Origin of the sequence: Micromonospora sp. H61, assembly GCF_018070325.1 — a bacterium.
GTDB classification, from domain to species: domain Bacteria; phylum Actinomycetota; class Actinomycetes; order Mycobacteriales; family Micromonosporaceae; genus Micromonospora; species Micromonospora salmantinae.
In genome coordinates, this window is record NZ_JAGPXY010000059.1 from 1 (window position 1) to 42,054 (window position 42,054).

At 71.5% G+C, this 42,054-nt stretch carries 32 protein-coding genes and 1 tRNA gene; 10 read left to right on the forward strand and 23 right to left on the reverse strand.

What is annotated here, in order from left to right:
- Positions 1 to 26: 26 nt before the first annotated feature.
- The 4 genes from KBX08_RS24510 to prmC all read right to left on the reverse strand — a co-directional run bounded on the left by KBX08_RS24510 (position 27) and on the right by prmC (position 4,451).
- Positions 27 to 2,138, reverse strand: a complete 2,112-nt coding sequence (locus KBX08_RS24510; protein WP_210785732.1) for a transglycosylase domain-containing protein — start codon at positions 2,136 to 2,138, stop codon at positions 27 to 29.
- Positions 2,139 to 2,244: 106 nt separating this feature from the next.
- A complete protein-coding gene (locus KBX08_RS24515; RefSeq protein ID WP_210785733.1) occupies positions 2,245 to 2,856 on the reverse strand; it encodes a phosphotyrosine protein phosphatase in 612 nt (203 codons plus the stop codon).
- The gene (locus KBX08_RS24520) at positions 2,857 to 3,504 is read right to left on the reverse strand and encodes an L-threonylcarbamoyladenylate synthase (RefSeq protein WP_091406475.1); all 648 of its coding nucleotides are present in this window, start codon (positions 3,502 to 3,504) and stop codon (positions 2,857 to 2,859) included.
- Positions 3,504 to 4,451, reverse strand: a complete 948-nt coding sequence (gene prmC, locus KBX08_RS24525; protein ID WP_210785734.1) for a peptide chain release factor N(5)-glutamine methyltransferase — start codon at positions 4,449 to 4,451, stop codon at positions 3,504 to 3,506. Before prmC ends, KBX08_RS24520 begins: the two co-directional genes overlap by 1 nt.
- 73 nt (positions 4,452 to 4,524) lie before the next feature.
- On the opposite strand from prmC, the gene KBX08_RS24530 reads away from it, so the two are divergent.
- The gene (locus KBX08_RS24530) at positions 4,525 to 6,069 is read left to right on the forward strand and encodes a diguanylate cyclase (RefSeq protein ID WP_210785735.1); all 1,545 of its coding nucleotides are present in this window, start codon (positions 4,525 to 4,527) and stop codon (positions 6,067 to 6,069) included.
- 37 nt (positions 6,070 to 6,106) lie between these two features.
- Here the strand turns inward: KBX08_RS24530 and prfA are convergent, their stop codons facing one another.
- Together prfA and rpmE are read right to left on the reverse strand one after the other, a co-directional pair.
- Positions 6,107 to 7,195, reverse strand: coding sequence for a peptide chain release factor 1 (gene prfA / locus KBX08_RS24535; RefSeq protein WP_210785736.1), 1,089 nt, complete (start codon positions 7,193 to 7,195; stop codon positions 6,107 to 6,109).
- A gap of 133 nt (positions 7,196 to 7,328) precedes the next feature.
- Positions 7,329 to 7,553, reverse strand: a complete 225-nt coding sequence (gene rpmE, locus KBX08_RS24540) for a 50S ribosomal protein L31 (protein ID WP_030333150.1) — start codon at positions 7,551 to 7,553, stop codon at positions 7,329 to 7,331.
- 273 nt (positions 7,554 to 7,826) lie between these two features.
- Between rpmE and KBX08_RS24545 the strand changes: the two genes are divergently transcribed.
- Positions 7,827 to 8,723, forward strand: coding sequence for an AAA family ATPase (locus KBX08_RS24545; RefSeq protein WP_210785737.1), 897 nt, complete (start codon positions 7,827 to 7,829; stop codon positions 8,721 to 8,723).
- Positions 8,724 to 8,767: 44 nt separating this feature from the next.
- Here KBX08_RS24545 and KBX08_RS24550 read toward each other — a convergent pair whose 3' ends face one another.
- The 10 genes from KBX08_RS24550 to argS all read right to left on the reverse strand — a co-directional run bounded on the left by KBX08_RS24550 (position 8,768) and on the right by argS (position 27,102).
- Positions 8,768 to 12,262: a phosphodiester glycosidase family protein gene (locus KBX08_RS24550; protein ID WP_210785738.1), complete on the reverse strand. Its 3,495-nt coding sequence runs from the start codon at positions 12,260 to 12,262 to the stop codon at positions 8,768 to 8,770.
- A gap of 194 nt (positions 12,263 to 12,456) precedes the next feature.
- Entirely contained in the window at positions 12,457 to 14,655 is a 2,199-nt protein-coding gene (rho, locus tag KBX08_RS24555) for a transcription termination factor Rho (protein WP_210785739.1), read from the reverse strand.
- A 297-nt stretch (positions 14,656 to 14,952) separates the two neighbouring features.
- On the reverse strand, positions 14,953 to 15,897 hold the full coding sequence (gene thrB, locus KBX08_RS24560) for a homoserine kinase (RefSeq protein ID WP_210785740.1): 945 nt from the start codon (positions 15,895 to 15,897) through the stop codon (positions 14,953 to 14,955).
- A gap of 64 nt (positions 15,898 to 15,961) precedes the next feature.
- Positions 15,962 to 17,206, reverse strand: a complete 1,245-nt coding sequence (locus tag KBX08_RS24565) for an MFS transporter (RefSeq protein ID WP_210785741.1) — start codon at positions 17,204 to 17,206, stop codon at positions 15,962 to 15,964.
- Between the two features lie 106 nt (positions 17,207 to 17,312).
- Positions 17,313 to 17,984, reverse strand: a complete 672-nt coding sequence (locus tag KBX08_RS24570) for a polysaccharide deacetylase family protein (protein ID WP_238688519.1) — start codon at positions 17,982 to 17,984, stop codon at positions 17,313 to 17,315.
- 135 nt (positions 17,985 to 18,119) lie between these two features.
- Positions 18,120 to 21,398, reverse strand: a complete 3,279-nt coding sequence (locus KBX08_RS24575; RefSeq protein WP_210785742.1) for an efflux RND transporter permease subunit — start codon at positions 21,396 to 21,398, stop codon at positions 18,120 to 18,122.
- A 141-nt stretch (positions 21,399 to 21,539) separates the two neighbouring features.
- Positions 21,540 to 22,589, reverse strand: a complete 1,050-nt coding sequence (gene thrC / locus KBX08_RS24580; protein WP_210785743.1) for a threonine synthase — start codon at positions 22,587 to 22,589, stop codon at positions 21,540 to 21,542.
- 139 nt (positions 22,590 to 22,728) lie between these two features.
- Positions 22,729 to 24,039: a homoserine dehydrogenase gene (locus KBX08_RS24585; RefSeq protein WP_208740978.1), complete on the reverse strand. Its 1,311-nt coding sequence runs from the start codon at positions 24,037 to 24,039 to the stop codon at positions 22,729 to 22,731.
- A gap of 8 nt (positions 24,040 to 24,047) precedes the next feature.
- On the reverse strand, positions 24,048 to 25,433 hold the full coding sequence (gene lysA, locus KBX08_RS24590) for a diaminopimelate decarboxylase (RefSeq protein WP_112583605.1): 1,386 nt from the start codon (positions 25,431 to 25,433) through the stop codon (positions 24,048 to 24,050).
- Between the two features lies 1 nt (position 25,434).
- Complete coding sequence (gene argS, locus KBX08_RS24595) at positions 25,435 to 27,102, reverse strand: arginine--tRNA ligase (protein ID WP_210785744.1); 1,668 nt, start codon at positions 27,100 to 27,102, stop codon at positions 25,435 to 25,437.
- Positions 27,103 to 27,199: 97 nt separating this feature from the next.
- Here argS and KBX08_RS24600 point away from each other — a divergent pair, with 97 nt between their 5' ends.
- The 4 genes from KBX08_RS24600 (at position 27,200) to KBX08_RS24615 (ending at position 29,774) form a co-directional block, all read left to right on the forward strand.
- Positions 27,200 to 27,997 carry a DUF3105 domain-containing protein gene (locus KBX08_RS24600; RefSeq protein WP_210785745.1) on the forward strand — a complete coding sequence of 266 codons (798 nt, stop codon included), beginning with the start codon at positions 27,200 to 27,202 and terminating at the stop codon, positions 27,995 to 27,997.
- Positions 27,998 to 28,005: 8 nt separating this feature from the next.
- The gene (locus KBX08_RS24605) at positions 28,006 to 28,674 is read left to right on the forward strand and encodes a DUF305 domain-containing protein (protein WP_210785746.1); all 669 of its coding nucleotides are present in this window, start codon (positions 28,006 to 28,008) and stop codon (positions 28,672 to 28,674) included.
- A 242-nt stretch (positions 28,675 to 28,916) separates the two neighbouring features.
- Positions 28,917 to 29,609 (forward strand): winged helix-turn-helix domain-containing protein, encoded by a 693-nt coding sequence (locus KBX08_RS24610; RefSeq protein WP_210785747.1) that lies wholly within the window; start codon positions 28,917 to 28,919, stop codon positions 29,607 to 29,609.
- A 90-nt stretch (positions 29,610 to 29,699) separates the two neighbouring features.
- Positions 29,700 to 29,774 (forward strand) — tRNA-Arg (locus KBX08_RS24615).
- Between the two features lie 89 nt (positions 29,775 to 29,863).
- Here the strand turns inward: KBX08_RS24615 and KBX08_RS24620 are convergent.
- The 6 genes from KBX08_RS24620 to KBX08_RS24645 all read right to left on the reverse strand — a co-directional run bounded on the left by KBX08_RS24620 (position 29,864) and on the right by KBX08_RS24645 (position 36,883).
- Entirely contained in the window at positions 29,864 to 30,778 is a 915-nt protein-coding gene (locus KBX08_RS24620) for a hypothetical protein (protein WP_210785748.1), read from the reverse strand.
- A gap of 283 nt (positions 30,779 to 31,061) precedes the next feature.
- Positions 31,062 to 33,443 (reverse strand): excinuclease ABC subunit UvrA, encoded by a 2,382-nt coding sequence (locus KBX08_RS24625; RefSeq protein WP_210785749.1) that lies wholly within the window; start codon positions 33,441 to 33,443, stop codon positions 31,062 to 31,064.
- A 29-nt stretch (positions 33,444 to 33,472) separates the two neighbouring features.
- Positions 33,473 to 33,883 (reverse strand): VOC family protein, encoded by a 411-nt coding sequence (locus KBX08_RS24630; RefSeq protein WP_210785750.1) that lies wholly within the window; start codon positions 33,881 to 33,883, stop codon positions 33,473 to 33,475.
- Between the two features lie 5 nt (positions 33,884 to 33,888).
- A complete protein-coding gene (locus tag KBX08_RS24635) occupies positions 33,889 to 34,338 on the reverse strand; it encodes a helix-turn-helix transcriptional regulator (RefSeq protein ID WP_210785751.1) in 450 nt (149 codons plus the stop codon).
- Between the two features lie 69 nt (positions 34,339 to 34,407).
- Positions 34,408 to 35,367, reverse strand: coding sequence for a DNA polymerase domain-containing protein (locus KBX08_RS24640; protein ID WP_210785752.1), 960 nt, complete (start codon positions 35,365 to 35,367; stop codon positions 34,408 to 34,410).
- 31 nt (positions 35,368 to 35,398) lie between these two features.
- Positions 35,399 to 36,883, reverse strand: coding sequence for an MFS transporter (locus tag KBX08_RS24645; protein WP_307850644.1), 1,485 nt, complete (start codon positions 36,881 to 36,883; stop codon positions 35,399 to 35,401).
- 75 nt (positions 36,884 to 36,958) lie between these two features.
- Between KBX08_RS24645 and KBX08_RS24650 the strand changes: the two genes are divergently transcribed.
- From KBX08_RS24650 to KBX08_RS24660, 3 genes are all read left to right on the forward strand, one after another.
- Positions 36,959 to 37,393 carry a helix-turn-helix domain-containing protein gene (locus tag KBX08_RS24650; protein WP_238688513.1) on the forward strand — a complete coding sequence of 145 codons (435 nt, stop codon included), beginning with the start codon at positions 36,959 to 36,961 and terminating at the stop codon, positions 37,391 to 37,393.
- A 102-nt stretch (positions 37,394 to 37,495) separates the two neighbouring features.
- Positions 37,496 to 38,083, forward strand: a complete 588-nt coding sequence (locus KBX08_RS24655) for a TetR/AcrR family transcriptional regulator (protein WP_210785754.1) — start codon at positions 37,496 to 37,498, stop codon at positions 38,081 to 38,083.
- Positions 38,083 to 40,323 carry an MMPL family transporter gene (locus KBX08_RS24660; protein ID WP_210785755.1) on the forward strand — a complete coding sequence of 747 codons (2,241 nt, stop codon included), beginning with the start codon at positions 38,083 to 38,085 and terminating at the stop codon, positions 40,321 to 40,323. Before KBX08_RS24655 ends, KBX08_RS24660 begins: the two co-directional genes overlap by 1 nt.
- Positions 40,324 to 40,426: 103 nt before the next feature.
- Here the strand turns inward: KBX08_RS24660 and KBX08_RS24665 are convergent, their stop codons facing one another.
- Positions 40,427 to 41,683: an erythromycin esterase family protein gene (locus tag KBX08_RS24665; protein WP_210785756.1), complete on the reverse strand. Its 1,257-nt coding sequence runs from the start codon at positions 41,681 to 41,683 to the stop codon at positions 40,427 to 40,429.
- A 128-nt stretch (positions 41,684 to 41,811) separates the two neighbouring features.
- Between KBX08_RS24665 and KBX08_RS24670 the strand changes: the two genes are divergently transcribed.
- Entirely contained in the window at positions 41,812 to 42,003 is a 192-nt protein-coding gene (locus KBX08_RS24670; protein ID WP_210785757.1) for a DUF2795 domain-containing protein, read from the forward strand.
- The last annotated feature ends 51 nt before the right edge of the window (positions 42,004 to 42,054 follow it).

The window sequence follows — 42,054 nt, forward strand, 5'->3', positions numbered from 1 at the left end:
GGGTGGGGTGGTGTAGGGGGTGGGGGTTAGTTGCCGGCTTGGGGTTGGGGTTGGAAGGCGGTTCGTTCGCTCGGCGGGACGAAGTCGCGGACCGGTTGGTCGCGCAGGGCGAAGGCGAGCACCTCACCGACCGCGTTCACCATCTGGGCCTGCACCGCCTGACCGACCGCGTCCCGGGGATCGTCCGGGTTCGCGGCCATCGACGCGACCGCGAGCTGCGGCGTGAACGCCACTACCGTCTCCGTCTCGTACCGCTCCGAACTGCCGGTCTTGCCCGCCACCGGACGGCCGAGCTTCGCCCGCAACCCGGGTGCGGTGGCGCCGTCGCAACGCCCGTACATCGACTGGTCGCCCACCGGGCAGCGGGCCGCGTCGATGGCCGCCCGCGCCACGTCGGCGTCGAGCACCTGTCGGCAGTCCGGCTTGGCGGCGTCGACCGGCCGGCCGCCCGAGTCGGTGATCGAGACCACCGGCAGCGGCGCACACCAGGTCCCCTCGGCCGCCACCGTGGCGTACGCGCTGGCCAGGTCCAACGGGGTGGTCGCGGCCACGCCCAGGGTGAACGGACCCCAGTCCTTCGCGCCGTAGCGGGCCAGCTTGGCGTCGGACTCGGCCCGCAGCACGATGCCGAGCCGCTCGGCCATCTCCACCACCCGATCGGCGCCGACCTTCTCGGTGAGCCAGGCGAAGTACGTGTTCACCGAGCGGCCGAACGCGCTCCACATGGTGCGGGGGCCGTCCATCGACGACGGGCTGGCGTTCGCCGGGCACCACCGTCCGTCGCAGCTCGCCTCCCCGGTCACCGGGAAGCGGGTGAGCAACTGGGTCGGCGCCACGAAGTCGGTCGACAGCGGCAGGCCGGACTCCAGCGCGGCCAGCAGGGTGAAGAGCTTGAACGTCGAGCCGCCCTGGTACCCCTCGATCGCGCCGCCGCCGGCGATCAGCTGGTTGACGGTGTTCGGGCGGTTCTTCTGCCCGACCGGGTTGTCCGCCACGCTGTAGGCGCGGTTCACCGACATCGCCAGCACCCGCCCGGTGCCCGGTTGCACCACCGCGGTGGGCACCGCCTCGGCCCTGGTCGTCGGATAGATCTTCAGCACCTGCTCGGTGGTGGCCCGCTGCACGCCCGGGTCCAGCGACGACACGATGGAGAAGCCGCCCCGGCGCAGCGCACGCTGCCGCTCGTCGGCGGTCGCCCCGAACGCGGACTGACTGCTCCACCAGCGGGTGAACCAGTCGCAGAAGAAGCCCCAGTCGTTGTGCCCGTCGGGCACGCCCGTGCAGTCGTTCGGGGTCTCGCTGGGCCGCAGTTGCAGCGGTTCGGCGCGCGCCGCCGCCGCCGCGTCCGCCGGTACCTGCCCGGACTCCACCAGCCGTTCCAACACGTACGACCGCCGGGCCACCGCGCTGTCGGCGTCGCCGTTGATCGGATCGTCGCTGTCCGGCGAACGCACCAGACCGGCGAGCAGTGCCGCCTGGGCCAGGGTCAGCTCGGCCGGGGAGCGGGAGAAGTACCGCTTGCTGGCCGCCGCGATGCCGTACGCCCCGGCACCGAAGTAGGCGATGTTGAGGTAGCGGGTCAGGATCTCGTCCTTGTCGAGTTCCCGCTCCAACGCGAGCGCGTACCGCATCTCCTGGAGCTTGCGGACGGTGGTGAGTTCGGTGGCGGCGTCCCGCTGCGCCTCGGTCAGCCGGGGGTCGTTGCTGAGTACGTTGCGGACGTACTGCATGGTCAGCGTGGAGGCGCCCTGCCGGGTCCGGCCGTCGCGCTTGTTGACCGTGAACGCGCGCACCACGCCCCGCAGGTCGACCCCGCTGTGCTGGTAGAACCGGACGTCCTCGGCGGCCACTATCGCCCGGCGCATCACCGGAGCCACCTCGTGCAGCGGCACGTCCACGCGATCCTCCTGGTAGAAGGAGGTGATCAGGGTGGTGCCGTCGTTGGCGTAGAGGTTGGAGCGCTGCGCGGTGGGCGGCGTCCGGAGCGTGTTCGGCAGCTCCGAGTACGGCGTCGACAGGGCGCTGAAGCCGATCCCGAGGACCAGGGCCGCGGGTAGGGCGGCGGCGGCCAGCACCAACCCGGCCAGCACTCCGGCGATCACCACGGTCAGCAGTTTGTCGAGTTGGGCCCGGATCATCAGCTCTCCCCGCAGGAGCCGGTCACGCTAGGACCCGTTCAGAATGACCCGGAACGCCCCTTTGGCCCTGGGTTTTCCCCAAACCCGGAGGAAACTCGCACCACGCTCAGGGCAGTAGCGCGCCGGCCAGCGGGTGGACCGTCTCCTCGATCTCGTCGGCGACCCGGCTGAAGCACTGGTCGCCACGACCCCACGGGTCGTCCAGATCATCGGTGGCCAGCGCCGAAGCGCCCAGCCGCGCGTCGTGCGCCGCCGCCACCAGGGCCATCCCCCGGGCGTACACGGCCTCCGGGGTGGCGTCGCCCGGCGGCAGCGCGGCGGCGTCCACAGCGGCCAGCAGCCGGCCGAACTCGCCCAGCACGAACGTCCGGGACGCCGCGTCCGGACGAAGCGCCACCACGTACTCCTGCTGGTCGGCGGTGGCGGTCAGGACCAGGTCGGCGGCGTCGATGTGGTCCGAGCGCAGCTTGCGCGCTGCGAACCCGGCCACGTCCCCACCACGGCCGGTGACCTGCCGTGCCGCCGGCGGGTTCATCTCCTCGCCCGCGTGCCAGCCACCCGTACCGGCGCTGTGGCTGTGCACCAGCTCCTCGGCCTGGGCCGGGTCCTGCGAACGCCGGGTCAGCCGCTCCCGCACCGCCAGGGCCAGCAGCCGCTCCGCCATCGGCGAGCGGCAGATGTTGCCCATGCAGACGTGCAGAACAGTGAACGGGGGCACTCAGACCGCCCGACCGTCGACGAGATCCGGAACCACGTCGCGCAGCTTCTCCAGCGGGATCGCCCCGGCCCGCAGCAGCTGCGGCACCTCACCGGTCAGATCCACGATCGTGCTGGGCACCGGATCCGGGCAGGGGCCGGCCTCCAGGTAGGCCCGCACCGAGTAGCTGAGCTGGTCACGCGCCTCGTCGGCGGTGACCGCGGCCGGCTGGCCGGTCTTGTTGGCCGACGAGACCGCCATCGGGCCGGTCTCGCGCAGCACCTCCAACGCCACCGGGTGCAGCGGCATCCGCACCGCCACAGTGCCGGTCTTGTCGCCCAGGTCCCACTGCAGGCTCGGCGAGTGCTCGACCACGATCGTCAGCGCACCCGGCCAGAACGCCTCCACGAGGTCCCGTGCGGCGGTGGGCAGCGAGAAGACCAACCCGTCAAGGGTGTGCCGCGAGCCGATCAGCACCGGCGGCGGCATCTGCCGACCCCGGCCCTTGGCATCGAGCAGCGCCTTCACCGCGTACGGGGTGAACGCGTCCGCGCCGATCCCATACACGGTGTCCGTCGGGAGAACGACCAGCTCGCCGTTCTTGACCGCCTCGATCGCCGCAGCGATGCCGCGGTCCCGATCGGCGGGCGACCGGCAGTCGTAGAGCATCACGAGGAGTCAGTCTGCCACGCCGCCCCGATCGGGGCGTGCTGGCCGTCCGCCCGTCGGGACGCGGTCGCGTAGCGGGGACGCCCGGTGAGGTCCGGATGCTCCGCCACGGCGGTGAAGCCGCCGTCGCGGGCGAGCAGTTCGGGCACCGCCGCGCCGTGGGTGTCGTCGTGCTCGACGCCGAACACGCCCCCGGGGCGCAACAGCACCGCCGCCCGGGCGACGACCGGCCGGATCACCACCAGACCGTCAGCGCCCCCGAAGACCGCCTCCGCCGGGTCGTGCCCGGCCACCTCCGGCGGGACCACCACGTCGTCCGGTACGTACGGCGGGTTGCAGAGCAGCACGTCCACCCGGCCCGCCAGCTCGGCCAGCAGATCCGGCGCTGTCACATCGGCCTCGACCACCTCGATCGGGCGGTCCCCCGCCGCGGCGCGCTCCGCCGCGTTGCGCCGCAGCCAGGCCAGCGCCGCCGGGGACCGCTCCACCGCGATCACCCGCGCTCCCGGCAGCTCCTGAGCCACCGCCAGCGCGATGGCGCCGGAGCCGCTGCACAGGTCCACCACCACCGGATCGGGCCGGCCCTGGGCCTGCTCGACGCCCCAGCCGGCCAACAGCTCGGTCTCCGGCCGGGGTACGAAGACACCCGGGCCGACCGACAGCTCCAGGTGCCGGAACCCGGCCCGACCGGTCAGGTGCTGCAACGGCTCGCGCGCGGCGCGGCGGCGCGTCAACTCGTCGAGCCGCACCAGCTGGTCGTCGCCCAGGTCGTCGGCGAGAGCCAACCGACCCCGGGGAACCCCGAGCACGTACGCCGCCAGCAACTCGGCCTCCACCCGGGCCGAGCCGACCCCGGCGGCGGCGAGCGCGCGAGCCGCTCGGGCCACCGCGGCGGACGCCCGGATGGGGCCTGTCCCTTCGGGGGGGTGTTGCGGCAAAGTACTCACGACATAATCATGAAGCGTCACGGGCGGCGTGACGAACAGGTGCGCCCAGGCGCGCACGACAGGAGGTTGGCGGGTGGGCTGGCTCGACCGGGTCGATGACCAGGTTGACGCCCTGACGCACGCCCGGGCGTTGCAGGAGGCCAGCCGCTCCGCGGAGGCGTACGTCCTGTTGGAGCGTGTGATCCGCACCACCAACGACCCGGCGGCGCGAGCGGACGCGATGGTGCAGCGCCTCTCCGCGCTGATCAATCTCGGTCGGACCGCGGAGTTCACCAGGGCCATCGAAGAGGCGTCGACGGCGGTCCGCGACCTCGCCGAGCCCTATCTGCACGGTCACCTCAACGCGCTGGCCGCGCTCGCCGCGCACCACCAGGGCGCACTGGACCGCTGCGTCATGCACCTCGTCCGGGCGGCCCGGGCGCTGGGCGCCGTCGCCGACCCGGACCGGGACACCGCCTGGGGCTGGCACGACCTGGCCATGGCCTACAGCTACCTCAGCTTCCACGGGTACGCCCTGGGCGCCATCGAGCGGGCCCGGCAGCTCGGGCTGACCTCCGGGATCCCGGAGGAGACGTTCGCCGCGCCGGGCATCCGGCTGCGCAACGCCGTGGCCCTGGACCACAACGGCGACAGCGATGGTTGTCTGCGGGTGCTCCGGGACGTGGCCGCCGACCTGACCCGCTTCGTCCGCGCCGGGCGGGCCGGCCAGCTACGCCCGAGCAGCCTCGCCGCGTACGGCTACGCGGCGGCCCGACAGGCCGCGCTCGGTGACCAGGTGGCGACCGAAGGCCCCGAGCCGGCCCGGTTGATCACCCACGGCGGGGACAGCGCCCGCGCCCGCGACCTGCGTCAGCTCGGGCAGGTGTGCCTCGCCGTCGCCGACGGTCGGCCGATCGAGGCGGTCGCGCGACTGGACACCGTCCAGGTCTCCAACGAGACGCTCGGGGCGGCCGAGCCGGCCCGGCTGCGCAGCATCGCGTTGACCCGCGCCGGGGACCACCTGGCGGCGCACCGGGCCGACCGGCTGGCGTTCCGGCTCGCCGCGCAGCGCAACGACCGGCTGCGTGACGTCTACATCGACGGCATCGCCGCCCGCATCGACCACGAGGAGATGCGCCGCGAGGCGGCACGCTTCGAGGGCGAGGCGTTGACCGACCCGCTCACCGGGCTGCCGAACCGCCGCCGGCTGGAGCGCTACATCACTGCCGTTGTCACCCGCGGCGATCGAGTGGTGATCGGCGTCTGCGACCTGGACGGTTTCAAGGCGGTCAACACCCGGCACGGGCACCACTCGGGCGACCTGGTGCTGCAACGCATCGCCGGCGTGATCAACCGGGTGATGCGCCGGGGTGACTTCGTGGCCCGCTACGGCGGTGACGAATTCGTGGTGGTGTTGCCGGACACCGGCATGACCGAGGCCGCCGAGGTGGCCCGCCGGATCGAGGCGGCGGTCCGCCTGGAGGACTGGGAGTCGTTGGTCCCGGGCACCCCGGTCGGGGTCAGCATCGGCTTCGCCGAGGTCTCCGGTGGCAGCGGGTTACGCGACGCGCTCAGCGTCGCGTTCGAGCAGGCCGACCGCGAGATGCTCCGCGCCAAGACCCGCCCCCGCGCGAGCTGATCGGCCCCCGCGCGAGCGGGTCAGCTCGGTGCCGCGGTCAGCGGCGGGTCAGCTCGGTGCCGCCGGCGAGCCGGGCGGCCCGGTCGGCCTCGGTGAGGGCGTCCAGCACCCCGTCCAGCTCGCCGCCGAGGGCCAGATCCAGGTTGTACGCGGTGTAGCCGATCCGGTGATCGGTGATCCGGTTCTGCGGGAAGTTGTAGGTGCGGATCCGCTCCGAGCGGTCCACGGTGCGCACCTGGGCCTTGCGCGCGTCCGAGGCGGCGGCGTCGGCCTGTTCCTGGGCGGCGGCGAGCAGCCGGGCCCGCAGGATCCGCATCGCCTGCTCCCGGTTCTGCAACTGGGACTTCTCGTTCTGGCAGGAGACGACGATGCCGGTCGGCAGGTGGGTGATCCGCACCGCCGAGTCGGTGGTGTTCACCGACTGGCCACCCGGGCCGGACGAGCGGAACACGTCGATGCGTAGTTCGTTCTGGTCGATCGTGACGTCGACGTCCTCGGCCTCCGGCAGCACCAGCACCCCGGCGGCGCTGGTGTGGATCCGACCCTGCGACTCGGTCACCGGGACACGCTGCACCCGGTGCACGCCGCCCTCCCACTTGAGCCGTGACCAGACGCCGTTGCCGCCGTCCGGCACACCCTTGGTCTTGATCGCCAGGGAGACGTCCTTGACCCCGCCGAGGTCGGAATCCTGTGCGTCGATCACCTCGGTGACCCAGCCGTGCCGCTCGGCGTACCGGGTGTACATCCGCAGCAGGTCACCGGCGAACAGTGCCGACTCCTCGCCACCCTCACCGGCCTTGATCTCGACGATCACGTCCTTGGCGTCGTGCGGGTCGCGCGGAATGAGCAGCTCGGCGAGCCGCTCCTCCAGCACCGGCAGAGACCCGGCGATGGCGTCCGCCTCGGCCGCGAAGGACGGGTCCTCGGCGGCCAACTCGCGAGCCGCGGCCAGATCGGCGCGGGCCTGCTCCAACTCGTCGGCGGCCTTGTGCAGCGGCACCAGCTCGGCGTACCGGCGGCCGACCCTGCGCGCGGTGGCCTGGTCGGCGTGGATGGCCGGATCGGCCAACCGCTTCTCCAGCTCCGCGTACTCGTCGAGAAGGCCGGCCAGACGCTCGCTGCTCATGCTGCGGATGCTCCTTCGACGGTGCGCGACGACCGGGCCGGGGCCGGGAGGCCAGCGGCCGGACGGAAACGGAGGAAAACGCGGACGGCGCCCGCGTCCGGTGAGAAACCGGACGCGGGCGCCGAACGAGGAGTTACTTGGCCTTCTTGGCCTGAACCTTGGCGTACTTCTGCTGGAACTTCGCGACCCGGCCGGCGGTGTCGAGAACGCGCTGCTTACCGGTGTAGAACGGGTGGCAGGCGCTGCAGGTCTCGGCGTGGATCGCCCCGCCCTTGGCGGTGCTGCGGGTCGTGAACGTGTTGCCACAGGAGCAGCTGACCTCGGTGGTCACGTACTCCGGGTGGATGTTTGCCTTCATCGCCTCGGTCCTCGCGTTGGTGGGCGCCGGGTCGCCGTCATCGCTCGTCGCGCCGTACACGACGGGCTCGGGCGTGAACCGGAACCGGTGGCCGATTGACCAGTGTGCCATGGGCCTGAGCCGACCCGGTAGTCGGGCCGCACACCTCGTCCGGCATCGTCAACACGTGCCTACCCGTCCGCATTCCCGCCGCCCGGCGGGGCATTCGCGCACCCGGCGGATCGCCGCCGGGTACCCCGGCCGGGGTACGCCCGTCGAGCCGGAGGTGCGCCGATGACCCGCCTGATCGCCACCCGGGGCCTGCCCGCCTCGGGCAAGACGACGTTCGCCCGCACGCTCCAGCCCTCCGTGTCGCGGGTCAACCGGGACGATCTGCGCCGGATGCTGCACGGTGAACGGTTGTTCACCCAGTGGGCCGAGGCGCAGGTGACAGCAGTGCAGCAGGCTCAGGTCGAGGCGTTGCTGCGGGCCCGAGCGGACGTCTGCGTGGACGACACCAACCTGCGCGCGCGGACCCTACGGGGCTGGGCCGAGCTGGCCGCCCGCCACGGCGCGGACTTCGAGGTGCACGACTTCACCGACGTGCCGCTGGACGAGTGCCTGCGCCGCGACGCCGCCCGTCCGGGCGCCGACCAGGTCGGCGCGGACGCGATCCGCCGGCTGCACGAGCGGTACCTCCAGGGGCGGGAGTTGCCGTTGCCGGTGCCGCAGGCCCGCACCGGACGCCCCGCCGTGGTGCACCCGCCGTCGGCCGAGCCACCGGAGATCGTCCTGGTGGACATCGACGGCACCGTCGCACTGGCCGTCTCCCGCAGCCCGTACGACATGACCCGGGTGGGCCAGGACCAGCCGAACAGCGCGGTGATCGCGGCGGTCCGGGCGATGCACGCCGCCGGGTACGGGGTGGTCTTCTGCTCGGGGCGGGACGCCTCCGCCCGCGCGGCCACCGAGGCGTGGCTGGCCCGGCACGTCCGAGTGCCCTACCTGGGACTACACCTGCGGGCCGTCGGCGACTCGCGGAAGGACTCGATCGTCAAGCGGGAGATCTACGACCGGGAGATCCGGGACCGTTACCGGGTGGCCGGCGTCTTCGACGACCGTGTCCAGGTCGTCCAGATGTGGCGATCCCTCGGTCTCACCGTCTTCCAGGTGGCCGACGGCGACTTCTGAGGTGTCCGGACGGGCCCCCAGGCGTGGGGGCCCGTCCGGACAGTTCACCCGGTGACGGTGATGGTGGCCTCGGCACGGGCGCCGTTGACCTCGACAGTCAGGCGTATCGGCGCGCCGGGCCGAAGTGCCGTCAGGGTGCCGGTGGCCGGGTCGAACCGGGCGGTGTGCCAGGGACGCACTCCGGCCGCCGAGCCGACGTGCACTCCCGGCGAGGCCGACCAGTCGGCGCTGACCGGTGCGGCCACCGGGACCGTACGCCCGCCGGGCTGGGTCAGCGTGGCGGTGACCGCCGCTGGGGTGCCGACCGCGACGCTGGCCGGGGCGGCCATCGTGAGGCGGTCGGTGTGCGCGTGGAACTCCGCGTCCACCCAGCGCGGGCCCTCGGCGAGCGGGTCACGGCGGGCCCGGTCGGCCTCGGCCGGGGTCACCGGGTCCACGCCGAACTCCGTCCAACCGGTGAAGCCGCCCTGGTCGGCAGGGGTGGACGGCGTCTTGCCCGCATTGCCGTTGATCACGTACGGCACCCCGTCCACCCGGTCGGCGTGGAAGGTGCCGACGTGCCCGCCCACGAACAGCGCGCCCTTGCCGGTGCGGTGCTGGAAGTCGGCCAGCCATTGCTCCAGCAGCGCCGCCTCCTTGCGGTCGCCGAGCTGGCTGGCCTGCGCCGGGCTGGGGTCGCGCGGCGGGTGGTGGTGCAGGACGACCACCGAACCCACGCGCCGGTCGGTAGCCGCCGCGTCCAGCGCCTCGCGGAGCATCCGTACCTGGTCGAAGCCTCCGCCGCGCAGCGTCCCGGTGGACGAGTTCAGCGTGACGAACCGGGTGCCGTTGTGATCGAACACCCGGGAGGTGGCACCGAACACGGCCGCGAAGTTGCTGATCGGAGCGCCCATGATCTCGTGGTTGCCGGGCACGTAGTACCAGGGCAGCGCGTCGCCCAACTCCTCGTCGAGGATCCGCCGGGCCAGCGCGAAGTCGGCCGGGTAGGCGGTGTCCACGAAGTCGCCGTTGATCAGGAGGAAGTCCGGCCGGGCCGCCCGCACCTCGCGCAACGTCCGCCGGGCCTGGGCGACCAGGTCGCTGTCCGGGTCGGCGGCGACGAACTGGGCGTCGGAGAGCACCGCGAACCGCCACGGCGCGCCGTCCACAGTGCCGTCGCGGACCACCACCCGATCGGTACGCGGGGCCGCCTCCGGCACGTCCACCGTCGGGGGCACCTTCGCCACCAGGTCGTCGATGATCACCTCGCTGGTGTACTGCGCCGCGGCGTTCGTCTCGGCCACGTAGAAGCGGCGTACCCGCACCGGGTACTGCACCCCGGCCGGCACCGCGAACTCCACGTACCGCCAACCGGTCCAGGTGATCAGTGGGCCACGCAGCACGTGCTGGGTGTCCTGGGCGTCGTGCAGGTGCAGGCTGGGCCACTCCCCGGTGCCGTTGCCGTGGATCCACATCCCGAAAGCCTGCGGCTGACCGGGCACCTCGATCCAGGCCGGCGGGTCGGCGTACGCGGCCCGCGTGCCGGTGGACCGGCTGAAGTCGTACGACATTCGCAGTCCGGTGCCGGTGTGCCCGGGCGCCGGCGCCACCGAACCGCTGGCACGGGCCTGGCTGAACCGCCAGGACGCGGCGTCGTCGAACCCGGCGACCGGCACGTCGGTCAGCCCGACGGTGACCGGCAGGACAACGCTCGAGCGTCCGACGTGAACGGTCACCAGTCCCGAGCCGGTGGCCTGCAACGCGGCGATGGACAGGTTTCCGTCCCCGGTGGGGGTGATCCGCAGCAGATTCCGGTCGTAGTCGAGGGTGAGGTCTGCCGGCTCGATCGGCGCGGTGTTGCCTTCGGCGTCGTACCCGACCACGCCGACCACTGCGTCACCGTCGCGGCCGGTCAGCCCGACCCGCGGCGCGGTGGCGCCGATCCGGGCCAGCGGGCCGAGCACTGTGAGGTTCACCGAGCCGCTGGCCCGCCCCCGTGCGGCGGTGACCGTGCTGGCCCCCGGCGCGCCGGCGCGGAACACGCCGTCACTGTCGACCCGGCCGCGTACCGCCGGGGTCGCCCGCCAGGTGGGGGCGCCCGCCGCCGGGCCGTACGTCTCGTCGTAGCCGGATGCGGTGAGGGTGCGGGTCAGCCCCGGGAAGACCCGGTCGGGCCGCCCACCTCGCACCGGTGAGACGCCCGGGGCGGCGGTGGGGTCGCTGGCCGTCTCGACCCAGTAGCCGGTGAGTCGCCCGCTGCCCTTCGGCGCGTAGATGGCCAGGCCGTTGGGCACGGCCCGTTCACTGCCGTCGGAGGGGCCGTTCTCCAGCTGTACGGCGGGCGCGCCCGGCTCCCGGGCCAGCAGCGTGGACGATCCCCCACCATCGAGGTTGAGCGCGTGGTGGGCGCCCAACTCGGCCATCATCCGGCCCATCTCGGTCTGCGTCACGCCGCGGCTGTCGACCTGACGGCCGTCCACCGTCAGCATGATCATCTTTCGACCGTCGGCGCTGAATCCGACAGCGGTGCGCGGGGCGAGGGTCGGGTCGGCGATGCTCTGCACGACGCCGTCGCGGACCAGGACGTTGCCGCCCCCGACCGCCGCGTGCAGGGTGCTGCCGTCGGAGGGCTTCGGCCGCCAGGCCACCGCCACCGGGTCACCGGGGCGCAGGCCGGCCAGCGCGTCCGCGCCGAGGTCCCGGCCGAGCAGCACGGTGCTGCCGGCGACGATCGGGCCGCTACCGGCCACGCTTCCCACAGCGGCCACCCGACCGCCGGTCACTGTGACCTCGACCACCCGGGCCGCGCCCTCCACGGCACGCTGCCGGGAGTACGTCCCCCACAGCTCGGTGAAGGCGCCGATGCCGTCGGCCTGCACCATGTTGTTGAACTGGGTCAGCGGGACCGGCCCGGTGGGCAGTGTGGCGCTGCCGTCGAAGTTCACCTCGATCACCCGCCCGAGCCCGTTCGTGGTGACCGCCACCGCGTTGCGGTGACCGCTGACCCCCGACTGGATCAGCTCGCCGTCACGGACGCCGACACCCTGGGCGGCGCCGGAGTTGTTGATGTCGAAGAAGTCGCCGTTGACAGCGGCGACCGCGTGCGACTCGTCCACCGCCTTTCGCAGCGGCTCGGCCCGGCTGACCGCGCCGGAGTTGACGTAGTCGACGGTGGAGCCGCCGGCCAGGTCGGTGGTGAGCGCGTCGGCGCGCAGCCAGCCCTCGGCGTCGTACCGGTCGAAGGACGTCAGCTGCACGCCCGGCGCGACCGGCCGGGTGGCAGTCGTGGTCTCCAGCCCGCCGGCCGGCTCCAGACCACCAGCGCCGGCGGTCGGGGCGGTCGCGACTGTCGGGTCGGCGGCCAGGCTGACCGAGCCGCCCGGGCCGGAGGACGCGGGCGGCGCGTCCTCCGCGATGGTGGGCGAGGCCACGGACCGTGAGGCCACGGTGGGCGAGTCGATGGTGGGTGCCGCGGTGGCCGGCGGCGACAGGGCCAGGGCGAGCAGCGGCGTCAGCAGCAGGACGCCGGTGCGGCGGGCGGATCGTCTGCGGGTACGCATGGACGACAGTCAACCCGGCAATGAATAGAAGTTTCAATACCTGTCGACTGAACCGAAGGAAAATTCCATCACCTCACGGAGCGGGCGTCATCTCCCGCCCGCTGCGGCTCCCCCGGCTGCGGTGTCGGGCCCGGGGACATGACGAAGGGGCACGGCCGCGATGGCCGTCCCCCTTCGTCGTCACCCGGGGATGGTTACTCCCCCGGCGTCGACTTCGCGATCTGCATCAGGAACTCGATGTTCGTGCGGGACTGCTTGAGCCGGTCCAGCAGGAGATCCATCGCGGCCTGCGAGTCCAGCGAGTGCAGCACCTTCCGGAGCTTGTGGATGATGGCCAGCTCCTCCGGTGCGAGCAGGACCTCTTCCTTACGCGTACCGGACGGGTTGATGTCGATGGCCGGGAAGGTCCGCTTGTCGGCGATCTTCCGGTCCAGCTTCAACTCGGCGTTGCCGGTGCCCTTGAACTCCTCGAAGATGACCGTGTCCGCCATGGACCCGGTCTCCACCAGCGCCGTGGCGATGATGGTCAGCGACCCGCCGTTCTCGATGTTGCGGGCCGCGCCGAGGAAGCGCTTCGGCGGGTACAGCGCTGTGGAGTCGATACCACCCGACATGATCCGGCCGCTGGCCGGCGCCGCCAGGTTGTACGACCGACCGAGCCGGGTCACCGAGTCGAGCAGCACGACGACGTCGTGCCCAAGCTCGACGAGGCGCTTGGCCCGCTCGATGGCCAACTCCGCCACAGTGGTGTGGTCCTGCGGCGGACGGTCGAACGTGGCCGCGATGACCTCGCCCTTGATCGACCGCTGCATGTCGGTGACCTCTTCAGGCCGCTCGTCCACCAGCACCACCATCAGGTGGCACTCCGGGTTGTTGCGGGTGATCGCGTTCGCGATCGCCTGCAGCACCATCGTCTTACCCGCCTTGGGCGGAGACTGGATGAGTGCCCGCTGGCCCTTGCCGATCGGCATGACCAGGTCGATGACCCGGGTGGTCAGGATGTGCGGCTCGGTCTCCAGCCGCAGGCGCTCCTGCGGGTAGAGCGGGGTGAGCTTGTAGAACTCCGGACGACGCCGGGCCTCCTCCGGCTCCATCCCGTTGATCGTGTCCAGCCGCATCAGCGGGTTGTACTTGTCGCGCCGCTGGTCGCCGCTGTTGCCGCCCTCGCGGGCCGCCCGCACCGCACCGGTGATCGCGTCACCGCGGCGCAGGCCGTACTTCTTGATCTGGGACATCGAGACGTACACGTCGTTCGGGCCGGCCAGGTAACCGGTCGTCCGCACGAAGGCGTAGTTGTCGAGAACGTCGATGATGCCGGCCACCGGGACGAGCACGTCGTCCTCGTTGACCTGCGGCTCACGCCCGCCGGTCTCGGCACCGGTCTCGGTGCGCTCGCCGCGCCCGCGGCGACGGTCCCGGAAACGGCTGCGCCGGCCGCGCCGGCCGCCACCCTCGTCGTCGTCGTCGCTGTCCCGCTCGGCACGCTGACCACGGTCGTTGCGGTCGTTGCGGTCACCGCGGTCGGGTCGGTCGTTGCGCTCGGCACGCTCGCCACGCTCGCCCCGGTCGTTGCGCTCGCCACGATCGGCACGCTCGCCCCGGTCGTTGCGCTCGCCACGGTCGGCACGCTCGCCCCGGTCGTTGCGCTCGCCACGGTCGGCACGCTCGATCCGCTCGCCACGCTCGGTCCGCTCGCCACGGTCGGCACGCTCGGTCCGCTCGCCACGCTCGGTCCGTTCGGTCCGGTCGGCACGCTCGGTCCGCTCGCCACGGTCGGCACGCTCGGTCCGCTCGCCACGCTCGGTCCGCTCGGTCCGGTCGGCACGCTCCGGACGCTCAGCCCGGTCGCGGCGGTTCTCGCCACGGTCGGCCCGCTCGCCGGCTTCCGCCTCGTCGGTACGCGTCTCGGTCGCCCGCGCCTCAGTCCCCCGCGACTCGGTCCCCCGCGCCTCAGCGGGGCGAGCCTCGGTGCTACGGGCCTCCGCAGTTGCGGTCCGGCTCCGTCGGGTGCGGCTACGGCCCTCGGTCTCGGCGGCCGGCTCGGCCGGCGCCTGCTCGGCACCGCGTCCTTCGGCTGCCGGCCGGTCGGCGGTTTCCCGCACCTCGGCACGCACTCCCTCACGGGTCGGGGCGGCCGCGGCCGCGACCTCGGCCCGTGGTCGAGGGGTCCCGGCGGCGTTGCCGCCCTGCCGCTCGGAAATCGCGGCGATCAGCTCGCCCTTGCGCATGCGAGCCGTGCCGGAGATGCCGAGCGACGCAGCCAGGCTCTGCAGCTCTGGCAGCAGCATCGCCGACAGACCGGTGCCGCTACGCCGACGACGGGCGGGAGCGGCTGCGGTGGCATCGCCAGCGACGTTGGAAACATCCGACGTCACGTCGGTGGTGTCGCTCAATGGATTCCTTCCCTCGATAAGGCCGGGACTGCCCGGAGTCGGAGCTCAGGTGGCCGGGCGGCCTCGGTGCACCCGCCTCGCAAGGACGCGTCGCGGGAGTCTGTGACACAGCAGCCGGTCGGTATCCCGACTCACCAACGTCGGTGAGCAGGTCTCGCCGTCTGCGGCGACCTGTGGAAACTGCGGTGCGGCGTGGGCCTTTGGCAGGGGTAGACGGGCTGACCGCCGAGAGCTTCGGGGGTGCGCCGCCCCGCAGGAGATCGCGTGCTTCGCGGCTGTGCTAGGTCTAGAGCGTAATCAACTCTTCCGACCTGCGGCAACAGGGTCCCGCTCGGCGTGTCCAAGTCTACCCCGTGCGACCCGCGCGCCGCTGACGTCTATCGGTAACTGCCAGATCTCCCAGTCTGTTCCCACTGGGAAGCCCGCCGGAGGCTGGCTGAGCGCCAGCACAGTCGGCCCCGCCCCACTGACCACAGCTGCCACATCGGCCGCTCGCAACTCGCTGACCAGGGCAGATGTGCCCGGCATCCCGGCTGCGCGGTAATCCTGATGGAGTCGGTCGACGGTGGCCGGCAGCAGCAGGGTCGGGTCCGTGGTGAGCGCGTGCACCAGCAGCGCTGCCCGCCCTGCGGTCAACGCGGCGTCACCGTGCGGCACGGTTGCCGGCAGAGCCGCCCGCGCTGTCGCTGTCAAACCGCGTTCCGCCGGGACGAAAACAGTGGGCCGCACCGCTGGGGCGACCGGCAGGGAGACGGCCCGGGCGCCGCCCGGCTCGGACCAGGCCACTGTGAAACCGCCGAGCAGGCACGGCGCCACATTGTCGGGGTGGCCCTCGATCTCGGCGGCCAGCCGCAGCGCGCCGGCGTCGTCGAGGCGGTGCTCCCCATCGACGACCAGGGCACGGGCCAGCAGCACCCCGGCGACGATCGCGGCGGAAGAGGAGCCCAGCCCGCGTGCCTGGGGGATCCGGTTGACGCACTCCACGCTCAGCCCCGAGGGGTGGGCCCCGAGCACGTCGAACGCGGCGCGCATGGCTCGCACCACGAGGTGCCGGTCGTCGTCGGGCAGCTCACCGGCGCCCTGCCCGGTCACTGTCACCCGGACACCACCCGTGGCGACCTCGGCGGCCACGTCGTCGTAGAGCCCGAGGGCGAGACCCAGCGCGTCGAAGCCCGGGCCCAGGTTGGCGCTGGTCGCCGGGACGCGGACCCGGACCGGCTCGGCGGTGAAGTTCGTCGGCACGCGCTCATGCTAGGGCTCGGGACCGACGAACCGGTCCCGCGCCCGCTGCCTGGGACCGCCGAGTTCAGCCGGCCGGGTCCGGGACCGGCTCGACGGCCGGATCGGTGAGCGACAGTCGGCGGGTGGCGATCCGCCAGCCGACCGCGTAGACGAGGGTGATCAGACCGCAGCCCGCGAGCACCACCCGTTCGTCGACCGAGTCCACCACCAGGGCCACCGCCAGTTGACTCACCGAGATCGCCAGCGTCGCCAGCATCATGTCGGTGGCGAAGACGCGGCCCCGCAGCCGGTCCGGAACTTCACCCTGGAGGGCGAAGTTCGACATCACCCAGTTGCTGCCACCCGCGAAGTGCGCAACGAAGACCAGCAGCAGCACCAGCGGAAACCATCGCACCACCGAGGTGCCCAGGTAGGACAGGCCGTAGAGCGACATGGACAGCGCGAGGCCGGGCAGCAGCCAGGCCCGGTTGGTCAACACCCGGCGCATCAGGATCGGCCCCACCAACGCTCCCGCGCCGCGTACCGCGAAGAGCAGGCCGGCGCCGAGCGGGCCGACACCGTACACGCCGGCCAGCAGCGGGAACACGGTCAGCACGCCGTTGCCCAGGCCCACCGCCGACTTGACAGTGACCAGCGCGAGCACCCGGGGGCGGTGACCGATGTAGCCGAGCGCCTCGCGAACCGCCGACCAGGTCCGCTGGGCCGGTTGGTCGGCGTCCCGGGGCGCCTGCAACGGCCGGCGGATCCGGGTGGCGAGGGTCGCGGCCACCGCGAGGCCCGCCGCCGCCACCCAGAAGCAGACGTACGGGCCGGCAGCGGTGCTGAGCACGCCGCCGAGCGAGGCGCCGACCACTGTCATGGTGCCCCAGGCCGAGCCGGCGACGGCGTTGCCCGCGGCGAGTTCGTGCGGCTCCAGCACGTTGGGCAGCGCGGCCTGGGCGGCCGGCGAGTAGAACGCCTTGGCGACCGCCACCACGCCGATCGCGACCAGCGCCAGCCACGCCGTTGCGGCGTTCCGCACGCCGAGCAGCAGCAACACGCCCGCCAACGCGGCCACGTTCGCGGCGATCATGATCTTCCGACGGTCGAAACGGTCGGCGATCGTGCCGGTGTACGGCAGCAGCAACGCAACGATGCCGGTGTCCACCGCCAACACCAGCGCGCCCCAGACGCCGCTGCCGGTCAGGTGCGGCAGCAGCACCAGCAGCGGCACCATGACGAACCAGTCGGCGCCGAAGACCACCAGTTCGGCGAGGAACAGGTTGCGGAAGCTCCGATTGCCGGTCAGAACCGAGAGGGTGGACGCCACGGAGCGCGACCCTACCTGGTCGTCGTCTGAGCCACACCCGCTCCCAGCAGCGCCGAAACCGTGACGAAGGTGTAACCGCGCGACCGTAGCCGGTTGATCATCTCGGTCAGACCCCGCAGTGCGACCAGCCGCCGGCGCGCCCGGGGAACTCGCGCTCCACCATCTGCAACGACCAGAGCAGCAGCCGATAGTCCAGCCGGGCCGCCGTGTGCAGCACCGCCCCGCCCAGGTGGCCGTACGGCGGGCGGAGGAGCGCCGGCGGCACCCCGGTCAGGTCGGCGATCGCGTCGTGGCTGCGACGCAGGTCGCCGTACGCCTCGGCGGCGTCCAGCTCGGCCAGGTCCCGGTGCTCCCAGCTGTGGTTTCCCACCTCGTGCCCGTCGAGCCGGTCGCGTACGACGTCGGCGTGCCGGCGGACCTGCGCCCCGACCATGAAGAAGGTGGCCGGAACCCGATGCTGGGCCAGGGTGTCGAGCACCATGGGAGTCCACTGTGGTGCCGGGCCGTCGTCGAAGGTGAGGGCCACCAGGCGCTGGTTGGTCCGCCCGGACCAGACGACCTCCAGCGCGCCGGAGCCGACGTCCTGCTGGCCATTACCGAGGGTGGCGCTGGCGGGGCCGCCGGTGATCGACATTCGGCGATGGGTGATCCACCACGCCTCGGACATCCCCGCGCCGACGGCCACACCGCCCGCCACCAGCAGGCCACGGCGCAGCAGATCGCGCCGCCCCCACCCGCCCGCGCCCTCGGCCATCCGCCCGCCCCGCTTCACCCACACCCCCACTCGTCTACGAGGAGTATGCAAGAAGTCACAGAAAGTATGGGGTGGGCGAGTCGGAGTGTTTCCGGTCCAATGAACCCCGCAACGCCCCCGGCGAAAATCCGCCGGGGGCGTTGCGAAGCGCGCTGCGACCTACTCGGTCGGCTCCGCCGGAGGTAGCGGCGAGGTACGGCTACGCGGCAGCCGCAGCACCTCGAACTGGTCCGTGCCTTCCACCAACGCGGCCGACGGCGCGGGTCGCCCGGCCGGTTGCACACCCTCGGCCGCGACCGGGGCGGGCGCGCCGCTCGGCACCGCGACCTGGTTCGGCGCTGGCACCTCGTCGGTCTCCGTCGTGGTCACCGCCGACCCTCCGGAACGCCGCCGTGCGCGGCGACCCCGCAGCGACTCCTTGGTGTGCTCCACCATCGTGTACAGCGTCGGCACCAGGATCAGCGTGAGCAGCGTCGAGCTGAGCAGACCACCGATCACCACTACCGCCAGCGGCTGAGAGATGAAGCCGCCCTCACCGGTCAACCCGAACGCCATCGGCAGCAGCGCGAAGATGGTCGCCACCGCCGTCATCAGGATCGGGCGCAGTCGGCGACGGCCACCTTCGACCACCGCCTCCCGGACCCCCATGCCCTGCGCCCGGTACTGGTTGATCAGGTCGAGCAACACGATCGCGTTGGTCACCACGATGCCGACCAGCATCAGCACACCGATCAGCGCCGGCACACCGAGCGGGGTCCCGGTGACCAACAGCAGACCGATGGCGCCGGTCGCCGCGAACGGGATGGAGATCAGCAGGATCAGCGCCTGGGTGAGGCTACGGAACGTGGCCACCATGATCAGGAAGACGATGGCGATCGCGGCCAGCACCGCCAGGCCCAGGTCCGCGAAGGCGTCCGCCTGATCCGCGCTGACACCACCGATGGTGAGGCTCGCACCCGGCACGTTGATGCCGTCCAGCCGCTTCTGCAACTCCTGGCTGGTCGCGCCCAGGTTCGAGCCGGTCGCCGCGCCGGTCACCGACACGCTGCGCTCACCGTCGATGCGGGTGACCTGCTGCGGGCCCTCGCCCTGGGTGACCTGCGCGATGTCGCCCAGCTTCACCGGACCGACCGGCAGTGCCCGCAGCTGCTCCACGGTCGTCGGCGGCTGCGTGCCCAACCGCAGCACCACGTTCTGCTGCTGGCCGTCGAGCGCCACCTGACCCAGCGGCGCTCCTCGGAACGCCTGCGACACGAGCTGCCCCACGGCGGCCTCGGTGAGCCCGACCCGACCGGCGGCGACCCGGTCGACCACCACGTCGACCCGCGGCACCCGTGCGGCCAGGCTGGTGGAGACCTCCTCGACGTCCGGAATCCCGGCCATCGCGGCCCGCGCCTCCTCGGCGGCCCGGGTCAGCGCCTCCGGGTCGCTGGCCTGGACGATCACCTCCAGCTGGCTGGTCGACGCCTCCTGCCCGCCACCGAAGCTGATCTCGCCCACACCGGCGCCGAGCTTGTCGAACTCCTTGCGCAGCACCTCACGCATCTGCTTCGCGTCGGTGTCACCGTCGAGCGCCAGCGACCAGCTGGCGACGTTGTTGCCGCCGCCACCCGCCCACGGATTGTCCCCACCGCCCGCGGTCACCTGGTACGTCTCGACGCCATCGGTGCGGGACAGCACCGACTCGACCTGCTTGGCCGCCGCGTCGGTGGCCGCCAGGCCACTGCCGGCCGGCAGCTCCTGGCTCATGTTGAGGGTGTCCTGGCCGGAGTCGTCCAGGAAGTTGGTCTCCAACTTCTGCGCCAGACCGAAGGTGCCGAAGAGCACCAGCAGGCCGAGCCCGACGGTGATCCAACGGGTCGACCGCTTGCGGGTGGCGAACCCGATGACGGGCAGGTACGCCCGCTGCAACGGGCTGCGCAGCTCCTTCTCCTCAGCGGCGTGCCGTACCGCCTCGTCGTCCGCGGTGCCGCCGCGCGGCTTGAGGAACCAGTACGCGAGGACCGGGATCACTGTCAGCGACACCAGCAGCGAGGCGAGCAGGGCCACCGTCACGGTGATCGCGAACGGCGCGAAGAGCTGGCCCACGAACCCGCCGACCAGCGCGATCGGCGCGAACACCGCCACCGTGGTGAGGGTGGACGCGGTCACCGCACCGGCGACCTCCCGGACGCCGGTGATGATGGCGTGCTGTTTCTCCTCGCCGTACTCCAGGTGTCGTTTGATGTTCTCCAACACCACGATCGAGTCGTCGACCACCCGACCGACCGCGATGGTCAACGCGCCGAGGGTGAGCAGGTTGAGCGAGTAGTCACCGATCCACAGGGCGATCAGCGCCACCAGCACGGAGAGCGGGATGGAGACCGCGGTGACCACCGTCGAGCGCACCGACAGCAGGAAGACCAGGATGACGATGACCGCCATCACCAGGCCCAGCAGGCCCTCGGTGGTCAGCGACTCGATCGACTTCTCGACGAACGGCGCCTGGTCGAAGACCACTGTCAGCTCCGCGCCGGAGGCGTCCTTCAAATCGTCGAGCCGGTCCCGGATCTCGTGCGAGATCTCCACGGCGTTGCCGTCCGGTGCCGCAGTGACAGCGATACCGAGGCTGTCCTTGCCGTTGGTCCGGGTGATCGCCGTAGCCGGGGCGAGCTGCTGCTCGACCGTCGCCACGTCACCGAGGCGAACGGGTGCCGCGGCCGGGGCGACCACGATGCCGCGCAGCTCCTCCAGGGTGGAGATCGGCGTGCCGACCTGCACCGGGAGGGCCAGTGCGCCGTCGGTCACCGCGCCGGCCGGAACCGCCACGCCGTTGGTCTTCAGCGCCGCGCCGATCGCCGTCGGCTGGATCTTCGCGGCGGCCAACTTCGCCGGGTCCGGGGTGACCACCACGACGTCGTCGCGGGTGCCGGTCACCTCGACCGTGCGTACCCCCTCGACGCCCTCCAGCTCCGGCACCACAGTCGCGCGCAGCTTCTCGGCGAGCGCCCGCTCGTCCGCATTGCCGGCCGCGGCCAGCACCACCGCCGGAAGGTCGTCGGTGCTACCCGCGATGACCTGCGGGTCGACGCCCTCCGGCAGTTGGGCGTCGATCCGGCTCAACGCGGTCTGCATCTTGTTGACCACGTCGTCGAGGTCGGTGCCGAACTCGTACGTCACCTGGACGGTGGCCGCCCCCTCGCGGGAGGTGGAGGTGACCTGGTCCAATCCCGGGATGCCCTGGAGGGCGTTCTCGATCGGCTCGGTCACCTGCGACTCGACGATCTCGGGGCCGGCGCCGGGGTAGGGAGCCACGATGAACGCGGCCGGGAACTCGAGCGACGGCAGCAGTTGCTGCTTCAGCGACGGCACGGCGAACACTCCGAACACCGTGGTCACCACCGCGATGAGGGCAATCAGCCCTCGGTTGGCGAGGCTGAATCTGGCGAGCAGCGACATCGGCCTGGCTCACTCCTGAACGAGAATGCGGGCGGGGATACCCGAAAGTGTGCCGGACTCGCATACCTCGGCCCCCGCCGCCCCCGGGCCGTCGCGCCGTCCAGCTACCCGCCGTCGATCACCACCCGGACGGTGGCGCGCTCAGGCCAGGTCGAGGGCGCGCGCCGCAGCCAGCGGGTCGTTCGCGATGGTCACCGGCGCCGGCGCGGTGGAGATCGCCCATTCCGGGTCCTTCAACCCGTGGCCGGTCACCGTGCAGACCACTGTGGAACCGGGCGGCACCGCGCCCGCCGCGGCCTGCTGCAACAGGCCGGCCACGCTGGCCGCGCTGCCCAGCTCGACGAAGACCCCCACCTCACGGGCGAGCAGACGGTACGCGGAGAGGATCTCCCGGTCGGTCACCGCCGCGATCATGCCACCGGAGGCGTCCCGGGCATCCAGTGCCTTGGTCCAGCTCGCCGGGTTGCCGATCCGGATCGCGGTGGCGATGGTGGACGGCTCCGGCACCACCTGGCCGGTCACGATCGGGGCCGCCCCGGCGGCCTGGAAGCCGTACATCTTCGGGGCGCGGGTGGTGGCGCCGGCGGCCGACTCCTCCTCGTATCCCATCCAGTAGGCGGAGATGTTGCCGGCGTTGCCGACCGGCAGGCAGTGGATGTCGGGCGCGTCACCGAGCGCCTCGACGATCTCGAAGGCCGCGGTCTTCTGGCCGTGCAACCGGTCGATGTTCACCGAGTTGACCAACGCGACCGGGTAGTCCTGGGCGAGCTTGGCGGCCGTCGCGAGGCAGTCGTCGAAGTTGCCGTTCACCTGGAGCAGCTTCGCGCCGTGCACCAGCGCCTGGGCCAGCTTGCCCAGCGCGATCTTGCCCTGCGGCACCAGCACGGCGCAGGTCAACCCGGCCCGGGCCGCGTACGCCGCGGCGGAGGCACTGGTGTTGCCGGTGGACGCGCAGATGATGGCCTTGTTGCCGGCCTCGACCGCCTTGGACACCGCGAGGGTCATCCCCCGGTCCTTGAAGGAACCGGTCGGGTTGGCGCCCTCCACCTTGAGGTGCACGTCGCAGCCGAGCCGGGCGGACAGCACCGGCGCCGGCAACAGCGGGGTGTTGCCCTCGTGCAGCGTGACGACCGGCGTGGCCGCGGTGACCGGCAGCCGATCCCGGTACGCCTCGATCAGACCCCGCCACATGTCGCTCTCCTCGCCTCTACCGACGCGCCCACCCGATTGTCAGGGCCACCTTGGACCAGCCTGCTGGAGTGGTCAATGGCACACCCCCGCCTACCCACCTGGCGGGACGCGCGAGCGGTCCCGTCGATGATGTAACGACTCAGGCGTCGCCCTCGACCCGCAGCACACTGGTCACCGACCGGACAATGTCCAGACCGCGCAGCTCACCGACGGTCGCGGCGAGCGCGGCGTCCGGTGCCACGTGCGTGACGATGACCAGCTCGGCGTCGCCGTCGCGGCCCGCCGGCCCGCCCGCCGAGCCCTGCCGCACTGTCGCGATCGACACGTCGTGCCGGGCGAACACGCTCGCCACCGAGGCCAGCACACCCGGGCGGTCGGCCACGTCGAGGCTCACGTGGTAGCGGGTCAACGCCTCACCCATCGGCCGGACCGCGAGGTCCGCGTACGCGCTCTCGCTGGCCGCGCGCACCCCGGCGAGCCGGTTGCGGGACACCGCGACCACGTCACCGAGCACCGCGCTGGCGGTGGGCGCGCCACCGGCGCCCCGACCGTAGAACATCAACTGCCCGGCCGCGTCCGCCTCCACGAAGACCGCGTTGAACGCGTCCCCGACGCTGGCCAGCGGGTGGCTGCGCGGGATCATCGCCGGGTGCACCCGGACGCTGACCGTCTCCCGGCCGGTGGGGTCGACACCCCGGGCCGCGATGCAGAGCAGTTTGATCGTGCAGCCCATCGCCTGGGCGCTGGCCATGTCCGCGGCGGTCACCTCGGTGATGCCCTCGCGGTGCACGTCGGCGGCGCCGACCCGGGTGTGGAACGCCAGCGAGGCGAGGATCGCCGCCTTCGCCGCCGCGTCGAAACCCTCCACGTCGGCGGTCGGGTCGGCCTCCGCGTACCCCAGGGCGGTGGCCTCTTCGAGGGCCTCGGCGAAGCCGGCGCCGGTGGCGTCCATCGCGGAGAGGATGAAGTTGGTGGTGCCGTTGACGATGCCGGTGACCCGGTTGATCCGGTCGCCGTGCAGCGACTCCCGTAGCGGACGCAGCAGCGGGATGGCCCCCGCCACGGACGCCTCGTAGTAGAGGTCGCCGCCGCCCTCGGCCGCCGCCTCGTGCAGGGCCACGCCGTCCTCGGCGAGCAGCGCCTTGTTCGCGGTGACCACGCTCTTGCCGGCGCGCAGCGCCTCGACCAGCCAACTCCGGGCCGGTTCGATGCCACCGATCACCTCGATCACCACGTCCACGTCGTCGCGCTTGATCAGGCCGAGCGCGTCGGTGGTGAACAGGTCCTCGTCGACCGGCAGGTCACCCCGGTCGCGGCCGAGCCGACGGACGGCGATGCCGGCGATCTCCAGCGGAGCGCCGATCCGCGCGGTGAGGTCGGCCGACTGCTCGTGCAGCAGCCGGACCACCTCCTGGCCGACAGTGCCACAGCCGAGCAGCGCCAAGCGCACAGGTGACGTCATCCCACATCCAAAGCCAGCAGGTCCTCTTCGGTTTCCCGCCGGACGATCAGGCGCGCCTGGCCGTCGCGCACCGCGACCACCGGTGGCCGGGGCACATGGTTGTAGTTGCTGGCCATGCTTCGGCAGTACGCACCGGTGCCGGGCACTGCGACAAGATCTCCGGGCTGCACGTCGGCGGGCAGGAATTCATCCTTCACCACGATGTCCCCGGACTCACAGTGCTTTCCCACCACGCGGGCGAGCAACGGCTGCGCGGTCGAGGCCCGCGAGGCCAACGTCGCCGAGTAGGACGCGTCGTAGAGGGCGGTGCGGATGTTGTCGCTCATCCCGCCGTCGACGCTGACGTACGTCCGGAGGCCGTCGAGGTCCTTGACAGTGCCGACCTCGTAGAGGGTGAACACGGCCGGCCCGACGATGGCCCGGCCCGGCTCGATCGACAGGTGCGGCACTGCCAGGTTCTCCGCCGCGCACTCCGAATCGACGATCTTGCGAAGCCGCTTGGCCAGATCCTGCGGGGTCGCCGGGTCGTCCTGGGTGGTGTACGCGATGCCGAAGCCGCCGCCCAGGTCCAGCTCGGGCAGCTCCACCCCGCGCGCGTCGCGGATCTGTGCCTGGAGGGCGAGCACCCGCCGGGCCGAGACCTCGAAGCCGCTGGCGTCGAAGATCTGCGAGCCGATGTGCGAGTGCAGACCGCGCAGCTCCAGCACGCCCTCGTCGAGGATCTTGAACGCGGCGTTCGCAGCGGCGCCGCCGGCCAGCGAGAAGCCGAACTTCTGGTCCTCGTGTGCGGTGGCGATGAACTCGTGGGTGTGCGCCTCGACCCCCACCGTGACCCGGACCAGCACCCGGGGCCGGACCCCGCGCTCGCGGGCCAGCGCGGTGAGCCGGTCGATCTCGGTGAACGAGTCGACGATGATCCGGCCCACCCCGGCGTCCAGCGCCCGGCCCAGCTCGGCGACCGACTTGTTGTTGCCGTGGAAGCCGATCCGCTCCGGCGGCATCCCGGCCGACAGTGCGGTGGCCAACTCGCCACCGGTGCAGACGTCCAGGTGCAGCCCCTCCTCGGCGATCATCCGGACCACCGCCCGGCAGAGGAACGCCTTGCCCGCGTAGAACACGTCCTCGGTCGGGAAGGCCGCCCGGAAGTCGCGGCAGCGCGAGCGCAGGTCGGCCTCGTCGAGGACGTACACCGGGGTGCCGAACTCGGCCGCGATGTCGCGGACGCTCAGGCCCGCGACGGCGACCGCGCCGTCGGCGCCGCGCGTCACCGACCGCGGCCACAGCGCCGGTACGAGGGCGTTGACGTCGGCCGGGGTACGCAGCCAGGCCGGACCCTGGTTGCTGATGTCCGCGTGCAGCGCACCAGCCTCATGAGCCCTCATGTCACATCCTCTCGGGTGCGGAGACGCCGAGCAGGTAGAGGCCGTTGGCGATCACCGTGCGGGTGGCGTTGTTGAGCCAGAGCCGGGCGCGGTGCAGGTCGGTGATCTCCTCGTCGCCCAGCGGCAGCACCCGGCAGTTGTCGTAGAACCGGTGGTAGGAGGCGGCGACGCTCTCCTCCAGGTAGCGGGCCACCCGGTGCGGCTCCCGCAGCTCGGCGGCCGTCGCCACCACCGCGGGGAACTGGGCGAGCGCCTTGAGCAGCTCGTTCTCCTTCTCGTGGTCGAGCAGCTCGGGGCGGAACGCGTCGGCGTCGCCCGGAACCAGCCCCACCTCGGCGGCGTTGCGGGCCACGCCCGCCGTCCGGGCTGCCACGTACTGCACGTAGTAGACCGGGTTGTCGCGGGTCGCCCGGGTCCACAGCTCGATGTCGATGTCGATCGGGGAGTCGCTGGAGTAGCGGGCCAACGCGTACCGGGAGGCGTCCACGCCGATCGCGTCGACCAGGTCCTCCAGGGTGATCACGGTGCCGGCCCGCTTGCTCATCCGCATCGGCGCGCCGTCGCGCAGCAGGTTGACCAGCTGCCCGATGAGGATCTCCAGGTTGCGCTCCGGGTCGTCGCCGAAGCAGGCCGACATCGCCTTCATCCGGCCGATGTAGCCGTGGTGGTCGGCGCCCAGCATGATCACGACCCGCTCGAAGCCGCGCTCGCGCTTGTCCAGGTAGTAGGCGCAGTCAGCGGCGAAGTACGTCCACTCACCGTTGGACTTGCGCAGCACCCGGTCCTTGTCGTCGCCGAAGTCGGTGGTGCGCAGCCAGGTGGCGCCCTCGGACTCGTAGAGGTGCCCCTGCTCGCGCAGCCGGTTCAGCGCCAGGTCGAGTTCACCCCGGTCGTGCAGGTCCTTCTCGTTGAAGTAGGTGTCGAACTCCACCCCGAAGTCGCGCAACGAGGTGCGGATCTCGTCGAACATCAGCGCGACGCCCTCGACCCGGAAGACCTCCTGGGCGGCGTCGTCGTCGAGCGAGCGCACCTCCGGCCGGCGGGCCTGCACCTCGGCGGCGATCTCGGCGATGTACGCCCCGCCGTAGCCGTCCTCCGGCGCCGGCTCACCCTTGGCGGCGGCGAGCAGCGACCGGGCGAACCGGTCGATCTGCGAACCGGCGTCGTTGAAGTAGTACTCCGTGCCGACGTCGGCGCCGGTGGCCCGCAGCAGCCGGCTCAGCGCGTCACCGACGGCCGCCCAGCGGACCCCGCCGATGTGCACCGGCCCGGTCGGGTTGGCCGAGACGAACTCCAGGTTGATCTTTTCGCCGGCGAGCCGGTCGCTGCGGCCGTACTCCGCGCCGCTCTCCACGATCACCCGCGCGAGCTGACCGGCCGCGGCGGCGTCGAGCCGGATGTTCAGGAAGCCCGGCCCGGCGATTTCCACCGATTTGACCCCCGGCGCCCGGCCCAGCTCGTCGGCCAGGGCCGTCGCCAGCTCCCGGGGCGGGACGCCCACCTTCTTGCTCAACTGCAGCGCGAGCGTCGAGGCGTAGTCGCCGTGCTCGGGGTTGCGCGGTCGCTCCACCACAGTGCTCGCCGGCAACGCGGCGCGGTCGAGCCCACGCTGCTCGAAGACGGCGTGTGCGGCGGCGAGGACGACCGAGGCTAGTTCTGCAGGAGTCACCCAACCATGTTATCGGGGGTAGACTCGGGCACTCGGCGGCTCCCCTGCGCGTCATCCGGCCCGCCACTCCCCTGACCGACCGACTTGACGAGGCACGATGAGCATCAGCACCCCGGGTGGCCCTGAGCGCCGCCCGACCGTGGTCAGCACCGGCAAGAAGCCGGCCGCAGGCCGGCCGGCTTCCGGCGCCAAGGCCGGTTCCGGCAAGCCGACGGGCTCCCCCCGGGCCGGGGGCAAGGGCCCGCGCAAGCCGGTCACCCCGGTCAAGGTGAGCCAGGGCCGCGCGTGGGGGCCGATCGCGCTCTTCGTCGCGGTCGGCGTGCTCGCGGCCGGCATCATCGGGTACGGCGCGTGGGCGTCGTTCCAGGGCTCCAAGCCGTGGGACAAGCGGGCCAACGCCATCGACGGCATCGCCAACATCCGCAAGTCCGACCCGGACAGCCTGAAGTACGAGTCGCACAAGTCGGGCCCGCTGACCTGGAACTACTCGCCGCCGGTTGGTGGGGTGCACAACGCCGCCTGGCAGAACTGCATGGGCGACGTCTACGACGCCCCGATCGCCAGCGAGCACGCGGTGCACAGCCTGGAGCACGGCGCGGTGTGGATCACCTACCGCCCGGACCTGCCCAAGGACCAGGTCGACAAGCTCGCCGGCAAGGTGCGCGGCGTCGAGAAGATGCTGATGAGCCCGTACGAGGGCCTGGACAAGCCCATCTCGCTGCAGGCCTGGGGCTACCAGCTCAAGCTCGACAACGCCGACGACTCGCGGATCGACGAGTTCATCAAGGACCTGCGGGTGAACGCCTCCGTCGAGGGCCCGACGGCGCTCTGCAACACCGGCATCACCGCCACCGGCACCACGCCGCGTGAACTCCAGCAGCAGCCCACCCAGTAAGGACGGCAATGACCGCTCCGGCAACCACCGACAGCGAGTACGACGAGATCCCGGCCGCCCCGGACGAGGGCGGCCGGGCCCCGGCGTCGCGCTACGGCGTGCTGGCGCTCGCCATCATGCTGGTGGTGGGGCTCCTCCTCGGGTATGCGGGTGGTCTGCTCACCCCACGGATCACCCGACCCGGTGACACCTCGGTCGAGGCGGGCTTCGCCCGGGACATGACTACCCACCACGCGCAGGCGGTGGAGATGAGCCTGATCGCGTACCGGTCGGCGGCCCTCCCCGAGGTGCGGCAGATCGCCGTCGACATCGCCACCGGGCAGCAGGGCGAGATCGGCGCGATGCAGACCTGGCTGCGCGAATGGGGCCTCAGCCCGACCGGGTCGAAGCCGCCGATGTCGTGGATGTCCGACGGGGCCACCGTCAAGGACGGTCTGATGCCGGGCATGGCCACGCCGCAACAGATGACCGTCCTGCGCGACGCTCAGGGCATCGAGGTCGACAGGCAGTTCCTGGCCCTGATGTACGACCACCACCTGGGCGGCATCCACATGATCGACGCGGCGCTCGGCGCGACCGACAACGCCGAGGTGGTGCGGGTGGCGAACACCATGAAGAACACCCAGCAGACCGAGCTGAACAACCTCCGGCAGCTCCAGGCGCAGGCCAGGGGCTGACCGACCGGACGGGCGCACCCGGCCCGCGTCCCCGCCGATCCGTGGGCGGTGACGCGGGCCGCACCGTGTCGAGGCCATGCACCCGCCCACCCCGACCCCGCACGGCCGAACCCGTGGCCTATGACCTGAAAGCCCTTCTCGTCCCTTGTGGGCGTTTTGCGAGGCACAGGCGATTACGTTGCTTAGAGAGTTTTCTCCCCACATATCGTGACCAGTTGCGATTCGGGCTCGTTGCCCAAGACGTGGGGGTTGCACTCAGAGACGCACGGCGCTCGGTAACCAGTTGGTGCCGACGCCACACCATCGGTGGTGACGGGGCGGTGGCAGCCGTCCGTCGCGGACAGCGGCAGGGCGAGCCGGGATTGCTCAGCCGCGAACAGGAACTCGAGTTGATCGACACGCTGCGAGGCGTCCATCCCGACGAGTTCGGCCTGGACGAGGAGTTGTGGACGCGGCAGAGCCTCACCACGCTCATCCAGCGGCGCTTCGAGCTACCGCTGGACGCCGGCGCGGTCGGGGCGTACCTGCGGGCCTGGGGGTTGGGTCCGCGGGAGCCGCGCGAGCGGGCCTGCGGGCTCTGCGTCAGCGCGGTCGAGCGTTGGGTCCGCAGCGAGTACCCGGGGATCACCCGGGCCGCCCAGGAGCACCTCGCGGAGGTCTACTGGATCGGCCGGATCCGGCTGCGCGGCACGATGCCGGCCGCCGACGTGATCTCCGCCGTCTCGTCCCGCGGCCGGGTGCGCTTCATGATCACCACGCCGACGGTGGACCCGCCGCTCCCCCGCGACTTCGTGCTGCGGCTCAGTGGCGAGGAGCAGCGCACCGTCCACCTGATAGTGGACGGCTCCTGGCCGCGCAACGAGTGGCCGCGCCGGCTCCCTCGGCGAATCGTCCTGCACCCGCTGCCCAGCTGCGGGCGGGCGGTAGCCGCCTGAGCGCCGGGTGGGCCGGTCCGACACGATCGGCTCACCCGATACCGATTCGGCGTACGCAGGGGAGGTTTGCTAGTCTTCTCCAGTCGCTGAGCCCCCGTAGCTCAGGGGATAGAGCACCGCCCTCCGGAGGCGGGGGCGCAGGTTCGAATCCTGCCGGGGGCACCAAGATTGCTTGGCACAAAGATGCCCCTGACCAGGGAAACCCGGTCAGGGGCATTACTCATGCGCCCAGTCAGGCCGGCGGCGTGCTTCGATCAGAACACCAGGACGCCAACATCGAGCACAACTATCATCGCGATCGCCAACACCGGAATAGCGATTGCCATCGCAAAAACGCTGATCAGCAATAAACCCAACCCCTCTTTCCATTCCTCTCGGCTTGTGCGAGGAGGGGAGGGCTGGCCTGCTGGGCGGGTCGCAGGTGCCGGACGGGCAGTGAAGTATGAAGAAGCGGCACTGGCGAGACATCCCACGGCGATAACAAGAACTGGGGATAAAGCTACTGCCAGCATCGACACTGGGTGGCTGGTAGTCCATTCCCAGAAGGCTTGGACATCGGCGTCGAATCTTCCGGCTTCTTGAATCTTGGCGTTCGCTGACCTGCCTATCCAGGTGAGGTGTGCCATGGTCAGCAATAATGGAGCCACGATAAACCAGGTGGCCGGCACGACCCACTCACGCGCCGCCCCGAAGAAGCCGGAGCACCCTTCGGTGGGGACTCCATCCGCAACTGCGGCATCTCCGGGATTTTCGAAGCTTGGCGTGGGCGCGCTTGATTCGATCGTCGCCGGCGACTCGCGTGCCGCCAGTGTCGCGATCACCTCAGGGCCTGCATCCGTTGCCGCCGGGTCGCTCGTTGCAGGTGACCCGGAGACTGGTTGTCCCTCCATCGGCCTGGCGTCCGCTGTCGTCATGGCGGGTTCCGGGATTGTTGGTGGCTCCGAGGCCGCCGAGGTTTCCTGGGTTCCCTGGATCGCTACGTGCAACGCCATGTCGGCAGCCGGCGACGATGCCGCTTCGGCTTTCGTCGAAGCGGATGAATCGTTTGGTCTCGGGTTTCGGGGACCACCGTTACGCAACACTCGGACAGTTATCACTGCGCTGGCGATGCCGGCGACGGCCGAGACAACCGAAGCGATCTTGTCCGAGACATCCAGGAGATCCGCCATAGGCAATATCATAGATTAGGTGGGAAGTGAGAAGGGGTGGCCAGCCGACCCGTGGTCGTCCTATACGTGACAGGCCCCGCCCAGAACGCATCGACGTCGACCTGCGGGGCGACCAAAACGACCCGTACATGTCGCTCGAATAGGAACGACAAGCACCTCGTCTCACCGGAAGCGCGGCGTTGCGACCCCGATTGACGACTCGACGATTCCCTAGCCGTCTCGGCCGCGCACGCACCCTGGCCGCCGGTCGCGTAGTGGTTCGATCGGCGGCCAGGGCCTTTGGTCAGCTGCCGACGTACGCCGCCAGGTGCTCGCCGGTGAGGGTGGAGCGGGCGGCGACGAGGTCGGTGGGAGTGCCCTCGAAGACGATCCGGCCACCGTCGTGGCCGGCGCCGGGGCCGATATCGATGATCCAGTCGGCGTGCGCCATGACCGCCTGGTGGTGCTCGATGACGATCACCGACTTGCCGGAGTCGACCAGGCGGTCGAGCAGGCCGAGCAGTTGCTCCACGTCGGCCAGGTGCAGGCCGGTGGTCGGCTCGTCGAGGACGTACACGCCGCCCTTCTCCGCCATGTGGGTGGCCAGCTTCAGCCGTTGCCGCTCCCCGCCGGACAGAGTCGTGAGCGGCTGCCCCAGGCTCAGGTAGCCGAGCCCGACGTCGGCGAGCCGGTCGAGGATGGCGTGCGCTGCCGGCGTGCGCGCCTCGCCGGCGCCGAAGAACTTCTCGGCCTCCGTCACCGACATCGCGAGCACCTCGCTGATGTCGCGACCGCCGAAGCGGTATTCCAGCACCGATGCCTGGAACCGCTTGCCCTCGCAGTCCTCGCAGGGGGCGGCTACGCCCGCCATCATCCCCAGGTCGGTGTAGATGACGCCGGCGCCGTTGCAGCTCGGGCAGGCACCCTCGGAGTTGGCGCTGAACAGCGCCGGCTTCACCCCGTTGGCCTTCGCGAACGCCTTGCGGATCGGGTCGAGCAACCCGGTGTACGTGGCCGGGTTGCTACGCCGTGAGCCGCGGATCGCGCCCTGGTCGATCGAGACCACGCCCGCGCCGGCCGGGATCGAGGAGTGCACGAGCGAACTCTTGCCGGAGCCGGCGACGCCGGTCACGACGACGAGCACCCCGAGGGGTACGTCGACGTTCACGTCCCGGAGGTTGTTGGCAGTGGCGCCCCGGATCTCCAGCTTGCCGGTGGGCGTCCGCACCGTCTCCTTGAGGGCCGCCCGGTCGTCGAGGTGGCGGCCGGTGATGGTGCCGCTGGCCCGCAGACCTTCCACTGTGCCCTCGTAGCAGACGGTCCCGCCCTCGGTGCCGGCGCCGGGCCCGAGGTCGACGACGTGGTCGGCGATGGCGATGGCCTCCGGCTTGTGCTCCACGACCAGCACTGTGTTGCCCTTGTCGCGTAGTTGGAGCAGCAACTCGTTCATTCGTTGGATGTCGTGCGGGTGCAGCCCGATCGTCGGCTCGTCGAAGACGTAGGTGACGTCGGTGAGCGAGGAACCGAGGTGACGGATCATCTTGGTGCGCTGCGCCTCACCGCCGGAGAGGGTGCCCGACGGTCGATCGAGCGACAGGTAGCCCAGCCCGATCTCCTCGAACGAGTCGAGGAGGTGTTGCAGGCCGGCCAGCAACGGGGCCACCGACGGCTCTTCGATCCCGCGCACCCAGGCGGCCAGGTCGCTGATCTGCATCGCGCACGCGTCGGCGATGTTCCTGCCCTTGATCTTCGACGACCGGGCCTCCTTGCTGAGCCGGGTGCCGGCACACTCGGGGCAGGTCGTGAAGGTCACCGCGCGCTCCACGAAGGCGCGGATGTGCGGCTGCAACGCGTCGATGTCCTTGGCGAGGAAGGACTTCTGGATCGACGGGATGAGGCCCGCGTACGTCAGGTTGATCCCGTCGATTTTGATCTTGGTCGGCTCCCGGTGGAGCAGGTCCTGCAGCTCCCGCTTGGTGAACTTGGCGATCGGCTTGTCCGGGTCGAAGTAGCCGCAGCCCCGGAAGATCCGGCCGAACCAGCCCTCCATGCTGTAACCGGGGATGGTGATCGCGCCCTCGTTGAGCGAGAGGTTGTCGTCGTAGAGCGCCGACAGGTCGATGTCGGTCACCGCACCCATGCCCTCGCACCGCGGGCACATGCCGCCGAGACGGTTGAAGGTCGCCTTCTCGGTCTTCGTCTTGCCAGCGCCGCGATCGACTGTGATCGCCCCGGTCGCCTTCACCGACGGAACATTGAACGAGTACGCGTTGGGCGAGCCGATGTGCGGCTGCCCGAGCCGGCTGAACAGGATGCGCAGCATCGCGTTGGCGTCGGTGGCGGTGCCGACGGTGGAGCGGGAGTTGGCGCCCATCCGCTCCTGGTCCACGATGATCGCCGTGGTCAGGCCATCCAGCAGGTCGACCTCGGGCCGCGCCAACGTCGGCATGAAGCCCTGCACGAAGGCGCTGTAGGTCTCGTTGATCATGCGCTGCGACTCGGCCGCGATGGTGCCGAACACCAGCGAGCTCTTGCCGGAGCCGGAGACACCGGTGAACACCGTCAGCCGCCGCTTCGGGATCTCGACGCTGACGTCCTTGAGGTTGTTCACCCGCGCGCCCTGCACCCGGATCAGGTCGTGGCTGTCGGCGACGTGCGGCTCGGACGGCTGGATGGCCGTGCTCATCGTGTCTCCATCTGTCGGGCGCGCAGGACTCAGCGCACTTCCTGGATGCGGACCATGTTGCCCGCCGGGTCCCGGAAGGCACAGTCGCGCACGCCGTACGGCTGCTCGGTCGGCTCCTGGACGACCTCGGCGTCGCTGGCCTCCAGCTTGGCGAAGGTGGCGTCGAGGTCGGTGGTGGCGAGGTTGACGCCGAAGTAGCTGCCCTTGGCCATCAGCTCAATGATGGTCTGCCGCTCGTCGTCGGTGATGCCGGGGTTGGCTGCCGGCGGGTGCAGGACGATGGCCGTGCTGGGCTGGCCGACCGGCCCGACAGTGATCCACCGCATCCCCTCGTAGCCGACGTCGAGGCGGACCTCGAAGCCGAGGACGTCGCGGTAGAAGGCCAGCGAGGCGTCCGGATCGGTGTGCGGCAGGAAACTCGAATGAATGGTGATGTCCATGCTGGTCACGCTAGTTGCGGCTCGGTGACCCGCGCTTCTCGATTCCTGACCGGTCTGGTCACCTGCTTCGCCACGCACGACGGCATTCCGGCCGTCGCCTGCGCCGCCTGCCGCCGGTAGACGCTGGGCGGCACGCCGACCAGCTCGGTGAAGCGGGTGCTGAAGGTGCCCAACGACGAGCAACCGACAGCGAAACAGACGTCGGTGACGCTCAGGTCGCCACGGCGCAACAGGGCCATCGCCCGCTCGATCCGTCGGGTCATGAGGTAGCTGTACGGAGATTCGCCGTAGGCGAGCCGGAACTCGCGGCTGAGGTGCCCGGCCGACATGTGCGCGCCACGGGCGAGCGCCTCGACGTCCAACGGCTGCGCGTACTCCCTGTCGATCCGGTCGCGGACCCGGCGCAGCCGCGCCAGGTCGGCCAGCCGCTGGGTCGCATCGGATTTGCTGCTCACCTGCGAAATCGTGCCACAACCCACCGACAAACCGCCGCACGCCGGCGCGGGCGGTGGCCCACGGGCCGGTCAGCCGGCCTCGCGGCGGGCGCGGGCCCGGCGCTTCCCCTCGTGCATGGCCTGCACCCGGGCCACCGGGATGGTCCGGCCCTCGGCCACCAGGTCGGCGGGGAGCGGTTGCGGGGCCGGCATCAGGGCGGCCCACGGGTCGCCGTCGGCGAGCAGTGCGGGCGCGGTCCGGATGGTGAAGTCGGCGGGGGTCACCTCGGTCAGGTCGGCCCAGTCGACCGGGAACGAGACCGGCATCCCCGGGCGCAGCCGGGGGCTGTACGCGGCGGCCACCGTCGCCCCGCCCGCCCGGGTGGCGTCCACGAAGACCCGGCCACCCCGGTCCTCCTTGATGTACGCCGTGGTGGCCAGCGCCGGGTCGAGCCGCTCGGCGCGGACGGCGAGCGCCCGGGTGGCGGCGGCCAACTCCTCGGCCGTTGGTTCGTCGGTCACCGGGACGAAGACGTGCACGCCCTTGGCGCCGCTGGTCTTGACGGCGCCGGCCAGGCCGGCGTCGGCGAGCGCCTGACGGACCAGCAGGGCGGCGTCGACCGCCGCGCGGAACCCGTCGCCGTCCGGCGGGTCCAGGTCGAGGATCAGGTGGGTCGGGCGGTGCAGATCCGCCACGGTGGCCAGCGTCGGGTGGTACTCCACCGCCCGCTGGTTGGCGAACCAGAGCAGGGTGCGGCGGTCGTCGCAGAGGGCGTACGAGATCTCCCGGTGCGACGCCTCCGCCCAGACCGGTGCCCGGCGGACCCAGTCCGGGGTGTAGCGGGGCAGGTTCTTCTGCATGAACGGCGGCTGGCCGGGGCGGACCCTGATCACCGACAGCGGCCGGCCCCGCAACTGCGGGAGGAGGCGGTCCCGAACCGCGTCGAGGTAGTCGACCAGGTCACGCTTCGTCGCGTCGTCGCGGTCGGACAGCGGCTGGTCCAGGTTGGTCAGGGCCACGCCGTCCCGGGTCTCGTCAGCCTCGCTCACCCGACCACCCTCCCGGCCCCGGTGCCGTCGGTCAACTGGACGCGGCGCTTCGGTACGGATCGATTCCGGCACCCACCCCGGCCGGTTCCGACGGATCGGTGACCGACGACGGCCGGGCCGGGCGTCGGGGCAGGGTTGTCAGCGCCACCAGCCACGCGGCGACCACCAGACCGGCGGCCACGGCGAACGCGGTCCGGTAGCCGCCGGCGAGCGCGGCGGTCTCGGCCCAGCCGGCGGCCCGCAGCCCGTCGCTGCGGGTGGCGGCCAGGGTGGCCAGCGCGGCCAGGCCGACCGCCCCGCCGACCTGTTGGGTGGTGTTGGCCAGGCCGGAGGCGAGCCCGGCGTCGGTGTCGGTCGCGCCGGCCATGGCCAGTGTGGTGACCGCCGGCAGGGTCAACCCGCCGGCCACCCCGAAGATCAACATCGCCGGGAGTACGTCCGCGACGTAGCCGCCGTCGGCGGGCAGCCGGGCGAGCAGGAGGAAGCCGACGGTCGCCAGGCCGAGCCCGACCAGCAGAACCATCCGGGCACCGAAGCGGGCGATCAGCCGACCGGCCAGGCCGAGCGAGACCACGGCGATCACGACCGGGGTCGGTAGGAAGGCCCAGCCGGTCGCGGCGGCGTCCAGCCCCAGCACCAGTTGCAGCTCCACGGCGAGCAGGAACTGGAACCCGAAGTACGCGCAGACCATGAGGAACTGCACGGCGTTCGCCGCCACCAGGCCCGGGACGCGCAGCACCCGGGACGGCACCAGCGGGGCCGCCGCCACCCGTTGACGCAGCGCGAACCCGCCGAGCAGCAGTGCCGCGAGGGCCACAGCGCCGAGCGTCCGAGGGCTGGTCCAGCCGTGCTCGCCCGTGCCGACGATGCCCAACACGGCGGCCATCAGCCCGGCGGTGGCGAGCAGCGCGCCGGGCAGGTCCAGGCCGGCGCGCAGGCCGATCCCTCGTTCGGCCGGGAGCCGGCGGAGGGCCGCGATGAGGATGACCGCCCCGATCGGCACGTTGACCAGGAATATCGTCCGCCAGCCGGCGGCCTGGGTGAGCACCCCTCCGGCGACAGTGCCGACCGACGCACCGGCGGCGCCGGTGAAGCTGAAGACGGCGATGGCGCGGGCCCGCTCGGCCGCTTCGGGGTAGAGCCGGACGATCATGCCGAGGCTGACCGCCATGGCCAGCGCGCCGCCGATGCCCTGCCCGAACCGCGCGCCCACCAGCAGGGCCGGCCCGGTGGCGACCGCGCAGGCCAGCGAGGCCATTGTGAACAACGCGACGCCGGCCAGGAAGACCCTGCGCCGGCCCAGCAGGTCACCGAGCCGGCCGGCGAGCAGCAGCAGCCCGCCGAACGCGACCAGGTAGGCGTTCACCACCCAGGCCAGGTCGGCGGCGCTGAAGCCCAGGTCGCGTTGGATGGCGGGCAGCGCCACCGCGACGACGGTGCCATCCAGGATGATCATCAGGCTGCCGGCGCAGAGCACCAGCAGCGCCGGCCAACGGGATGGGACGACACGCTCCACGAAACGCCTCCTTGGTGCACTGTTTGTTACCGAGGTCATCGTCTGTGACCATGAACCGGAGCGGAAGGAGGCACTTTGATGTCCCAGAGGAACAGCGATGTGTCCGCGCTGGTCAAGGCCGAGCTGACCTGCGCGGCCGAGAACGTGCCGTTCACCCCGGGCCAGGCTCGGGCGTGCACCGTCCGCGAGGTGCTGGACCGGGTCGGCGGCAAGTGGAGCATCGGCATCCTGGTGGCCGCCTCGCACGGGCCGGTGCGCTTCACCGAGCTGGAGCGGCACATCGAGGGGATCAGCCGCCGGATGCTCACGCTGACGCTGCGCAACCTGGAACGGGACGGCCTGCTGCACCGCACTGTCTACCCGACCGTTCCGCCCAAGGTCGAATACACCGCCACCCCGATGGCGCTGGAGCTCTACGAGTCGCTGGTCGCGCTGACCAGCTGGGCCGAGCGGCACCGGCGGGCCATCGCCGAGGCGCGGACCAGGTACGACACCCAGCACGCCGGGTAAACCCAGCGAGGGGTGTGGCGAACGCCACCGCTTCCATCTGACCGATCGGTCAGGGTCTGACCGATCGGTCAGGCATGCTGGTCTGCGGGAGGTGGACCGGGCATGGTCAGAGCGGTACCCGACACGCACGGCGAGATCCTCGCCGCGGCGGCGCGGCAGTTCACGGTGACCGGCTACCGGGGCACCTCCCTGCAGGACATCGCCCGGGAGGTCGGCTGCTCCAAGGCCACGGTGCTCTACCACTTCGCCAACAAGGAAGCCCTGCTCGCCGAGCTGATGGCCCCCGCGATCGAGGTGCTCCGCAGCCTCGACGAACAGCTCACCGGCCTGACCGGAGCTGCCGCGCAGGAAGTCGCCGCACAGGGCTTCGTCGACCTCGCGGTCCGGTTCCGGCAGGAGATCGCGGTACTGCGCGGCGAGTTCCCGGAACTGCTGTGCCAGCCGGCCTTCGCGCACATCCAGGAGATCTCCGACCGGCTGCGGGACGCGTTGGCCGGGCACTCCGACCGGCCGGGCGCCCGGATCGCCGCGCTGGTGCTGCTCGCCGGCATCTCCGAGGCGTGCGGCGAGTTCGCCGACATCCCCGACGACGAACTGCGCCTCGCCCTGCTCACCCTCGCCCGGCGGGCCGTCGAACCCGTCGACGCGCCACTGCCCCATCCACCCACGACCGAGGACAAGGACTCCTGATGGCCACCCTGCTCTACCGGCTCGGCCGGGGCGCGTTGCGCCGGCGACGGCTCGTCGTCGCGCTCTGGCTCGTCGTACTCGTCGCCGCCGGCCTGGCCGCGGCGACCCTGCGCGGCCCGACGGCGAGCAACTTCACAATGCCCGGCACCGAGAGCCAGCGCGCGCTCGACCTGCTGGCCGACCAGTTCCCCGCTGCCAGCGGCGCCACCGGCACCATCGCGGTCAAGGCGCCCGCCGACGGCCAACTGGCCACCCCGCAGGGTCAGGCAGTGGTGCAGGAACTCGTCCAGCAGGCGTCGGCACTGCCCGGCGTGGTCGGCGCGGTCAACCCGCTCCAGGTCGGCGCGGTATCACCCAACGGCCGGTACGCGCTGGTCCAGGTCCAGTTCGCCAGCGGCGGGGACGACGTCACCGACGAGCAGCGCACCGCCTACGAGCAGGTCGGCGCAGCGGCAAAGGCGCAGGGTTGGCAGGTCGCCCCCGGCGGCGAGGTGCTCGGCGGCGAGCCGGAGATCGGCTCCACCGAGGCGCTCGGCGTACTGGTCGCCGCGATCGTCCTGATCATCACGTTCGGTTCCCTGGTCGCCGCCGGCATGACGATGCTCAACGCGCTGATCGGCGTGGGCGCCGGCATGGCCGGGCTGTTCGCGCTGAGCGGCGTCGTCCAGCTCACCAGCACCGCGCCGATCCTGGCGCTGATGCTCGGTCTCGCGGTCGGCATCGACTACTCACTCTTCATCACCTCCCGGCACCGGCAGAACCTGCTCGACGGCCTGTCCCCGGAGGAGGCGGTCGGCCGGGCCGTGGGCACCGCCGGCTCGGCAGTGGTCTTCGCCGGCGCCACAGTGGTCATCGCCCTGGCCGGGCTCGCCGTGGTGGACATCCCGTTCCTCACCGTGATGGGTCTCGCCGCCGCCGGCACCGTCACCGTCGCCGTACTGGTCGCCATCACCCTCCAGCCGGCGCTGCTCGGCTTCGCCGGTCGCCGGGTGCTCCCCCGCCGGCTGCGCTCCGTTCCCACCGACGGCACCACCACCGACGGCACCGCCGCTGACGAGGACGACTCGGACGTCACCGATCGGCCGGCCGCGACGACGACCACGACCGAGGAGCGCAACCGGTTCGGTTTCCGCTGGGCGCGACTGGTCACCCGGTTCCGCGTACCGGTCATCCTGGTCGGCCTGCTCGGCCTGGGGCTGCTCGCGCTGCCCACGCCGGACATGCGGCTGGCCCTGCCGGGCGCCGCGACGGCCGCTGTCGGCTCGCCCGCCCGGGTGGCGAACGACCTGACCGTCGAGGGCTTCGGAGCGGGCTTCACCGGCCGGCTCGCCGTGGTGGTCGCCGGTGACACGCCACAGGCCACCTCGGCCGCCGTGCCGCAGGTCACCGCCCTGCTCCAGCGCACCGAGAACGTCCTCGCGGTGGCGCCGCCCCAGCTCAGCCCGGACGGCCGGACCGCGCTGCTCGGCGTGGTGCCGAAGACCGGCCCGACCGACGAGGCCACCGAGACCCTGGTGCACGACATCCGTGGCGCGGTGAGCGGGATCCCCGACGCGGACGTGCTGCTCACCGGCGTCACCGCCATCGGCATCGACGTCTCCGAGAAGCTCTCCGACGCGCTACCGATCTACCTGCTGCTGGTGGTCGGGCTCTCGGTGCTGCTGCTGATGCTGGTGTTCCGCTCGCTGCTGGTGCCGATCAAGGCGGCGCTGGGCTTCCTGCTCACCGTCGCCGCCACGTTCGGCATCACGGTGGCCGTCTTTCAGCAGGGGCACCTCGCCGACCTGGTCGGCCTGGACACGCCCGGCCCGCTGATCAGCTTCCTGCCGATCCTGCTCATCGGCATCCTGTTCGGGCTCGCCATGGACTACGAGGTGTTCCTGGTGTCCCGGATGCGGGAGGACTTCGTGCACGGTGAGACGGCCCGGCAGGCCACCATCAGCGGCATGGGGCATGGTGCACGGGTGGTCACGGCCGCCGCGCTGATCATGATCTCGGTCTTCGGGGGCTTCGTCTTCCTGGAGGACCCGGTGATCAAGTCGATGGGCTTCGCGCTCGCCATCGGTGTCGCCATCGACGCGTTCGTGGTCCGGATGACCATCGTCCCGGCGGTGATGTCGCTCCTCGGCGACCGCGCCTGGTGGCTGCCCCGCTGGCTCAACCGCGCCCTGCCCAACGTGGACATCGAAGGTGAGGGCCTGCGCACCCACCTAGAAGACCGCACCCCAACCCGCGTCTGACCCCCACCACCCTGTCGATCATGGAGTTGTGGTGCCCGTCGTGCCCCGATCAGGGGCCTTCGTCCAGCACCACAACTCCATGATCGATGCGATCGAGCGGGCGTCAGACGCCCGCCGGGTAGGTCTCCATCTCGCCGGGGACCGCCGGCACCGGTAGCGGATGCAGGGCCGTGGTGTCGTCGCACCAGATGAAGGCGTCATAGCGGTCGCCGAGCCGGGTGGGCACGTAGTTGCCCCAGGACTCGAACGACGGGTCGTAGACGACCCCGATCGCCCGGTGGTCCACGGTCTCGGTGACCCAGCCCGGCTGGTCGTCACCGCCGAAGATCAGCACCGCCCGTTCCGGCATCAGCTCGTGCAACCGCCGCTCGATCGAACCCTCCCGAGCCGGGGGCACCACCATCGCCTCGGGCGGTGAACCCCACCGGGGTGCGGCGATCACAGTGCCCCGGTAGCTGCCGAAGCCGACCAGGGCCACCTCGTCCTCGCCGTGCCGTTCCCGGGCCAACTGACCAATGTTGACCATGCCGTCGGCGGCCATGTCGGTGGCCCGCGCATCCCCGACGTGCGTGTTGTGCGCCCAGACGATGCCCCGGGCGTCGGGGCCGTAGCGGTCCAACAGCCGGTCCAGGGTGTCCTGCATGTGGGTGTCGCGGATGTTCCACGAGTCCGGCCCGCCGGCCACCATCGCCCGGTAGTAGCGTTCGGCGCCGGCCACCACCTCCGCGTTCTGCCAGGCCGAAAAGCGGTCCGGGCCGTCGGAGAGGGCGTGTTCGCGGGTACGGGCGAGCAACCGGACAACCTCCTCCTCGCACCGCGCGGAGACGAACCGGCTGGCCGCACCGTACTCCTCGACCCTCTTGCCGTACGGCTCGAAGCACCGGTACGCGTCCTGCGCCGCCTCCAGCGACTTCGGGTCCTCCTCCCCCAGGTAGTCGAAGATCGCCTGCATCGACTCCCAGAGGCTGTAGACGTCGAGGCCGTGGAACCCGGCCCGTTGCTCCTCCGGCCGCTCCACGTTCCAGGCCCGCAACCAGCTGGCGAACCGGGCCACCTCGGCATTGGCCCACATCCAGGTCGGCCATCGCTCAAACTGGTCGAGTGCGAGCTGCGGTTCGAGCGCGCCGCCCGGCGCGGCCGTCACCGAACGGTGCACCCGATCGCAGTCGGGCCAGTCACCCTCCACGGCGACGAAGGAGAAACCGCACTCCGCGATCAACCGGCGGGTGAGTTGCTCGCGCAACCGGTAGTAGTCGTAACTGCCGTGGGTGGACTCACCGATCATCACCACCCTGGCGTTCCGAACGCGCTCCAGCAACGGGTCGAAATCGCTCGGCGCGCCGAGCCGCTGAACCAGCATGCCAGCGGCTACCCGGCCGCCGCTGCGGCAAACCGTGCGCGCGTCGCGGGCCGACACGCCGACCGCCGGGCCGTCGTGGGCCCCAACCCCGCCGGTGTACGACCACCGCGAGCGGGTAGCCGGCCGACATGACCGTCACCGGGGTTCAGTTGCAGGAGTACCTGGCCGGGCTCGACTACCCGGTCTCCCGGGAGGACCTGATCCGCTGGGGTCAGGAGAACGGGGCCAGCACGGCAATGTTGCAGATGCTCCAGGCCCTAACACCCGAACAGTTCAACTCCCCCGACGAACTGAACGCCGCCCTCTCCACCCCCACCTAAACCCGCCCAACCCAACCCCAGCCCCAACCCGGCCCCCGCCCAGCCCGAACC

Excerpts from the sequence above, each read along its gene's own strand:
- KBX08_RS24550 (WP_210785738.1), bottom strand. The coding sequence starts at position 12,262 with ATGCGTACCCGCAGACGATCCGCCCGCCGCACCGGCGTCCTGCTGCTG.
- lysA (WP_112583605.1), bottom strand. The coding sequence starts at position 25,433 with ATGAGGGCTCATGAGGCTGGTGCGCTGCACGCGGACATCAGCAACCAG.
- KBX08_RS24600 (WP_210785745.1), top strand. The coding sequence starts at position 27,200 with ATGAGCATCAGCACCCCGGGTGGCCCTGAGCGCCGCCCGACCGTGGTC.
- KBX08_RS24655 (WP_210785754.1), top strand. The coding sequence starts at position 37,496 with ATGGTCAGAGCGGTACCCGACACGCACGGCGAGATCCTCGCCGCGGCG.
- KBX08_RS24630 (WP_210785750.1), bottom strand. The coding sequence starts at position 33,883 with ATGGACATCACCATTCATTCGAGTTTCCTGCCGCACACCGATCCGGAC.
- rpmE (WP_030333150.1), bottom strand. The coding sequence starts at position 7,553 with ATGAAGGCAAACATCCACCCGGAGTACGTGACCACCGAGGTCAGCTGC.
- KBX08_RS24520 (WP_091406475.1), bottom strand. The coding sequence starts at position 3,504 with ATGCTCTACGACTGCCGGTCGCCCGCCGATCGGGACCGCGGCATCGCT.
- KBX08_RS24620 (WP_210785748.1), bottom strand. The coding sequence starts at position 30,778 with ATGGCGGATCTCCTGGATGTCTCGGACAAGATCGCTTCGGTTGTCTCG.
- KBX08_RS24605 (WP_210785746.1), top strand. The coding sequence starts at position 28,006 with ATGACCGCTCCGGCAACCACCGACAGCGAGTACGACGAGATCCCGGCC.
- thrC (WP_210785743.1), bottom strand. The coding sequence starts at position 22,589 with ATGTGGCGGGGTCTGATCGAGGCGTACCGGGATCGGCTGCCGGTCACC.
- KBX08_RS24660 (WP_210785755.1), top strand. The coding sequence starts at position 38,083 with ATGGCCACCCTGCTCTACCGGCTCGGCCGGGGCGCGTTGCGCCGGCGA.
- KBX08_RS24625 (WP_210785749.1), bottom strand. The coding sequence starts at position 33,443 with ATGAGCACGGCCATCCAGCCGTCCGAGCCGCACGTCGCCGACAGCCAC.
- KBX08_RS24510 (WP_210785732.1), bottom strand. The coding sequence starts at position 2,138 with ATGATCCGGGCCCAACTCGACAAACTGCTGACCGTGGTGATCGCCGGA.
- KBX08_RS24575 (WP_210785742.1), bottom strand. The coding sequence starts at position 21,398 with ATGTCGCTGCTCGCCAGATTCAGCCTCGCCAACCGAGGGCTGATTGCC.
- KBX08_RS24545 (WP_210785737.1), top strand. The coding sequence starts at position 7,827 with ATGACCCGCCTGATCGCCACCCGGGGCCTGCCCGCCTCGGGCAAGACG.
- prfA (WP_210785736.1), bottom strand. The coding sequence starts at position 7,195 with ATGAGCAGCGAGCGTCTGGCCGGCCTTCTCGACGAGTACGCGGAGCTG.
- KBX08_RS24665 (WP_210785756.1), bottom strand. The coding sequence starts at position 41,683 with ATGCTGGTTCAGCGGCTCGGCGCGCCGAGCGATTTCGACCCGTTGCTG.
- KBX08_RS24670 (WP_210785757.1), top strand. The coding sequence starts at position 41,812 with ATGACCGTCACCGGGGTTCAGTTGCAGGAGTACCTGGCCGGGCTCGAC.